Annotated in this window: 55 protein-coding genes and 1 tRNA gene (1 of these 56 running past the window's edge); 19 read left to right on the top strand and 37 right to left on the bottom strand. The window is 60.5% G+C overall.

Translation table 11 applies throughout. From position 1 onward, the window contains the following. Positions 1-954, bottom strand: the 5' portion of a protein-coding gene (locus tag KUV86_RS00280) for an efflux RND transporter permease subunit (RefSeq protein WP_315900948.1). 2,208 nt of this gene lie to the left of the window's left edge; 954 of the gene's 3,162 nt are visible here — the first part of the coding sequence; its start codon is at positions 952-954; the stop codon falls past the left edge of the window. Next, a complete protein-coding gene (locus tag KUV86_RS00275; RefSeq protein WP_222483234.1) occupies positions 951-2,297 on the bottom strand; it encodes an efflux RND transporter periplasmic adaptor subunit in 1,347 nt (448 codons plus the stop codon). Before KUV86_RS00275 ends, KUV86_RS00280 begins: the two co-directional genes overlap by 4 nt. 334 nt (positions 2,298-2,631) lie before the next feature. On the opposite strand from KUV86_RS00275, the gene KUV86_RS00270 reads away from it, so the two are divergent. After that, entirely contained in the window at positions 2,632-3,891 is a 1,260-nt protein-coding gene (locus tag KUV86_RS00270; RefSeq protein ID WP_206938594.1) for an ATP-binding protein, read from the top strand. A gap of 21 nt (positions 3,892-3,912) precedes the next feature. Beyond that, positions 3,913-4,452, top strand: coding sequence for a response regulator transcription factor (locus KUV86_RS00265; protein WP_206938592.1), 540 nt, complete (start codon positions 3,913-3,915; stop codon positions 4,450-4,452). 70 nt (positions 4,453-4,522) lie between these two features. Here the strand turns inward: KUV86_RS00265 and KUV86_RS00260 are convergent, their stop codons facing one another. Further along, complete coding sequence (locus KUV86_RS00260; protein ID WP_222163853.1) at positions 4,523-5,290, bottom strand: 3-hydroxybutyrate dehydrogenase; 768 nt, start codon at positions 5,288-5,290, stop codon at positions 4,523-4,525. Positions 5,291-5,426: 136 nt separating this feature from the next. After that, entirely contained in the window at positions 5,427-5,885 is a 459-nt protein-coding gene (hybE, locus tag KUV86_RS00255) for a [NiFe]-hydrogenase assembly chaperone HybE (protein WP_222483233.1), read from the bottom strand. 98 nt (positions 5,886-5,983) lie between these two features. Here hybE and KUV86_RS00250 point away from each other — a divergent pair, with 98 nt between their 5' ends. From KUV86_RS00250 to KUV86_RS00240, 3 genes are all read left to right on the top strand, one after another. Next, positions 5,984-6,820, top strand: a complete 837-nt coding sequence (locus KUV86_RS00250) for an inositol monophosphatase family protein (RefSeq protein ID WP_206938579.1) — start codon at positions 5,984-5,986, stop codon at positions 6,818-6,820. 226 nt (positions 6,821-7,046) lie between these two features. Further along, positions 7,047-7,310 (top strand): GrxA family glutaredoxin, encoded by a 264-nt coding sequence (locus KUV86_RS00245; RefSeq protein ID WP_222483232.1) that lies wholly within the window; start codon positions 7,047-7,049, stop codon positions 7,308-7,310. Between the two features lie 367 nt (positions 7,311-7,677). Continuing rightward, a complete protein-coding gene (locus KUV86_RS00240) occupies positions 7,678-8,436 on the top strand; it encodes a DUF1338 family protein (protein ID WP_206938575.1) in 759 nt (252 codons plus the stop codon). 66 nt (positions 8,437-8,502) lie between these two features. Here KUV86_RS00240 and KUV86_RS00235 read toward each other — a convergent pair whose 3' ends face one another. The 3 genes from KUV86_RS00235 to KUV86_RS00225 all read right to left on the bottom strand — a co-directional run bounded on the left by KUV86_RS00235 (position 8,503) and on the right by KUV86_RS00225 (position 11,563). Continuing rightward, complete coding sequence (locus KUV86_RS00235) at positions 8,503-9,780, bottom strand: MFS transporter (protein WP_206938573.1); 1,278 nt, start codon at positions 9,778-9,780, stop codon at positions 8,503-8,505. A 331-nt stretch (positions 9,781-10,111) separates the two neighbouring features. Beyond that, positions 10,112-10,771, bottom strand: a complete 660-nt coding sequence (locus tag KUV86_RS00230) for a CoA transferase subunit B (RefSeq protein ID WP_206938571.1) — start codon at positions 10,769-10,771, stop codon at positions 10,112-10,114. A 90-nt stretch (positions 10,772-10,861) separates the two neighbouring features. Next, a complete protein-coding gene (locus tag KUV86_RS00225; protein WP_206938569.1) occupies positions 10,862-11,563 on the bottom strand; it encodes a CoA transferase subunit A in 702 nt (233 codons plus the stop codon). Between the two features lie 179 nt (positions 11,564-11,742). Here KUV86_RS00225 and KUV86_RS00220 point away from each other — a divergent pair, with 179 nt between their 5' ends. The 6 genes from KUV86_RS00220 (at position 11,743) to KUV86_RS00195 (ending at position 17,352) form a co-directional block, all read left to right on the top strand. Next, entirely contained in the window at positions 11,743-12,669 is a 927-nt protein-coding gene (locus KUV86_RS00220) for a LysR family transcriptional regulator (protein WP_222163857.1), read from the top strand. Positions 12,670-12,796: 127 nt separating this feature from the next. Then, entirely contained in the window at positions 12,797-13,672 is an 876-nt protein-coding gene (locus KUV86_RS00215; RefSeq protein ID WP_206938559.1) for an acyltransferase, read from the top strand. Beyond that, positions 13,615-14,553: a LysM peptidoglycan-binding domain-containing protein gene (locus KUV86_RS00210; RefSeq protein ID WP_222483231.1), complete on the top strand. Its 939-nt coding sequence runs from the start codon at positions 13,615-13,617 to the stop codon at positions 14,551-14,553. Before KUV86_RS00215 ends, KUV86_RS00210 begins: the two co-directional genes overlap by 58 nt. Before the next feature lie 225 nt (positions 14,554-14,778). Beyond that, positions 14,779-15,939, top strand: coding sequence for a glycosyltransferase family 4 protein (locus KUV86_RS00205; RefSeq protein ID WP_222163859.1), 1,161 nt, complete (start codon positions 14,779-14,781; stop codon positions 15,937-15,939). A gap of 64 nt (positions 15,940-16,003) precedes the next feature. Next, positions 16,004-16,579, top strand: a complete 576-nt coding sequence (locus KUV86_RS00200; protein ID WP_222483230.1) for a phosphatase PAP2 family protein — start codon at positions 16,004-16,006, stop codon at positions 16,577-16,579. A gap of 143 nt (positions 16,580-16,722) precedes the next feature. After that, complete coding sequence (locus KUV86_RS00195; RefSeq protein ID WP_261397503.1) at positions 16,723-17,352, top strand: alpha-ketoglutarate-dependent dioxygenase AlkB family protein; 630 nt, start codon at positions 16,723-16,725, stop codon at positions 17,350-17,352. A gap of 222 nt (positions 17,353-17,574) precedes the next feature. Here KUV86_RS00195 and gcvT read toward each other — a convergent pair whose 3' ends face one another. After that, complete coding sequence (gene gcvT, locus KUV86_RS00190; RefSeq protein ID WP_222483229.1) at positions 17,575-18,684, bottom strand: glycine cleavage system aminomethyltransferase GcvT; 1,110 nt, start codon at positions 18,682-18,684, stop codon at positions 17,575-17,577. 81 nt (positions 18,685-18,765) lie between these two features. Further along, complete coding sequence (locus KUV86_RS00185; protein ID WP_261389732.1) at positions 18,766-20,100, bottom strand: alanine/glycine:cation symporter family protein; 1,335 nt, start codon at positions 20,098-20,100, stop codon at positions 18,766-18,768. Positions 20,101-20,854: 754 nt separating this feature from the next. Between KUV86_RS00185 and gcvH the strand changes: the two genes are divergently transcribed. Then, complete coding sequence (gene gcvH / locus KUV86_RS00180) at positions 20,855-21,247, top strand: glycine cleavage system protein GcvH (RefSeq protein ID WP_206938536.1); 393 nt, start codon at positions 20,855-20,857, stop codon at positions 21,245-21,247. A gap of 255 nt (positions 21,248-21,502) precedes the next feature. Next, complete coding sequence (gcvP, locus tag KUV86_RS00175; RefSeq protein ID WP_222238402.1) at positions 21,503-24,397, top strand: aminomethyl-transferring glycine dehydrogenase; 2,895 nt, start codon at positions 21,503-21,505, stop codon at positions 24,395-24,397. 54 nt (positions 24,398-24,451) lie between these two features. Here the strand turns inward: gcvP and KUV86_RS00170 are convergent, their stop codons facing one another. Next, positions 24,452-25,369: a LysR family transcriptional regulator gene (locus tag KUV86_RS00170; RefSeq protein ID WP_206939245.1), complete on the bottom strand. Its 918-nt coding sequence runs from the start codon at positions 25,367-25,369 to the stop codon at positions 24,452-24,454. Between the two features lie 205 nt (positions 25,370-25,574). Here KUV86_RS00170 and KUV86_RS00165 point away from each other — a divergent pair, with 205 nt between their 5' ends. Next, a complete protein-coding gene (locus tag KUV86_RS00165; protein ID WP_222163865.1) occupies positions 25,575-25,865 on the top strand; it encodes a YfcL family protein in 291 nt (96 codons plus the stop codon). Positions 25,866-25,891: 26 nt separating this feature from the next. Next, positions 25,892-27,265 (top strand): nucleotide 5'-monophosphate nucleosidase PpnN, encoded by a 1,374-nt coding sequence (gene ppnN, locus KUV86_RS00160; protein WP_242520577.1) that lies wholly within the window; start codon positions 25,892-25,894, stop codon positions 27,263-27,265. A 115-nt stretch (positions 27,266-27,380) separates the two neighbouring features. Here ppnN and KUV86_RS00155 read toward each other — a convergent pair whose 3' ends face one another. Together KUV86_RS00155 and KUV86_RS00150 are read right to left on the bottom strand one after the other, a co-directional pair. After that, positions 27,381-27,749, bottom strand: coding sequence for a hypothetical protein (locus KUV86_RS00155; RefSeq protein ID WP_206938530.1), 369 nt, complete (start codon positions 27,747-27,749; stop codon positions 27,381-27,383). Then, positions 27,749-28,213 (bottom strand): flavodoxin domain-containing protein, encoded by a 465-nt coding sequence (locus tag KUV86_RS00150; protein WP_222163866.1) that lies wholly within the window; start codon positions 28,211-28,213, stop codon positions 27,749-27,751. Before KUV86_RS00150 ends, KUV86_RS00155 begins: the two co-directional genes overlap by 1 nt. 141 nt (positions 28,214-28,354) lie before the next feature. On the opposite strand from KUV86_RS00150, the gene KUV86_RS00145 reads away from it, so the two are divergent. Together KUV86_RS00145 and KUV86_RS00140 are read left to right on the top strand one after the other, a co-directional pair. Then, positions 28,355-28,561, top strand: coding sequence for a DUF2788 domain-containing protein (locus tag KUV86_RS00145; protein ID WP_206938526.1), 207 nt, complete (start codon positions 28,355-28,357; stop codon positions 28,559-28,561). A gap of 539 nt (positions 28,562-29,100) precedes the next feature. Next, positions 29,101-30,486: a uracil-xanthine permease family protein gene (locus KUV86_RS00140; protein ID WP_224907694.1), complete on the top strand. Its 1,386-nt coding sequence runs from the start codon at positions 29,101-29,103 to the stop codon at positions 30,484-30,486. A 112-nt stretch (positions 30,487-30,598) separates the two neighbouring features. Here the strand turns inward: KUV86_RS00140 and ihfA are convergent, their stop codons facing one another. The 13 genes from ihfA to KUV86_RS00075 form a co-directional block, all read right to left on the bottom strand. Next, complete coding sequence (gene ihfA / locus KUV86_RS00135) at positions 30,599-30,898, bottom strand: integration host factor subunit alpha (protein WP_206938522.1); 300 nt, start codon at positions 30,896-30,898, stop codon at positions 30,599-30,601. Positions 30,899-30,955: 57 nt separating this feature from the next. Continuing rightward, complete coding sequence (pheT, locus tag KUV86_RS00130; RefSeq protein WP_222483226.1) at positions 30,956-33,337, bottom strand: phenylalanine--tRNA ligase subunit beta; 2,382 nt, start codon at positions 33,335-33,337, stop codon at positions 30,956-30,958. Between the two features lie 66 nt (positions 33,338-33,403). After that, positions 33,404-34,423, bottom strand: a complete 1,020-nt coding sequence (pheS, locus tag KUV86_RS00125) for a phenylalanine--tRNA ligase subunit alpha (protein ID WP_206938518.1) — start codon at positions 34,421-34,423, stop codon at positions 33,404-33,406. 153 nt (positions 34,424-34,576) lie between these two features. Next, on the bottom strand, positions 34,577-34,930 hold the full coding sequence (gene rplT, locus KUV86_RS00120; protein WP_045991494.1) for a 50S ribosomal protein L20: 354 nt from the start codon (positions 34,928-34,930) through the stop codon (positions 34,577-34,579). Between the two features lie 36 nt (positions 34,931-34,966). Then, entirely contained in the window at positions 34,967-35,161 is a 195-nt protein-coding gene (gene rpmI, locus KUV86_RS00115) for a 50S ribosomal protein L35 (RefSeq protein WP_045991495.1), read from the bottom strand. A gap of 86 nt (positions 35,162-35,247) precedes the next feature. Next, positions 35,248-35,787, bottom strand: a complete 540-nt coding sequence (gene infC / locus KUV86_RS00110) for a translation initiation factor IF-3 (RefSeq protein ID WP_315857894.1) — start codon at positions 35,785-35,787, stop codon at positions 35,248-35,250. A gap of 97 nt (positions 35,788-35,884) precedes the next feature. Continuing rightward, complete coding sequence (gene thrS, locus KUV86_RS00105; protein ID WP_222238398.1) at positions 35,885-37,783, bottom strand: threonine--tRNA ligase; 1,899 nt, start codon at positions 37,781-37,783, stop codon at positions 35,885-35,887. A 243-nt stretch (positions 37,784-38,026) separates the two neighbouring features. Then, entirely contained in the window at positions 38,027-38,833 is an 807-nt protein-coding gene (locus KUV86_RS00100; RefSeq protein ID WP_206938504.1) for an OmpA family protein, read from the bottom strand. Between the two features lie 319 nt (positions 38,834-39,152). Continuing rightward, complete coding sequence (locus KUV86_RS00095) at positions 39,153-39,620, bottom strand: DUF2489 domain-containing protein (RefSeq protein WP_206938501.1); 468 nt, start codon at positions 39,618-39,620, stop codon at positions 39,153-39,155. Positions 39,621-39,940: 320 nt separating this feature from the next. After that, a complete protein-coding gene (gene cyoE / locus KUV86_RS00090; RefSeq protein WP_222483225.1) occupies positions 39,941-40,858 on the bottom strand; it encodes a heme o synthase in 918 nt (305 codons plus the stop codon). Next, the gene (locus KUV86_RS00085) at positions 40,851-42,005 is read right to left on the bottom strand and encodes a COX15/CtaA family protein (protein WP_222483224.1); all 1,155 of its coding nucleotides are present in this window, start codon (positions 42,003-42,005) and stop codon (positions 40,851-40,853) included. Before KUV86_RS00085 ends, cyoE begins: the two co-directional genes overlap by 8 nt. Beyond that, positions 41,998-42,768, bottom strand: a complete 771-nt coding sequence (locus KUV86_RS00080) for a hypothetical protein (protein WP_222483223.1) — start codon at positions 42,766-42,768, stop codon at positions 41,998-42,000. The genes KUV86_RS00085 and KUV86_RS00080 overlap by 8 nt, the downstream gene beginning before the upstream one ends. 23 nt (positions 42,769-42,791) lie before the next feature. After that, positions 42,792-43,511 carry an SURF1 family protein gene (locus tag KUV86_RS00075; protein WP_222483222.1) on the bottom strand — a complete coding sequence of 240 codons (720 nt, stop codon included), beginning with the start codon at positions 43,509-43,511 and terminating at the stop codon, positions 42,792-42,794. On the opposite strand from KUV86_RS00075, the gene KUV86_RS00070 reads away from it, so the two are divergent. Further along, complete coding sequence (locus KUV86_RS00070) at positions 43,510-43,701, top strand: DUF2909 family protein (RefSeq protein ID WP_206938492.1); 192 nt, start codon at positions 43,510-43,512, stop codon at positions 43,699-43,701. The two genes, KUV86_RS00075 and KUV86_RS00070, sit on opposite strands and share 2 nt — an antisense overlap. A 214-nt stretch (positions 43,702-43,915) precedes the next feature. Here KUV86_RS00070 and KUV86_RS00065 read toward each other — a convergent pair whose 3' ends face one another. From KUV86_RS00065 to KUV86_RS00035, 7 genes are all read right to left on the bottom strand, one after another. Then, complete coding sequence (locus tag KUV86_RS00065; protein WP_206938490.1) at positions 43,916-44,779, bottom strand: cytochrome c oxidase subunit 3; 864 nt, start codon at positions 44,777-44,779, stop codon at positions 43,916-43,918. Beyond that, positions 44,776-45,408 carry a cytochrome c oxidase assembly protein gene (locus KUV86_RS00060; RefSeq protein ID WP_222483221.1) on the bottom strand — a complete coding sequence of 211 codons (633 nt, stop codon included), beginning with the start codon at positions 45,406-45,408 and terminating at the stop codon, positions 44,776-44,778. Before KUV86_RS00060 ends, KUV86_RS00065 begins: the two co-directional genes overlap by 4 nt. Before the next feature lie 17 nt (positions 45,409-45,425). After that, positions 45,426-47,054, bottom strand: a complete 1,629-nt coding sequence (ctaD, locus tag KUV86_RS00055) for a cytochrome c oxidase subunit I (RefSeq protein ID WP_206938486.1) — start codon at positions 47,052-47,054, stop codon at positions 45,426-45,428. Positions 47,055-47,150: 96 nt separating this feature from the next. Then, a complete protein-coding gene (gene coxB / locus KUV86_RS00050) occupies positions 47,151-48,281 on the bottom strand; it encodes a cytochrome c oxidase subunit II (RefSeq protein ID WP_222483220.1) in 1,131 nt (376 codons plus the stop codon). Positions 48,282-48,528: 247 nt separating this feature from the next. Then, positions 48,529-48,702 (bottom strand): DUF2970 domain-containing protein, encoded by a 174-nt coding sequence (locus KUV86_RS00045; RefSeq protein ID WP_206938482.1) that lies wholly within the window; start codon positions 48,700-48,702, stop codon positions 48,529-48,531. 89 nt (positions 48,703-48,791) lie between these two features. Continuing rightward, complete coding sequence (locus KUV86_RS00040) at positions 48,792-49,520, bottom strand: LrgB family protein (protein WP_206938480.1); 729 nt, start codon at positions 49,518-49,520, stop codon at positions 48,792-48,794. Continuing rightward, entirely contained in the window at positions 49,520-49,873 is a 354-nt protein-coding gene (locus KUV86_RS00035) for a CidA/LrgA family protein (RefSeq protein ID WP_206938478.1), read from the bottom strand. Before KUV86_RS00035 ends, KUV86_RS00040 begins: the two co-directional genes overlap by 1 nt. 205 nt (positions 49,874-50,078) lie before the next feature. Here KUV86_RS00035 and KUV86_RS00030 point away from each other — a divergent pair. Then, a tRNA-Pro gene (locus KUV86_RS00030) sits at positions 50,079-50,155 on the top strand. A gap of 859 nt (positions 50,156-51,014) precedes the next feature. On the opposite strand, the gene KUV86_RS00025 is transcribed toward KUV86_RS00030, so the two are convergent. From KUV86_RS00025 to KUV86_RS00005, 5 genes are all read right to left on the bottom strand, one after another. Then, positions 51,015-51,308, bottom strand: coding sequence for a hypothetical protein (locus KUV86_RS00025; RefSeq protein WP_222483219.1), 294 nt, complete (start codon positions 51,306-51,308; stop codon positions 51,015-51,017). A gap of 214 nt (positions 51,309-51,522) precedes the next feature. Beyond that, positions 51,523-51,906, bottom strand: a complete 384-nt coding sequence (locus KUV86_RS00020; RefSeq protein ID WP_222163879.1) for a hypothetical protein — start codon at positions 51,904-51,906, stop codon at positions 51,523-51,525. A gap of 403 nt (positions 51,907-52,309) precedes the next feature. After that, entirely contained in the window at positions 52,310-53,425 is a 1,116-nt protein-coding gene (locus KUV86_RS00015; RefSeq protein WP_222483218.1) for a colicin E5-related ribonuclease, read from the bottom strand. Positions 53,426-53,794: 369 nt separating this feature from the next. Next, entirely contained in the window at positions 53,795-54,199 is a 405-nt protein-coding gene (locus tag KUV86_RS00010; RefSeq protein ID WP_222483217.1) for a hypothetical protein, read from the bottom strand. Then, on the bottom strand, positions 54,189-57,671 hold a 3,483-nt coding region (locus KUV86_RS00005; RefSeq protein WP_222483216.1), incomplete at its 5' end, for a hemagglutinin repeat-containing protein. The genes KUV86_RS00005 and KUV86_RS00010, both read right to left, overlap by 11 nt.

Here is a 57,671-nt window from a genome sequence, read left to right as displayed (position 1 = left end):
CAGCTTGATGCTCTGGGGCAGATTGGGCCGAGTGGTGTCCAGCCATTGCTGCAGCGTGGTGGCGGCCTCCAGCGAGTTGCCGCTCTCGGAGCGCTGCAGCACCAGCTCGATCGCAGGTCGCCCTGCATACTGCATGGCCATCTGCCGGGGACGATCTTCCTGACGGATAAAGGCGATATCTCCCAGTGCCAGGCGCACGCGTTGTCCGCCACGCACCGCGATATCGGCAAACTCCTGGGCATCACGGCGCTGCTGCACCGCACGTAATTCCCGCTCGCCGTCCTGGCTGCCGAGAAGTCCCGCCGGCAGGTCAACGGACATACCATCGAGACGCTGGGCCACCTCCGGCAGCGTCAAGTCAAGCTGCCCCAGACGCTCCACAGGCACCTGCACACTGATCTGCTGCTCAGGCATGCCATCGAGGACCACCCGATCGATACCCGCCGCCAGCAGCTCGTCCTCGAAGCGCCTTGCCAGGCTCCGCAGCGCCTGCGCATCCACGTCACCAGACACCAGCAGGCGGGCGACCGGCTCATACTCCTTGGCCCGGGCCACCCGGGGCTCTTCTGCAGCACTCGGCAAGTTATCGAAGCCGTCAACCTGCTCGCGTACATCGTCCAGCGCCAGCACCGGGTCGGTCCCCTCGTAGAACTCCAGAGTTATGCTCGACACCCCCTGGGCGGAGGTCGACGTCATTCGCTTGAGTCCATCAAGGTTGCGCAGCCGCTGCTCTAGCGGGATCGTGATGCCCTGCTCGACGTCCTCGGCCGAGGCACCGGTGTAGACCGTCTGTACCGACACGATGTCCAGGGCAAAGTCCGGAAAGAACTGGATGTTCATCCGGCTCAGCCCAAGCACCCCACCCATCAGCATGACCACCATCACCAGGTTGGCGGCGACCCGATGACGAGTGAAGAAACCGATGACACCCGAGGACCGTGGGTCGTTGCTCACGGCGCGTCCTCCTCGATGGATGCGGTGTCGGCGACCGTGGCCGTGTCGGTGGTACTCTGCTCCTGTGACGGAGTCTGGGTCTGAGATTGACGCTGGGCTGGCGGCTGGGAGGTTGATTCGGACTCACGGGAAGACAGATCCGTCACCCGCAGTCCTTCGATGGCATTGGGCAGGTGAGTCGTGGCCAAGCGTTGTCCATCGGCCAGGCCCTCACCGCTGATGATCATCCAGGAGCCACCGCCCGGCCCCGGCGCTTCGCCGTGCCGGGTCACGCTGATGGGGACCAGGCGGCCTTGCTCGATCACATAGACACGGTCCGCCCCATACACGGCGCTGAACGGGATCAAGGCGCTGTCAGCAACCGCCGGACGCTCGACGAACAGCGACACCAATGCCCCAGGACGCAGACGTGGCGTCGACGGCAGCGCCTCGAAGATGGCTTCCGTACCGGCAGGATCTCCCTGACCGGACAAGGCCCTTAGCCGATAGCGCCCCCCTTCATCGTCGAAGGCGTAGACGTCGACGCCCTGGTCGAGACCTGTCATCAACTCCGCCTGCACACCACGAGGCACCCTCGCCCTCACCTCGAGGCCAGCAAGGGGTATCAATTCGAGCAACGGGTCTCCATCGCGGACACGGTCCCCAGGGGCAATCTGGACCTGACTGACTATCCCTGCAAAGGGTGCCTGGACCCTGGCCCGCCTGGCGTCTCGACGCGCCTCTGATAAGGCAGCCTGTGCCTGGCGTCGCTGTGCTTCCAGGCTGGCAAGCCTAGCCGGATGACCGTCAAGCTCGCCTTGACGACTCACCAGAGTGACCTGAGCGCGGGCAATGTCATTTTCATCGGCGTCCAGCTCAGCACGGGAGGCCAGGTTTCGGTTGACCAGGGATCGCATGCGTTCAAGCTGGCTTCTGGCATTGTTCAGCAGCTCCTGCTCCCGAGCCAGCGCCTTGCCGTCGCTGTCGAAGCGAACCTGCTCGGCCGCCACCTCCGCGTCCAGTCGCGCCACCTCAGACTCCGCCCGCGCCACCACCGGATCGACATCCTCGTCAGCCAGCGCCACCAGCAAATCACCCTCGGCCACGTGTTCGCCCTCGCGCACAGGGCGCTCGGCAATATGCCCATCCAGGGAAGCCATCAGCTCGACCCGGTCGGGCGCGACCACTTCCCCATACAGCGCCAGTCTGGGCGTGTGGCGCCCCAGAGAAAGCGTCATTGCCGATACTGGCCATTCCCGCTCTGCAACCGTCACCGGCGGCGGCGTCGGCCGGGTCGCCTTGAGCAGCAGAAATCCTCCGATCCCCAGCCCCAGAATCAACAGCGGTAACAGTCGCTTCAACATGTACATCCAGTCCCTTGTTCTAGCATCAACGGCCGCTGGCTTGGCCAAGCGTGAGTTCCGTCGATGTCCGCACCAGCGCGATGTCTGCGCTACCGAAAATCCTGCAAGCGCTGTCGTTGCGTTGCCGACATTGCGCTACCAGTGGTGTTCCGCCTGCCCAGGCCAGCGACGCGGCCTCAGCGCTGCCGCCACATCAGCTTGCCACTGTTGCTCAGCTGGGGTGACAACGCAATCGCCAGGCTCCAAAGCTCTTGATCTCGGCAAGCAAGCTCGAGACATACGACGGTCCATTGCGCGATGCGGTATCATGCCGCCACTTAATGAGGGAGACATCATGCAAGCCGCACTTCCGCTACCCCTATCGACGCCAAACCGTAATCTGGTTCGCCTGACCTTCGTGCGGGGAATCACCTGGACCGGCTTCCTGGTGGCCATCATCGTGGGTATCGAGCTGCTGGACTTCGCCCTGGATGTCCCTGCCGTCATCGCCGTGATTGTGGCCATGGGCGTCATCAACATCGCCACCTGGTGGCGACTCGGCCGCCCGCGGGATGTCAGCCACCACGAGTATCTACTCCACCTGCTGCTGGACGTCGCCGGCCTGACGCTGTTGTTCTACTTCACTGGTGGGGCCACCAATCCCTTTATCACCTACTATCTGGTACCGGTAACCATCGCCGCCGCCACCTTGCCCTGGCGTCATGCCTGGATTCTGGCCATCACTGCCATGGCCTGCTACAGCGCGCTGATGGTGGTCTATCACCCCGTACCGCAGCTGGGCTCTCACTATGCCTCGAGCGTGAACCTGCATGTGCTCGGCATGTGGCTCAATTTCTTCCTGTCTGCCGGTCTGGTCACCTTCTTCATCTACAAGATGGCCCACGCACTGCGCCATCGTGAGCAGGCCCTGGCCCGAACTCGGGAGGCCGCGCTGCGCTCCGAACAGGTGCTGGCCGTGGCAACACAGGCCGCTGGCACCGCCCACGAGCTGGGCACTCCACTGTCGACCATGGCGGTCGTGCTGTCCGAATTGAAGAGTGAACATGCCGACCATCCACGCCTGGTGGAGGATATCGACCTGCTGCGCCAGCAGGTCGATACCTGCAAGGCCCGCCTGCGCCATCTCGTCGACAGCGCCGACCTGCAACGCAAGGATGAGCCCAAACGACTCGATGCCAGGACCTGGCTTGAAGGGGTGATCGATCGCTGGCGTGTCCTGCGGCCGGATGTCACCCATGAAGTCAGTGTTTCGCGACGCCGGGGACAACCGATGATTGCCGTCGATACCACCCTGGACCAGGCGCTGACCAACCTGCTGAACAATGCGGCTGATGCACGACCGGACGACATCGCGATCCAGCTCGACTGGACGGCGGATCAGGTCGTCATCGACATTCGCGACCACGGTCCGGGCATTCCCATGTCGATTGCCGATCAGCTGGGCGACACCTTCGTCTCTACCAAGAGCAAGGGACTTGGTATTGGACTCTTTCTTACCCATGCCACCATCAATCGCTTCGGCGGTGGCGTCAGTCTGTATAATCACCCCGAAGGCGGCACCTTGACCGAGGTGTCACTGCCCCGCGTCAGCTGAGTCTCCCCGATAGAGGACATCATGCAAGACACCGCACACAGGCTACTGATCATTGATGATGATGACGTCTTCTGCCACGTCCTCGAACGCGCCATGCAGCGCCGAGGACATGACGTCAAGGTGGCGCTGGACGCCACCCAGGCGCTGGAACTGGCCCGCAGTCACCAGCCCGACGTCGCCACCCTGGACCTGAAACTCGACCAGGAGTCCGGGCTGAAACTGCTGCCCGAACTACTGGAGGTCGTTCCCCAGTGTCGCGTCGTGGTACTGACCGGCTACTCCAGCATCGCGACGGCGGTGGAGGCGATCAAGCTGGGTGCCGTCAACTACCTGTGCAAGCCGGTAGACGCCGACGAGGTGCTGGCCGCGCTAGAGCAGCGTGAAGGCAACCCCGAGACGGAAGTGGCGGACAACCCTCCCTCGATCAACCGGCTTACCTGGGAGCATATTCAAAAGGTTCTGCAGGAGCACGATGGCAATATCTCAGCCACCGCCAGAGCGCTAGGCATGCACCGAAGAACCCTGCAACGCAAGCTGCAGAAGCGCCCGGTCAGGCGCTGACGCGCTGGTGCGACGTGTCAGACGCCGGTCGACTGGTCGGCGTCTGACCCATGTGGCGTCGCCGCGATGACTACTGTGCTGTCCAGCCCAGGTCGATATTCCAACTGGCACCGGTAACCGCGCCAGCCGCATCCGAGGCCAGGTACGCTACCAGAGAAGCGACCTCGCTGGGCTCGATCAACCGCTTCACCGCAGCGTTCTTGAGCATGATTTGCTCGATGACCTGCTGTTCTTCCATGCCATGCAGCTTGGCCTGATCGCTGATCTGGTTATCCACCAACGGTGTCTTCACATAGGCAGGACACAGCGCATTGGCCGTAATCCCCTGCGCGCCGCCTTCCAATGCAGCGGTCTTGGTCAGCCCTATCATGCCGTGCTTGGCGCTGATATAGGCCGACTTGCCGGGCGAAGCCACCTGAGCGTGCACCGAGGCAATGTTGATGATCCGCCCCCAGCCATTGTCACGCATCGACGGCCACACGGCCTGGGTCAGCAGGAACGGGGCGGTCAGCATGAGATCAATGATCCGGCGCCACTGCTCTTCGGGAAAATCGACAATCGGTGCGACATGCTGAATGCCCGCATTGTTCACCAGAATATCCACGCGACCGAAACGTGCCAGCGCCTCATCCACTGCGCCGCGACACGCCTCGCCCTGGGTCAGGTCAGCCTGATAGAAGGCGGCGCCCTCGGCCTCTGCAGTCTGGCGCCCTTCCGGGTTGAAGTCGACGGCCAGCACCTCATGTCCCTGGGCTCGTAGCTCGGCCACGACCGCGGCTCCGATGCCGCTGCTGGTGCCGGTCACCAGTGCGACCCTGGTCGGGGAATTGGCACTCATCTCTCTCTCCTTGCGCGAGGCGTCTGCAGGTTATCGCCCGTACGGTTCGCCACTAACGGCGCCGTACATTAGGGCACCAGCATAGATAGTGCTGCAGTGCAGCGCCAGCCATCCCATAGTCGAAACAAGGGATCGTTCAGCCTGGGGAAGCTTCCGTCATGACGCGGTCCATCAGCCGCTGAGCCAGGCGACAGGCCTCGCCCATATCATCGACATCGTCCAGATCCGACAGCAACTCACATCGCCACAGCCAGCTGTCGCCTAGCGCCTCCCGATAAAATGCGAACTCACCACGTGGCAGGGTCACATACCATGGAGAACGGGACATCTCATCGGTGGGAACGCTGGCGGGACGGTCGGCCGGGCCTGGCGCCTGCGACACATCTCTGACCAGCGCAAGGGACAGATGACATGGCGTCAGCCAGGCGCCCAGCAGCCAGCCTGGATGACCGGGACAGACCCCGAAACACAGAGCATCGACCTTCAACCCCCGGCGCGAGCCCGCGCACACGTCCAATGCCTGCTGGTGGGCAACGCGATAGGCGTCCGCCAGGGCCTCGAGACGACGGTATTGATCGCGGGTCAGGGCGCTCATGATGTTTCCTCTACGGACGCGGCACGGGGTGCGAGATATCGGCGTGAGATCGTGGCGATGGTAGACTCTACACCATTGTCCCCTGTAAGGAGTGCCCCATGAACCTCGAGGAGCGCCTGGCCGTTACCATCGAGATCGCGAAAGCCGCAGGTCAGATGATCGCTGACGCCCGCGACAACGACGATCTACAGCACCACTACAAGGACGGACAGGAGCTGGTCACGGATACCGACGTCGCCGTCGACACCATGATCAGCCAGCGACTGGAGTCGGCTTTCCCCGGCGAAGAGCGCCTGAGCGAGGAACTCTCGCCCGATAAGGATGCCTTGGAGCAAGGTGGCGACCTGTGGGTGGTCGACCCCATTGATGGCACCGTCAATTTTGCCCACGGGCTGTGTCATGTGGCGGTGTCGATTGCCTACGTCAAGGATGGGGTCACCCAACTCGGCGTGGTGCATGCCCCGTTCCTGGGAGAGACCTACACCGCCGTTCGCGGCAAGGGTGCCTGGTGCAACGACCAGCCGATCAAGGCGAGCCAGGCGAAGAGCCTGGACGCCAGCCTGGTCGGTACCGGTTTTCCCTATCGGCGTGACAGCCGTCCCCCGCTGATGCGTCGACTCGGCGCGGTGCTTCATCGCTGCCGCGACATCCGCCGCAATGGCTCCGCCGCGCTGGACCTGTGTGACGTGGCTCGCGGTCGGCTGGATGCCTATTACGAAACCGTATCCCCCTGGGATTTCGCCGCCGGTTGGCTGATTGCCGCCGAGGCTGGCGCTACCACCGGACACCTCTACCCCTGTCCTGGTGGTCTGCCGGAGGACCTGTACGGTGAAAACCTGCTGGTCAGCGCACCGAGTATCCACGCCGAATTGGCCGATCTACTGCGCCGTGCCGACGCCGGCGAGCTGCGTGAGGACAGCGCCGACCAGGCGTGATAGCGATGGCCGATAGGGAGAGATATGTTCCACCTATTGGCCTTCGACAGCACAATCCGTCACAATGCGCGCCACTTTCTTCGTCGACCTGCTCGCTTCGCTGTGCTGTTCTCACCAACGACCAACCGATAGGGCTGAACCAATGCCTTTGAAGGTCGTCTTCGAAGCGTCCTCACGCAGGTCACAGACACCACTCGTCAATGCATTGCGTATGCAAGGAGATGTCATGTTTGTTGTTATTTTCGGTCGTCCTGGATGCCCCTTCTGCGTGCGCGCCAAGGAGCTTGCCAACACCCTGAGCGATGCCGGCAGCATCGAAGGCTACCGCTACGTCGATATCCATGAAGAAGGCATCTCTAAAGCCGACATGGAAAAGACCATTGGCAAGCCTGTGACCACCGTGCCGCAGATTTTCGTGGACCAGACCCACGTCGGTGGTTTCACGGAATTCGATCAGTACGTCCGTGACAACGCCATGTTGCCTGCCTGACCACCACCGGGAGTCGGCTGGACACCTGGCCAGGCACCACCGTGAACGGCTACGCGGTAACGACACCGCGGTAGGCGGCGATCGAACCGTCTGATGTGCTGAACGACGCGAAGGAAGCGTGGAAGACATCTGAAAGACACGTGAAAAAACACGTCGAGAAAGCACGTAGAGAAAGCTCTTGGTAAAAGCACGGCGAGGGATCCATCGGACCCCTCGCCGTTTTTTTATGCGCAGGCTTTTATGCTCAAGCGAGCAAAAACGACGTCATCCAAGATCCAAGCAGACAAACGTTCTCGCGTCGTTGAATGGTCATGACGACGCCATGCCTATACTCATGGCTCAGGTATCGGGCAGGCAAGGAACGGCAATGACAGAGCAGCAGCGCCTCGTTCAGCAACTCAGGCTGGACTACATTCACCAGCATCCGGATGTCAGTGCCTTGCGCCTGTGGCCAGTGGATGCGCCGATCGAGAGCTTTACCTTGGTGACCTTGAGCCAGTCACCATGGAATCTCGCGTCACTGCTGCCGATGCTGGAAGCCCATGACTACCGCCCGCTGCACCGCTATGCCCTGCCCGAGCGAGGCCTGCTGGCCTGCTTGCTAGGGGGGCTTGGCGACGGCCCGCGTATCATCATCGTGGAGCTGCAGACCACCCGCCTCTCGCGAGCGCCTCGGGACGCGCTGCTCTCGCTGGTCAAGCAGGGCCACCCTTCGGCCCTGCCCCTTCCCGGCGCTTGCCGTCCCTGGCCCATGCCTGACTGGTCGCTGTATGAACGCCTGCATGCAGCCCACCCGCTGGCTGCCTGGCTGTCAGTGATGGGCCCCAGGGTCCATCACGTGGCGCTGGACTGCCAGCACTTGGGCCGTCCCCTGTCACAGCTGGATAACGCGGTGCGCCAGCAAGGACTTGCCCTCGGCGACGACGATGACCTCCCGTTGCCGATGTCGGCCATGGTCGAGCATCGCTTCTACCCTACCTGCTCACGCCGACTGGCCTTCGCCCATGGTGATGAGCATCGGGTGCAGCTGGGTGGACTGCTGCTGCTGGAAAAACAGGCCAGTGCCGGCCAGGAGCGCACCGCCGACGTGATGCTGCCACCCCACAGTCGCTGCGAAATCCTCTAGCGCATATAGCGTCAGCACCTGAGCGCATATCCAAGACGACATGCACTCGGCCTGGCGCACCGACTGTCAGCTCGGGGTCGACTCAGCCTCAAGATCCAGTTCCAGCTGCTGCGGTTCGTGGCGTGGATCGACCTCGGCGAAATGCGGTGTCTCCATGACCGGCTGAGCCACGAAGGGCTCCTGCTCCACGTGGCGATCTCGTTCACCATGCAGTCGCACCATCACAAACATGGCCAGCGAAAACGCCGCCATGCCCAGGAACAGCCACAGGCCATCGGGGCCTGCCGCCTGCATCACCAGCGACGCACTGAAGGGGCCAATGACCGAGCCGATGCCGTACCACATCATCAGCTTGGCGTTGGCGGCTACCACTTCTTCCGGCTCCAGCCAGTCGTTGGTGTGGGCAAGGCTCAATGAATACAGCGTATGCAACATGGCGGTATGACCGCAGGCGATCGCCAGCAACCACCAGAAACTGCCGCCCGCCACTACCGAAATCAGCGCCCCGGTGACGGTCATGACGATGGCCATCCACAGGATGACGCGCCGCCTGTCCAGCCGATCCGATACGCGACCGAGGCCCCACTGGGCCACCAGCGCCACCAGTGTGGTCACCGCCATGAATTTCGCGGTCTGGGCCGTTGTCAGACCAATTTCCTGTCCATAGTAGGGGGTCATGGCAAAGAAGGCCTGGACCATGAGACCGCCAGTGAAGGCGCCGACCAGCCCGACCGGAGCACGACGATAGAGCGTCTTCAGCTTGATCTTGCGAGGGGTAATATCGCCATGGCGACTGGGTCCGTGGATACGATGAATCGATAGCGGCACCAGGGACAGCGCAAACAGCATACCGACCACCGAGAACAATACCGGCCCGGCCGGGTCGGCGATGTTCAGCATCCATTGCCCACCCGCCAGTGAGGTCGTCGAGATCACCATGTACCAGCCGAGTACCTTGCCCCGATTGTCATTGCTGGACTCACCCGATACCCATGACTCCATCACCATCAGCAGGCCCGCGGTGGCACCACCGCCAATCAGCCGCCACACCAGCCAAGCCCAGGGATTTACCCATAAACCATGGAGCATAGCCGTGACTGCCAGGGAGGCGGCGCAGGCCGCAAACACGCGAATATGGCCGACGCTGCGGATGCGCTTCTCGAGCCAATAGCTTCCCGCCACGAACCCCAGCGAAAAGCTCGACATCAATAGGCCTGCCATCTGCGAAGGAAACCCTTCCAGTGACATCCTGACCCCCAGCAAGGTCATGATCAGGCCGTGACCTAGCAGAAAGCACATCTCACACAGAAAAAGCACAGGTAGCGTGGCGGGCAGCGCGCGCAAGGGGAACCTCCGTGGGTATGGGACGTGGACGATCGACCTGTCTGTCGTCCGCTCTGCGTGGGTGGGCTACAGGGACAGGACAGAGACGATACGGGGGCAACGGCGCCGCATTGTACCGATCCGTTGAGAGGAGACCATCCCTCGCAGGAGGTTCATCCACAAAATCTGTGGATAAGGCTGTGCATCAAGGCGTTTGAATGGCCCAGGGGCCCGGCCACAGGGGGGGCATGCTCAAGATGGTCACAAAATCGACAACCTCTTGAAGCACTTCAACGAAAGCGGCCCGGCAAGAGCCGGGCCGCGATAACGCGTGTTCAAGCTGACACGTCAATCAATCAAATACCATCTCCGGTACGTGCTCTGGAACGATCAGCTTGCCGGCGGTCTTCTCCTTGATCTCCTCGACGCTCACACCAGGCGCACGCTCCTTGAGGATAAAGGCGCCGTCATCGATCTCGAGATAGGCAAGATCGGTCAGCACCCTTTTGATGCAACCCGCACCGGTCAGGGGCAAGGTGCACGACTCCAGCAATTTCGACGATCCATCCTTGGAGGCGTGGGTCATGGTGCAGATGATGTTCTCTGCCCCGGCCACCAGGTCCATGGCCCCGCCCATGCCCTTGATCAACTTGCCGGGCACCATCCACGAGGCAATGTTTCCGTTCTGGTCTACCTCAAAGGCGCCCAGTACGGTCAGGTCAACGTGACCGCCGCGAATCATGGCGAAGGATTCTGCAGACGAGAAAATGGCCGCACCAGGGCGCGCCGTCACGGTCTGCTTACCCGCATTGATCATGTCCGGATCGACCTCTTCTTCGGTCGGGAAGCGGCCCATGCCGAGGAGCCCGTTCTCGGACTGCAGCATGACGTCCATGCCTTCCGGCACATAGTTGGCGACCAGGGTGGGAATACCGATGCCCAGGTTCACGTAGAAACCGTCTTCGAGTTCACGGGCGACACGCTGTGCCATCTGTTCACGAGTAAGTGCCATCTTGATGCCTCTTGTCTATGTCATGGAGCTGGTTGCCCGTTGGCGCTTACCTTGGCAAGCACCCTCAACGGGTCTGAATCTAGCGGCCTGTCAGCCCTGATGCACCGTGCGCTTCTCGATGCGCTTCTCGAAGGTGCCTTGGATCAGGCGGTCCACATAGATACCCGGCGTATGAATTTCGGCCGGATCCAGCTCGCCAGGCTCGACGATCTCTTCCACTTCGACCACGGTGATCTTGCCTGCGGTGGCCGCCATCGGGTTGAAGTTCTGGGCAGTCTTGCGATACACAACATTGCCGTAGCGATCCGCCTTCCAGCCCTTGACGATGGCAAAGTCGCCGACAATCGCTTCCTCAAGAATGTAGTGACGTCCATTGAACTCGCGGACTTCCTTACCCTCGCCGATAGGTGTCCCGTACCCAGTGGCGGTGTAGAACGCGGGAATCCCGGCGCCACCAGCGCGCATCTTCTCCGCCAGGGTGCCCTGCGGGGTCAGCTGGACATCGATTTCACCGTCAAGCATCTGACGTTCAAACAGCGCGTTCTCGCCCACATAGGACGCCAGAATCTTGCTGATCTGACGATCTTCCAGCAGCACACCAAGGCCGAAGCCATCCACGCCGCAGTTGTTGGATACGACGGTAAGGTCCTTGACCCCGCGACGCTTGATCTCGGCAATCAGATTTTCAGGGATACCACAGAGGCCGAAGCCTCCGGCCAGTACCGTCATTCCGCTTTCGATGCCGTCCATCGCCTCTTCATAGGAATACACGCGCTTGTCGAATCCGGCCATGTGGGCGCCTCGTCTGTCGATGATCAGTGAAGGAAATGCCTGGCAGCCGTCAATGGGCAGCAGGACACTGCTACAAGGTAGCACTGATGGCAGTGTTGCCCGGGATAATATATTTGTTAAGTTTGTTTTATTTATTGATTGTTTTACCATCCTTATAAATTTGACCTTGGTAGCACGCCATGACCGTGAAGCAACTCCGCGCCTTTCTCGCCGTCGCAAGGACGCTGAGTTTCACCCAGGCCTGCGAGCAGCTGCACCTGTCTCAGCCTGCCCTTAGCCTGGCCATCAAGGGGCTTGAAGACAGCCTGGGCGGGCGCCTGCTGATCCGCACCACCCGTAGCGTGCGACTGACACCGGAAGGCGAGTCGCTGGTGCCCCTGGCCAAGCGCCTGCTGGTGGAGTGGGATAACACTGAGGACGCCTTGCGCCAGCGCTTTACCTTGCAATTGGGTCGCCTCTCGCTGGCGGCCATGCCCGCCTTTGCGGGCAATCTGCTGGCGCCGTCCCTGGCGGTCTTTCACCGCCGTCACCCACGTATCAACGTGACCGTGCACGATGTGGTCAACGAGCAGGTCATCGACATGGTCCGCCAACGCCAGGTCGAGATGGGCATTGCCTTTGAGCCGGAAGCCACAGGCAGCCTGCACTTTACCCCGCTGTTCAGCGATCGCTTCATCGCGGTGCTGCCCCCCCGCTCTCCCTTGGTACAGCACTCATCGTTGTCCTGGGACACCCTGATGAACTGGGACTTTGTTGCCCTTCAGCGTCCCTCCATGGTCAGGCGCCTGCTGGAACAACAGCTGGGCAGCCGCCATGGAGCGCTCAAGGTCGCCTTCGAGACCCATCAGCTGGCAAGTGTGGGGCGCATGGTCGCCAACGGACTTGGGGTCAGTGCCGTGCCAGCACTGTGCATGTCGCAGATGCAAGAAGCCGGAGCCGTCTGTCGCCCACTCTCCGACCCGGCAATCGAGCGCAGGGTCGGTATCGTGACCTGGAACCCCCATGAACTGTCTGTCGCCGCCCGCGCCATGGTCGATATCCTGGAGGGTGCCACGCCGCCCCCACAGCTACCTTCCCGTGCAGCGCAGCAAGAGGCTCAGCAGTGAGTGGCCAGCGCCGAGGATGCGCCTTCGGCTGGGCAGCCAGCGGCATATCCATTAGGATTGGCGAGCTCCCCGCTGCCCCCCTGCAGCGAACCAAGCGACACAATTCTGAGATGAGGTATGTAACTTGATGTCTAGCCTCAAGGGACTGGTCAGCATTCTGCTGCTCGTGGCCAACACCCTGTTCTGGACCCTGCCCCTGGTGTGCTTGACCCTGCTCAAGCTGATCACCCCAGGACGCCATCTGCAGCGTCGTGTGCTGGGCGGCCTAAACGCGATCGCTCTGAACTGGATAGGCTTCAACCTGTGGTGGATACGCCACTGGGTACGCCCTGACGTCAGGATAACGGTGCCTGACGATCTGTCTCCGGAGTCCTGGTACCTGATCCTGTCGAATCACCGCAGCTGGACCGATATCTTCCTGTTGATGATGGCGATGCATCGCAAGGTTCCCATGCCTCGCTTTTTCCTTAAACAGCAGCTGATCTGGATTCCGGTAGTCGGCATGGCCTGGTGGGCCCTAGAATTTCCCTTTATGCGGCGCTACAGCAAGGAACAGCTGGCGGCCAATCCGGCCCTGGCGGAACGTGACCGCAAGGCCACCGAGCGCATGTGCGAGCGTGCGCGGGATGTCCCCATCGCCATCATCAACTTTGTCGAGGGTACCCGCTTTACGCCGGCCAAGCGTGATGCGCGCCAGAGTCCGTTCACCCATCTGCTGCGTCCAAAGGCGGGGGGCATCGCGCAGGTGCTGGCCCTGCTGGGAGATCGCCTGGATGCGATCCTCGACGTCACGATCGACTACCAGTCGAGCGCGCCGAGTTTCTGGCGCTTTTTGTGTGGCAAGGAAAAGGCCATTCGGCTTGATGCGCGTCGCCTGGACGTCGCTGACTGGATGCTGGATGGCCGCTACCACGACGACCCGATCTACAAGGAACGCTTCCATTCATGGCTCAATGCCCTTTGGCAAGACAAGGACGCTTCGCTCGCCTCGCACCGCTGGTGATCGCCAGCATGGCGCTGCTGATCACCGGGTGCGCTGGTTCCGGCGCCAACAGCACCCCCAGCGCGAGATCCAGCCATGTGGCGAGCGCCTCCATCGCAGGAGACTGGATCAGCGTTCAACGCGGCGACACCCTCGGCACGATCGCCCGCAGGGCTGGCATTCCGCTGCTGCGTCTTCAGCGCTTTAACCCGGGTGTCGATTCTCGTCATCTGGCGGTGGGGCAACGCCTGCTGGTGCCGTCACGACAGGAGCGCGCGCCCTCCGGCGGCCCCTACCGTTATCAGGTGAGGCCCGGCGATACCTACAGCGCCGTCGCCAGACGCTTCGGCACGACCACGGCGCGCATTCAAAGCGCGAACCCCGGTGTCCGCGCTACTGATCTCAAGGTCGGGCAACTGATTCAGGTTCCACTGCGCGCCAGCAGCGCATCGACCAGCCGAGCGACCGCTGCGTCGAGCGCGCCTTCCAGCAGCGCCCGCCTGCCGGACCCTGGCCCGGTGACATCGCGGGCACGTGGCTGGCCATGGCCGCTGGACGACTATCGTGTAGTACGCCGCTACGGCAATGACAGTCGCGGCAGGCTGCAGCCGATGCTGCTGGCCACCGACGAGGGTGCCAATGCCAAGGCGGTCGCCGATGGAGAAGTCAGTTTCGCTGACAGCATGCGCCAGCTTGGCAAGGTAGTCATCGTCCACCATGCCGATAACCTGCAGAGCGTCTATGCGCTGTGCGGCGACATTCTGGTATCCAAGGGCGACCAGGTCACCCGCGGGACGGCGCTGTGCTCGGTCGGCAAGCACTCGTCGACCGGCCGCTATGACCTGCTGTTCGATATGCGCCATGGGGGCAAACCCATCGATCCTGGCACCATCCTGCGTTAAACGCCTCTGCCGTCGCTCTCACTCCCAGAGCGACGGCTCACCCCTTGGCCCTGCGCCGCGTCTTTCCGTCGATTCTCTCTGCAGCTGCTTTTTCATGCTCGCGCCACCCGCTCCGTCCGCCTGTAGTAACAGGCTATTCACGTGGCTGACCCAGAGCTGTCATGGACGCATTGCATGCTCGTCCTCGAGCGGGCCAAGTGGGGCCCGACGGGCACGAGGAACGCCATGCGCATCTGTCTGGTCAGCGAAACCTGGTCTCCCGACATCAACGGAGTCGCCCACACACTCGGACGTATCAGCCGGGAGCTGCTTGCCCTCGGCGTCACCTTGCAGCTGGTGCGCCCGGAGCCGGTCGATGCCAGCGCCGCCAAGGCGGAGGGCATGGAGCACGAGCTACGTGTGCGCGGGATGTCGATGCCACGCTACAAGGAAGTTCGAATTGGCTGGGCCAGCGTCGGCACGCTGAAGCGCCTGTGGCAGACGACCAAGCCAGATGCCATCTATGTGGCCACCGAAGGCCCGCTAGGCTGGTCGGCCTTGCGTGCCGCCGAGAAACTGGACATACCAGTGGTCAGTGGATGGCACACCAACTTCGACCACTATTGCCAGGATTACGGTGTGCCCTGGCTAGCTCCGCTGGTCCGCCAGCGCCTGCGCCACTTCCACAACCGCTGCGCCGCCACGCTGGTGCCGACACATCAGCAGGCGCGTGAACTGGCGACGGCAGGATTCGAGCGCGTGTCTGTGATGGCGCGTGGTATCGAAGGTGACCGCTTCACTCCTGACAAGCGGAGCCAGGAGCTCCGGGACTCCTGGGGAGTCGGTCAGCACCAGCCGGTAGCCCTGTACGTCGGTCGGTTGGCGCCAGAAAAGAACCTCGATCTGCTCAGAGACACCTTCCTCGACATGCTGGAGGCTCGTCCTGACATGCGCCTGGTCGTGGTGGGCGATGGTCCTGGACGAGCGAGCCTCGAGAAGGCGCTGCCTGACGCCATCTTCACGGGGTTCATTGACTCAGCCCAGATGCAGACACACTACGCCAGCGCCGACATCTTCGTCTTTCCCTCCCTGTCGGAAACCTGGGGCAACGTAATACTCGAGGCCATGGCCAGCGGGCTCGCCGTCGTCGCCTTTCGCCATGCCGCAGGAGCAGAGCTGATCAGCACCGATCACGATGGAGTCAGTATCCCGCCGGGAGATAACCAGACCTTCCGCCAAGAGGCTGTGGCGCTATGCCAACAGCAGGCCCGCTACGCGCGGCTGGGCAGAGCGGCTCGGGAACGAGCACTGGCCTACCGCTGGCCCACTATCGCTCAGACCTTCCTGGACGCCCACGAACACGCACGCCATGCACGCGGACAGCTCTCGAACCCTGCCGAAGCCTGAGAGTGGCATGACCCACGCCACGCCGGGCCGGGCGCTGATTGATGTAACGGAGAGGAGACACGAGATGACCAACAAGATTCCTCAGTGGTTCGACCGACTCGACATGCTCGAGTGGCAGCTCTGCCAGCGCACCGCCGGATTCAGCATCTATCGGCCTTGGCTGTCTACCCTGAAAATCGCCAGCAAGCTTGGCGATTGGCCGGTGTGGGTGGCGCTGATCATCGCCCTACCGGCCTTGCATGGCCGTGATATCGGACTGCGCTTGATGTTCGAATACATCGCTACTGCGCTTGTCGCAATCGCGGTCTACAAGCTGCTGAAGACGCGCCTGTGTCGTGAGCGTCCCTTCATTACCTTCGGCGGCAGCATCCAATGCAACGAGCCCGCCAGAGACCGCTACAGCTTTCCCAGCGGGCATACCATGCACGCCGTGATGTTCTGCACCCTGGCAGCAGTACATAATCCTGTCCTGCTGCCTTGGCTATTGCCTCTGGCCGGGTTGATTGCCATCTCCCGGGTTGGCCTGGGGTTGCACTACTACAGCGATGTCGTCGCCGGTGCCGCGCTGGGATATGCCATGGCGTTGGCCAGCCTGGGGCTCTCGACCACCTCTGTGCTGATGGTGGCAGCCACGTCGTGAACCGTGTGCGGACCCTGTACTGCCTGCCAGCGGGTCCGCCCTCATCTGACACAACGCCCCTTTGAAAGAGCCACAGCGTCCCTTCCAAAGAGCCTCAGCTTCCCTTATCAAGAGCCTGGCCCTTATGTCATGGCTCTTATGCCATGGCCCTGCAGGGCTGTTATGCTGGCGCCATGCCCAACCCTGATACCCAACACATTCTGACGTCGCCCCCGCTGGAGTATGTCTCACGCTTTCTGCCGAGCGACGTCGCCACTGACACCCTCGAAGGGCTGCTGAGAGACCTGGATTGGCAGCGCCCCGCTATCCGCCTCTACGGCAAGACCCACCTGATCCCGCGCCAGCAGGTATGGATGGGCGACCACGCTTACCGGTTCTCCGGCAACGACTTTCTGCCATGCCCCTGGCACCCGCTGGTCGCTGATCTGCGGGACCGGCTGAATGCTCAGCTTCCTCCCGCAACGCCTCTCTTCAACAGCGTCTTGATCAACCGCTATCGCAGTGGGGACGATCGCATGGGCTGGCACTGCGACAATGAGCGAGAGCTTGGCCCCCTGCCCGTCATCGCCTCCATTAGCCTCGGCGCCAGCCGACCCATGCGCTTTCGCTGGAAGGACCGCCGATCACCGGCGTTCAATGTCTGGCTCGACCATGGCAGCCTGCTGTGGATGGGACCTGGCTGTCAGGAGCAGCTGGAGCATGCGCTGCTGCCCCGCAGCAGCGTCGGCCAGCGGGTCAACTTGACCTTTCGCCATCTCGACACGGCCTCCTGACACGTCACAGCTGACGTAGAGGCCGGACAACGAAGGCGCACCGAGATCGCAATAGTGTCGTGCTGACACAAAAAACGGCGCCGATGGGCGCCGTTTCGTAGAGATGCTTGCGTTCAGCTGAGGCTTTGTGGCTGTTGTCCCCGAATCTCACACACAAGATAACGGTATAACACCCACTACGCTGACAGCTCAGGCCTAAAGTGACGAACGCTCGCTGGCGGCCTATCCCCGATAGTAGCCAGGCGTGATGACCGGCATCCGTGTCACCGTCATCGGCAGCCGCTTGCCACGCACCTCGGCGTAGACCGTGGTGCCCAACTCCGCGTGGTCGAGCGTGACGTAGCCCATGGCCACGGGCTTGCCCACGCTGGGCCCAAAGCCTCCAGAGGTCACGCTGCCCAACAGCTGGTTGTCTTCACTGTACAGCTCGGCACCCTCACGCACCGGCGCCCGGCCCTCGGCCAGTAGCCCGACCCGCTTGCGCTGATGGTCCTTGACCTCAATTTGGTGCAGCACCATGTCCGCCCCCGGAAAACCGCCGGCACGCTCGCCACCGCGACGCCTTGGCTTGCCGATCGCCCAGATCAACCCTGCCTCGACCGGAGTCGTGGTGGTATCGATATCGTGACCGTACAGGCAAAGCCCCGCTTCCAGGCGCAACGAGTCCCGCGCGCCGAGACCGATCGCCTCGACCTCATCTTCTGCCAGCAGCTTGCGGGCAAGCGCATCCGTCTGTTCTGCCGGCACAGAAATCTCGAAGCCGTCCTCGCCGGTGTAACCGCTGCGACTCACCCACACAGGAATACCATCGATGTCGAACCGGCCATGCTGCATGAACACCATGTCACAAGCCGCCGGGCACAGGCGCTGCATGACACTGGCAGCCTTTGGGCCCTGAAGGGCGAGCAGGCCACGGTCTATCACTTCAATCTCATGATCCGGCAGCCCGCGGCGAAGGTGCGCAATATCCTGCTCCCGGCAAGCCGCATTCACCACCAGATAGAGATGGTCCCCGGCATTGACCGTCATCAAGTCATCGAGAATGCCACCCTCCTCGCTGGTGAACAGACCATAGCGCTGCATGCCTTCCGGCAGTCCCACCAGGTCCGCCGGTACCAGCGATTCCAGGGCGACCAATGCGTCATCGCCGCGAATCAGGATCTGTGCCATGTGCGACACGTCGAACAGGCCACAGGCGGCCCGAGTGTGCTCATGCTCCTTCTTCACCCCCAGGGGGTACTGAACAGGCATGTCATAGCCAGCGAAGGGCACCATCTTGGCCCCCAGCTCGCGGTGAAGGGCATTCAGCGGTGTGGTCTTGAGGTCACTCATGGCGTCTCATCTCGTGGTTCATGAAAGAACCCCCGAACGACAGGAGGTGCCCTTGAGGCACCTCCTGCCGACGGCCTGGGTTCAGGACTTGTGATGGTCGAGGTCTTCGCCCGGCAGGATGTCCTTGCCGTCGAAGTAGTCTTTGGTCAGCTTGAACACCACCGGCGACAACAGGGCCAGGGCAATCAAGTTGGGAATCGCCATCATGGCGTTGAAGGTGTCTGCCATCAGCCAGATGAAGCCAAGCTGCGCCAGTGCACCTACCGGAATGGCAGCCACGAACAGAATGCGATACAGCATGATGGAGCGCGTGCCGAACAGGAACTGGAAGCACTTCTCGCCGTAGAAGGACCAGCCCAGAATCGTGGTGAAGGCAAACACCGCCAGGGCAATGGAGACGATGATGTCACCCCATCCACCAGGCAAGGCGTTTTCAAAGGACATCGCGGTCAGCGAGGCACCCTGTTCACCGGTCTCCCAGATGGGGGCGGTCAAGATGACCAACGCCGTCACGGTGCACACCATGATGGTGTCGATAAAGGTACCCAGCATGGCGATCAGGCCCTGACGCACCGGATTCTTGGTTTGCGCCGCGGCGTGAGCAATGGGGGCACTACCGAGGCCCGCCTCGTTGGAGAAGATACCGCGTGCCACACCAAAACGAATGGCCGCCATCACCGCTGCACCAGCAAAGCCACCCACTGCTGCATGGGGGTTGAAGGCGTAATAGAAGATGTCGGAGAAGGCGTTACCAATCTGGTCGGCATTCACGGACAGCGCGCAGACGCCGGCAATGATGTAGGCGATGCCCATGACCGGCACCAGCTTGCCCGCCACCTTGGCGATGCGCTTGATCCCCCCCAGGATAACGGCACCCGCCAGCACCATGATCACCAGACCGGTGACCCAGTGCGGGATACCGAAGCTGGAATCCAGCGCGTCGGCGACGGAGTTCGACTGCACCGTGTTACCGATACCAAAGGCGGCCACGGCGCCGAAGAAGGCGAAAGCGCCACCCAGCCACAGCCATTTGCGGCCAAGACCGTTCTTGATGTAGTACATCGGCCCGCCGATGTGGAAGCCGTTCTCGTCAGTCTCGCGATAACGCACCGCCAGCACGGCCTCGGCAAACTTGGTGGCCATACCGACCAGTGCGGTGATCCACATCCAGAACACCGCGCCTGGACCACCCAGCGCAATCGCCGTCGCCACGCCGGCGATATTACCGGTACCGATCGTCGCGGACAGCGCCGTCATCAGGGCGTTGAAGGGAGAAATTTCCCCCTCGTCCTGGGAGGACGCCTTGCTGTCTCGTCCCCCCCACATCAACTTGAAGCCCATACCCAGCTTGCGAATAGGCATGATCTTCAGACCGATCTGCAGATAGATGCCTACCCCCAGCAGCAGGACCAGCATGACTGGCCCCCACACCACGCCATTAATGGCGGAGAAGATGTTGTTGAGTGCGTCCACGGAAGTCTCCCTTTGACTCGGCACTTGTTATTATGCGCCACGTATTGATGCGCTACCCGCTGCTGCCCTGCCGCATTCCGATAAAACTCTATCGAAACAACGGATCTGCCAGCGGATTAGGTAGCACGGACCCGCCTAAGATAGCGGATATTGCTACACGCGCACCAGTCACGCTGTTTCACGCAAGCCCCTGTTCGCAAACGCTGGCCCAAGCTGCATAAGACAGGCCCGTCGACACCGGCATAAGCCAACCACCGAATAAAGACCCACGCCGACGATTTGCTGCGTTGCGAGCTTGCGACACCTCCATCAAAGTTTCTTATTGGAAACTTTTGACACCATATCCAAGACGGCGCTTCCTGGCAAACATTGCCCGCAGCACGGGGCGCACACCTCCGTTCTGCAATATCAGCATAGTCCCCCGCCATGTCTGCTGCCCACCGCCCGCCTGACCCGTCACCCTCAAGCGCCAAGCAGCCCTGGCCAGCGCTACGTCGGGTGAGGAAGAGGCGTGACCTGCCAGCGAACTGCATCACGAACTTTCCCGCCGGGCTGGACGCGACGAGCGCTTCGATCCACCCTATGTCGTGAGGATACGTCAACCGACTCGGTATTCTCTTGTCATGGACTCGCCAAATGCCTTGAATGGCGTTAGCATGCGCGAAACCGGAAAACCTTTTTCGTATAGGAAATCGAGATGAGCTCAATCCCCGCCAACCTGCGCTACGTCGACAGCCACGAATGGATTCAGGACAACGGCGACGGAACTGTCACCATCGGTATTACCGACCACGCGCAGGAGTCCCTGGGCGACGTGGTGTTCGTTGACCTGCCTGACGTCGGCAGCAGCCTGTCTAAAGGTGACGAGTTTGGCGTCATCGAATCGGTCAAGGCGGCTTCCGACCTGTACGCGCCGGTGGACGGCGAGGTCATCGAGGTCAACGAATCTCTGGAAGACTCGCCGGAGACCGTCAACGAAGCTCCCTACGAAGATGGCTGGATCATGAAGGTGCGCCTGGACGACAAGAGCGCTCTCGACGATCTGCTGGATGCAGAGGCTTATCAGGCAGTGGTCGACGCCGAAGGCTGATCCGGCTTGGTGGCGAGCCACGCCACCACCACCGGGGCCTACCAGGGCCCCGGTTACCGCCCAGGAAGAGCTGAGGGCTAAGGGTACAGGTCAGAGGGCAAGCAGCAGATAGCGCCCTCCCTGCCCCCACTGCCGTATCGCTGAGGACGTTGGCAGCCTGTGACGCACAGGCGCATCAGCTCAGGCACTTCTGTCATCTTTTCTAACGCTTCACTCACACTGGATCTCGTCGATCCACCACATTCAAGGTGTTCCATGGCTTTCGATACACGTCGCCTGGCCGAACTGGCCGATCATGATGCCTTTCTTCGTCGTCACAACGGTCCCGGCTCCGCTGACAGAGCCAAGATGCTTGCAGCGCTTGACGTCGATAGCATGGATGCCCTGATCGACAAGACAGTCCCCGCGAATATCCGTCTGGGTCGTGAGCTCGACCTGGACCCGCCCAAGGCCGAGGCCGAGGCACTTGACTATCTGTACCGGCTGGCGCGCCAGAACAAGGTGGCAAAGAGCTACATCGGTCAGGGCTACTACGACACTCACCTGCCCGCCGTCATTCAACGCAACGTGCTGGAAAACCCAGGCTGGTACACCGCCTACACCCCTTACCAACCAGAAATTTCCCAGGGCCGCCTGGAAGGCCTGCTGAACTTCCAGCAGATGGTCATGGACCTGACCGGCATGGAGCTGGCCAATGCCTCCCTGCTGGATGAAGCTACCGCCGCCGCCGAAGCCATGGCGCTGTGTCGTCGCTCCAACAAGAAGGCCAAGACCAATGCCTTCTTCGTCGCCGACGACGTCTTCCCTCAGACCCTGGACGTGCTCAAGACCCGGGCCTCGTGGTTCGGCTACGACATCGTTACCGCTCCGGCAGCAGAGCTCGGCCAGCACGATGTGTTCGGCGCGCTACTGCAATACCCGGGCAACGACGGCCGCGTGCATGACCTGGCGCCGCTGATCGCCGAGGCCAAGGACCGCGGCATCATGACCTGCGTGGCCACCGACCTGATGGCCCTGGTACTGCTCAAGGAGCCTGGTGCGATGGGTGCCGACATCGTGGTCGGTTCCAGCCAGCGCTTTGGTGTCCCCATGGGCTTCGGTGGGCCTCACGCCGCCTTCTTCGCCACCACCGACAAGCTCAAGCGCTCGATCCCCGGGCGTATCATCGGTGTGTCAAAGGATGCCCGCGGCAACACCGCGCTGCGCATGGCGATGCAGACCCGCGAACAACATATTCGCCGCGAGAAGGCCACCTCGAACATCTGTACGGCCCAGGCGCTGCTGGCCAATATCGCCGGCTTCTATGCGGTGTACCACGGTGCAGAGGGACTGCGCACCATTGCCGGCCGTATTCATCGCCTGACCACCATTCTGGCCACGGGCCTGGAACAGAAAGGCGTCTCCCTCGCCAACGACAGCTACTTTGACACGCTTCGCCTGACCGGCGTTGATCGTGGCAAGATCCTGGGTCGCGCCATGACCCACGAGGTCAACCTGCGCTACTTCGACAACGGCGACGTCGGCGTCAGCCTGGACGAGACCACCACCGCCCACGACCTGGACGTGCTGTTCGACGTCCTGCTGGGCGAAGAACACGGACTTGGCGTGCGCGAACTGGACGATGGCGTGCTCGACAGCAAGGCCAGCGGCATCCCCAGCGCCTGCCGCCGCGAGAGTCGCTTCCTCGAGCACCCGACGTTCCAGCGCTATCGCAGCGAAACCGAGATGCTGCGCTACCTGAAGCGCCTCGAAAACAAGGATTTGTCGCTGGCCCACGCCATGATTCCGCTGGGCTCCTGCACCATGAAGCTCAACGCGACCACCGAGATGATGCCGATCACCTGGCCGGAGTTCGCCCGCATCCACCCCTTCGCGCCGAAGGACCAGGTAGCGGGCTATCGCCAGATGATCGACGAGCTGTCGGCCTTCCTGGTCGAAATCACTGGCTACGACCACATTTCCATGCAGCCTAACTCAGGCGCACAGGGCGAATACGCAGGGCTGGTGGCCATCCGTCGCTACCAGGCGGCGCAGGGCGAAGGCCATCGTGACGTCTGTCTGATCCCAAGCTCTGCCCATGGCACCAACCCCGCTTCCGCTGCCATGTGCAGCATGAAGGTCGTGGTGGTGGAATGCGACGAGCGCGGCAACATCGACCTTGCCGATCTCAAGGCCAAGGCTGAGCAGCACGCCGACACCCTGTCCGCCATCATGCTGACCTACCCGTCGACCCACGGAGTGTTCGAGCAGGGAGTGCGCGACGCCTGCGATATCGTTCACGCCAACGGTGGCCAGGTCTATATCGACGGTGCCAACATGAATGCTCAGGTGGGTCTCGCCCGCCCGGGCGACTTTGGCGGCGACGTCAGCCACCTCAACCTGCACAAGACCTTCTGCATTCCCCACGGCGGCGGCGGCCCCGGCATGGGCCCCATCGGGGTCAAGGCGCACCTCGCCCCCCATGTCGCCAATCACAGCGTCACCCCCCTCGACGGCGTCGAGGCGGACTCAGGCGCGGTATCGGCAGCGGCCTTTGGCTCCGCATCGATCCTGCCGATCTCCTGGGCCTACATCAAGATGATGGGCGCACGGGGCCTGCGCGAGGCCACCGAACTGGCAATCCTCGGCGCGAACTACATCGCCCAGCGCCTCGACGGACACTATCCGGTGCTCTACAAGGGCGAAAGCGGCACAGTGGCACACGAGTGCATCATCGACATTCGTCCGCTCAAGGCGGCCTCCGGCATCAGCGAGGAAGACATTGCCAAGCGCCTGATGGACTATGGCTTCCATGCACCGACAATGTCGTTCCCGGTGGCAGGCACCCTGATGATCGAGCCAACCGAGTCCGAGTCTCTTTACGAGCTCGACCGCTTCTGTGACGCCATGATCGGCATTCGTGAGGAAATCGCTCGGGTCGAGAAGGGTGAATGGGCGCTCGACGACAACCCGCTGGTGCATGCGCCGCATACCATGGCGGACCTGATGGACCCCGACTGGAGCCGCGGCTACTCCAGGGAAATCGGGGCATTCCCGTCCGAGGCGGTCAAAGGGGCCAAGTACTGGCCCGCCGCCAACCGGGTGGACAACGTGCTGGGCGATCGACAGCTGATCTGCTCCTGCCCGAGCATCGACGAGTATCGCGACTAAGCGGACCTCGCTAGACCACGAACCCCGCCAATTGGCGGGGTTCGTGCGTTGAAGCTAGCCTTCCAGCGCTCGCCCATCAGGATGACCGAAGCGTTCCAGGTGGCGCTGCTCACGGAAGGCTTCCAGTAAATGGTGGTAACGACTCGGCACCTGAGCACCGCGACGACTCACCAGATAGAGCGTCTCATCCAACGGCTGGCTGAGCGTCATTTCGCGCACCTGGCGCTGCCACGGCGACGTCTCAAGCACCAGCCGAGACACCACGCTGAAACCCAGCCCTCGAGCCACCGCATCCAGCACCATGCCTACCTCGTTGGTGAAGCCCTGGCGGGGAAAGTGGCTCATCGAGCGAAAGTCATCGGGAAAATTGGCTCGCAGCAGGCTCACCGCCTTGTCCAGGCCGTCGGTATAGCTGATGAAGCCCAGTCCGAGAAGATCGTTGAGGGTGGTACCGGTAAAGTCTGCCGGCACCACAAGGCTCAGCGGTTCGTCGTGCCATGGCTCGCAGACCAGGTCCGGATGCCGGGTTGCCTCCGTCACGATCCCAAGGTCATGTCGCCCGGCCAGTACATCGGCCAGGATCTCCTGATGAAAGGCAAAGCAGTAGGAGACGGTAAGCCCGGGATGGCGCTGCTGCTGGCCGAGAATAAACGGATACAGCATCAGGCCGATGCTGCCCGGCGACGCCAGCCGGCACTCACCGCTGTCCAGGCTCTCGTCGTCGAGAGAATGTCGGAACTGCTCGTGCTCCGAAAACAGCTTCACCGCGTAGTCGTAGACACGGCGCCCTGCCTCGGTCAGCCGGAAACGTCGCCCCTGGCGCTCCAGCAGCGGCTTGTCCAGGTACCGCTCAAGCTTACGAATATGCTGACTGACCCCAGGCTGGGTCATCTCGAGACGCTGAGCGGTACGGGTAAAACTACCGGTTTCCACCAGCGTGATGAAGGTACGAAAATACAGGGCATTGAACATGGAATGACGCCAGGATGATTCGCCGGCGTCCTGGGCCATCAGGCGACGGGGCCAGGCACAATCCGGGTGACGCGGCATAGTCTACCACTTCCACCCGGGGGCCGCAGCGGTGCGCCTGAACGCACGGCCGTGATAGCATCACACCATGATCAAGAGTTCGATGTCAGCCACAGCACCTTCCACCACAGCACAAGAGTCACTTTCCATGCATGACCCCATCGCCGCACGTGCCGACGCCATTCATGATGCCCTGCTGGACATGGAGCGTGAGGCCAGTGCCGACGACTTGTTTCCCCTCGGGTATCTGATTCCGCAGATCCCCCTGGTGGTGGACCAGCTTGACTACAACCCCAGCGAGGTAAGCAGCGACGACTTCGACGCCGTCTTCCATGAATGGCTGGATGGCGCCTTTGCCCAGGATGGCATGAGCGACGCGGACCAAACAGCCGTGCGCGAACTCTTCAACCAGGCGTGCGACAAGGCACCGATGCCTTGAATCGCCTCTGACAAGGAAGCCCAAAAATGGCCGAGACCATTTCCACCACGATTTCCCCTGAGGGCAGCCTCGAAATCCTGTCCCAGCATGAAGTCAACCGCCTCCGCGACAGCTCTCAAACCGGGCTGCATGAAATGTTGCGTCGCTGCACGCTGGCGGTACTGAATTCCGGCAACCCCATGGATGACGGCCTGGCACTGCTGGAAACCTACCCCAACTTTGACATTGAGCTGCTCCAGCAAGACCGCGGCGTGCGCCTCAAGCTGACCGACGCCCCCGCCGAAGCCTTTGTCGACGGCCGCATGATCCGCGGCATCCGCGAGCACATCTCCAGCGTGCTGCGGGATATCGTCTACGTCTACAACGAGATCCAGAACCAGTCGCGCTTCGACCTGTCCACGGGAGAAGGCACCACCAACGCCGTCTTCCACATTCTGCGCAAGGCCGGCACGCTCAAGCCGAGCCGCGACCCCAGCCTGGTCGTCTGCTGGGGGGGGCATTCCATCTCTCGAGAGGAATACGAATACACCAAGGACGTGGGATACCACCTCGGCCTGCGTGACCTGGACATCTGCACCGGTTGCGGTCCCGGTGCCATGAAAGGCCCCATGAAGGGGGCCAACGTTGCCCACGCCAAGCAGCGGCGCTATCCAGGACGCTACCTCGGCGTGTCCGAGCCCGGCATCATTGCTGCCGAAGCGCCCAATCCCATCGTCAACGAGCTGGTGGTGATGCCGGACATCGAGAAGCGCCTCGAAGCCTTCGTCCGCCTGGGCCACGGCATCATCGTCTTCCCCGGCGGCGTGGGCACGGCGGAAGAGATTCTGTATCTGCTCGGCATCCTGCTGCATCCCGACAATGTCGACATGGAGCTGCCGGTGGTCTTCACCGGGCCGGCGAGTGCCGCGGAGTACTTTCAGCGTATCGATGAGTTTCTGGTCTATACCTTGGGTGAGTCCGTGCGCGAGCTCTACCAAATCATCATCGACGACCCCACCCAGGTCGCCCGCACCATGCGCGCCAACATCGACAAGGTCACGGAGTATCGGCGCGCCCGTCAGGATGCCTTCTACTACAACTGGCGCCTGACCATTGCCCGAAACTTCCAGGAGCCGTTCGTCCCCACCCACGAGGCCATGGCCGGGCTCGAGCTCAATCGTGAACTGCCCAAGCATGAGTTGGCCGCCAACCTGCGCCGCGCGTTCTCGGGCATCGTGGCCGGTAACGTCAAGGAGCAAGGGATTCGCGCCATCGAAGCACACGGCCCCTTCCGCTTGCACGCCGAAGCGGACCTGATGGAGAAGCTGGACGCCCTGCTGACCTCCTTCGTTGCCCAAGGACGCATGAAGCTGGCCGGCGACTACGTGCCGTGCTACACCCTTGGAGGTAGATCCGGCTGACGGATATCGCCTTCTTGGCAGGTAAAAAAACGCCCTGGACCCATGATCCAGGGCGTTTTGTCATCGCGTCGGCCGCGCCAGGACCTCGCCCTGGCTGGCGTCAGCTGAACTCAGCTCAATCTCGCTTGGAAAACACCAGTACTACAGCATGCAACAAAAGGCCTGCGGTCGCTCCCTGGGATAACGTGATGACGCCCAGGGCCACGCCGCCCACCACCAGCTTGTAGATCACCATGGCGACCAGCGCCACGACCATGCAGCCAAGCAGGGTGAACAACATGCGCAGAAAGCGAGAGCGCCCGGCGCCATCGAGCAGGCGCCACTGAAACAGGGAAGCCAGGGCGAGCACACCCAGCACGATGTAGACCAGCGTCTCGCGGGTCGCCAGGCCGGCCATCTGATAACGTGGCAGGGTCAGCGCCAATACCAGCATCAGACCCACCATCAGGCTGAGGCGAGCGGGGCTCGCGATTGCCCGTGCCATCATGCCACCTTGAGATCTTGGCGAGAGATCCAGCCCTCGACCCAGGGCAAGGCTTCATCGTCAGCCATGAAGGTTTCCATGGCGTCGATCTCCAGTCGGTCATCAAGGCGGGTCGCGCCTTGCTCCTCGAGCAGCTGATCCAGACGGCGGCCGGCACCACAGAAGGTGTCGCCGTAGGAGCTGTCACCCAGGGCGATCAGTCCATAGCGCAGGTGGCCCAGCCCCGGGCTCTTGTCCTGCAATTCGCGTACGAAACTGACGAAATTGCCGGGGAAATCACCGCTACCTGTCGTCGACACGCAGAACAGGGCGAGGTCCGGCGCATCGTCGGTGACATCAGCCAGAGAGGGATTTTCGAGAACCGAGACGTCGTACCCGGCCTCCTCGAACAGCGGCTTGACCTGCTCCGCCACGTCGAGTGCACCACCGTACATGGTGCCAACCAGTATCTTGAGTGTAGGCATGTAAAGGAATTACCTGAGAATTCTGGTCGGATTCTAGCATGCTGGCCGAGACCGACGCATCCCCGGCGACCTGCAATCTGCCCGGCAAGGCGCTACCATGGCAGGCGCAAGCAAGACGCCTCCCCAGACAGCGAGACCTCTATGCAAGACACCTTCGAGACATGGATCACCCCCATCATGATCGGCGGACTCATGCTGTTCATGTGCTTCATCATCTGGGATCTGGCCAAGCAATCCAAGGCGGGGCGCTTTGGCACCCTGATGCTGTTCATCGTGCTCGGGGCCGGAATGCTCGGCTATGTGGCCAAGGTGGCGATCACCTGGTACCTCGAAAGCCACGGCGTCTAGACCCGCCAAGGTCGGTCTCTTCCCCCTGCTGCGCCCCGCCCAGGTCCACGCCAGCAGGTCGTGGAGCGCCGTTTGCCATATCTCCCATCAGCATCCATACGGCCCTCAGCGTGCGAACCACTTGCACGGACCACTCAATCAGCACAGCGCAGCCATTCAGCACAGCCGATCCGCACAGCGCAGCCATTCAGCACAGAATTGTCTGCCGCCAGGCCCTCTCCCACCAACAAAGACATACGCGGCTGGGTGCCCTGCCCACGCGGCGCTCTCCCATCGAGTTGAACCAGAACCTCAACTCGAGTCGTCTTTCTCCTCGCCTCTGTGTGATATCGATCAAATCATGACGCACCATCGCGCACTTATCCTGTATACACACGCGACATTGTCGTGAATACACTAGCCTAGAGCCAGGTAGGCAACAGCAACCGCCTCGCCATCAGGATCAGGAGCAGCGCCCACGCCCTGCCCCTACGTCTGGCCAACAGTTCGTCCCGGCCGATCTTGTTGGCACAACAACAACGATGACAATGGCCGAGAACATGCACACTCCTCCCAAGACACTGTTTGATTTCCACGGGCGTCCAGGCCTGGCCAAGGCGCTTCCCATCTCGTTACAGCACGTGCTGGCAATGATTGCGGGAGTCATCACTCCTCCGCTTATCGTGGCGGGCGTGGTGGGGGTGAGCCCTGCCGAGAAACTGCAGCTCATCCAGGTCGCTATCCTGGCCTCCGGCGCTTGTACCCTGTTCCACCTGTACGGACTCTGGAAGTTTGGCGCTCGCCTGCCGGCCATATTCGGTGTCGGCTTTGCCTACGTTCCGACGCTGATCGCCGTCGGCAGCCAATATGGCATCGAAGGTATTCTCGGCGCCCAACTTATCGGCGGCATTACCATGGTGATAGTGGGCTACTTCATACAGTTCATTCGTCACCTGTTTCCACCGGTCGTGGCGGGCACCGTGGTACTGGTCATCGGCCTGTCGCTGTATGACATCGCGATCCGCTACATTGCAGGAAGCGGCAACGTCAATGCAGAGGGTTTCGGGAATCTCTCCAACTGGGGGCTCGGACTGCTGACCTTGATTGCCGTGCTACTAGCATCACAGTTTGGTCGCGGGATCATCAAGCTGTCCGCCATCATCATCGGCATGCTGGTGGGATATCTGGCTGCCATCCCGCTGGGCATGATCGACCTTAGCCCGATCCATAACGCGCCCTGGCTGGCAGTGCCCAAGGCCATGCCTTTTGCCATGGAGTTTCACTCTGCTGCGATCATCTCCATGGTGGTCATCTGTGTGATCAACTCAGTGCAGACCATTGGGGATCTATCTGCGACCAGCGTCGCCGGCATGAACCGGGAGCTCTCCACCAGGGAGCTTACCGGAGGCCTTCTCGGCAATGGCCTGACAACCACCATCAGCACCCTTTTCGGTGCCCTGCCGACCTCCACCTACAGCCAGAACGTCGGGATTGTCGCCATTACCAAGGTGGTCAGCCGCACGGTTTTCTTGCTTGCCGGCATTATCGTCCTGGTGGCGGGGTTCAGTCCTAAATTCAGCGCCCTGATGACGACCATCCCCTACCCTGTCATCGGCGGCGCCACCATCACGGTCTTTGGCATGATCACCGTGACCGGCATTCAGCTGTTGATCAAAGACGAGATGACGGCCCGCAACATGACCATCGTTGGCCTGTCACTGGCACTGAGCCTTGGCATCGCCTCGGAGCCAGCCGCCATCGAGCAATTCCCGGAAACCTTCAAGAATGTCGTGAGCGGTGCGCCCATCGTCATCGCGGCCCTCAGCGCCTTTCTGCTCAACCTGCTGCTGCCGCGCAAGACGCTGGCCGAAGAAGCCGCCGAGAGAGACGAGCCACCGACGACAGCGACACCCAGCGCGGCGGCCACCGGCTCTGACAACGGCTAAGCGGTCGACAACCCGCATCGGGCTACCGACATGACCAGCCCATCGATACAGCGGGACCAGCACCAAAAAAAGCGCCGCCTGGTATCAGGCGGCGCTTCAGCTTTACAGCGGGTCATTCCTCGTCATCTGGATGACCTACCTGGCTCTTTAATTTCTGGCCAGGCCGGAAGGTCACCACACGCCGCGCCGAGATGGGGATCTCTTCCCCGGTCTTGGGGTTACGGCCAGGACGTTCGCGCTTATCGCGCAGATCAAAGTTGCCGAACCCCGACAACTTGACCTGCTCATTCTCTCGCAGACAGGCACGGATCTCTTCGAAGAAGGCTTCCACCATGGTTTTCGCCTCCCGCTTGGACAGGCCAAGTTCCGTGTGCAGATGCTCGGCCAGTTCTGCCTTGGTCAACGCTCCCATGTCGTCATCCTCATGGTGATGGTCACGCCAACCGTCCGCGCCCGTCAGGCTAAAGCGTCAAGCACGCAGCTCAGCATTGACTCCCTGCCGAGCCGTTGCCACGATGGCATCGACCAACTGATTGATTTCTTCGTCATTTAGCGTGCGCGATGGATGCTGCCAGGTCAAGCCCAAGGCCACACTCTTACGACCTTCGGCTACACCTTTGCCCTGATAGACGTCGAAAAGCGCCAGATCCGTCAACCATTCACCCGCCTCGGCCCTGACGCGGTCGAGCAGCGCCTGTACCGGTTGGTCCTCATCGATGACGAAGGCCAAGTCACGCCGCACCTCGGGGTAGCGCGACAGCGGTGCGAAGGCCGGGATACGGCCCTGACTGAGTGCATCCAGGCGAACCTCGAACAACACGGCGTCAGTCTTGAGGCCCAGCTTGCTCTTGACCGCGGGGTGCAGCGTGCCAATCCAGCCGGCTTCTTCACCGCGATGCAGGATCCGCGCGCACTGCCCCGGGTGGAGTGAGGGATGCTCGCCTGGTTCGAAACGCCAGGCGTCGGCGTCACCGCTGACCTCCAGCAGGCTCTCCAGATCTCCCTTGAGATCAAAAAAGTCCACCTTGTCACGGCCACCAGTCCAACCTTCGGGCAGACGCGAACCGCAAACGACAGCGCCTAGCATCGGCACCTGTTCAAGGTCATCGAGCTCGCCGCGGAAGACCAGGCCACTCTCGAACAGGCGCACACGGGTCTGCTGACGATTGAGGTTGTGTTCCAGCGCCCTCACCAGCCCCGGAAACAGACTGGCACGCATCACCGACAGGTCCGCGGAGATGGGGTTGGCGAGAACCGGCGATACCGCTTCAGGCAGCAAGGCCCGCTGCAGCTCAGGCGCGACAAAACTATAGGTAATCGCTTCCTGGTAGCCACGGGCCGTCATCTGCCTGCGCAATCTGCCCAGCGGGCTTTGCGCCTCATGGTCAGCCTTCAAGCCCAAGCGTACTGCGGGACGGCGTACCGGCAGACGATTGTAGCCATGGATGCGGGCCACCTCCTCGATCAGGTCTTCCTCGATCGTGATATCAAAGCGCCAACTCGGCACCTTGACCGTCCAACCACGATCATGGGCGTCAACCGCCATGCCGAGACGCTCCAGGATTTCGCTGACCTCAGCGTCGTCCAGGCGCTTTGACAGTGCCTTCGCCAACCGCTCAGCGCGGAGCGTGACGTCTCGCTGACCGGGCAGATGAGCGTCATCCGCCTGCTCGTTGAGCGGGCCCGGCTCGCCGCCACAGATCTCGATCAACAGCGCAGTCGCACGTTCCACGGCACGTCGCGTCAGCTCGGGGTCGACGCCCCGTTCGAAACGATGGGACGCGTCAGTGTGAAGCCCGTAGGAGCGGGCCTGGCCTGCGACCGCCAGAGGAGTAAAGAACGCGCCTTCCAGGAAGATATCTCGCGTCTCGGCCCCCACACCGGAGTGCTCGCCGCCCATGACGCCCGCCAAGGCCAGAGGACCCTTGTCGTCAGCAATGATCAAGGTGCTCGGATCGAGGGACACGGTCTGGCCGTCAAGCAGCACCAGCTCCTCACCCTGGCGCGCCAGGCGCACCACGACGGCACCCTCAAGATTGGCACGATCAAAGGCATGTAACGGCTGCCCCAACTCGAGCATGACATAGTTGGTGACATCAACGGCGGGGTCGATCGCACGCACGCCGCTGCGGCGCAGGCGCTCAATCATCCACATTGGCGTCGGACGGCTGATGTCGACACCCTTGATCAGGCGACCGATATAACGCGGGCAACGCTGAGCATCCTCGACGCGTACCGGGAAGGTCTCGTCGTGACGTGCAGCAACCGGGTCAATGGTTGGCTCAGTCAGGCCGAGACGATTCAGCACGCCCACTTCCCGAGCCAGACCCTGCACGCTCAAGCAGTCGCCACGGTTGGGCGTCAGGTCCACTTCAATGGTGTGATCATCCAGCGCGAGGTACTCACGCAGGGCCGTCCCCACCGGTGCGTCCTCGGGGAGCACCAGGATGCCTTCGGAAGTGCCTTCCTCAAGGCCCAGCTCCGATGCGGAGCAGATCATGCCGCGAGATTCGACACCACGCAGCTTGGCCTTCTTGATCTTGAAATCGCCGGGTAGCACGGCGCCGACGCGAGCAAAGGGAATCCGCTGTCCCACCGCCACATTCGGGGCGCCACACACCACTTGAACCGGCTCACCGCTGCCATCGTCAACCTGGCAGACGTTCAGCTTGTCAGCGTCGGGATGCTGGACCTTGTCGGTCACCTGTGCCACCACGACGTCGCTGAATGACGCCGCAACGGGCTCGACGGCATCTACCTCGAGCCCCGCCATGGTGATCTGGTCGGCCAGCCCCTGGGTAGACAGCTGAGGGGAAACCCACTCCCTCAGCCACTGTTCAGATACTTTCATGAGGACTCCTTGACGTCCTGTTCACGCAGTCAATGTTCTTCGAAGGGCCGCTGTGCGGGCCTCTGATCAATGGAACTGGCGCAGGAAGCGCAGATCGTTCTCGAAGAACAGGCGCAGGTCATTGACGCCGTAGCGCAACATCGCCAGGCGCTCGGCCCCCATGCCGAAGGCAAAGCCTGTGTAGCGTTCGGGGTCGATACCACCGTGGCGGAACACCTCCGGATGCACCATGCCGCAGCCCATCACCTCCAGCCAGCCGGTGTGGGAGCAGACCCGACAGCCTTCTCCGGCGCACATCACACAGGCAATGTCGACCTCGGCAGATGGCTCGGTGAACGGGAAGTAGGACGGACGGAAGCGCACGGACAGGTCGTCACGCTCGAAGAACGCCTGCAGGAAGTCTTCGATGGTGCCCTTGAGGTCCGCAAAGCTGACGTCTTCCTCGATCAGCAGGCCTTCGACCTGGTGGAACATTGGCGTGTGAGTCAGATCCGAGTCGCTGCGATACACCCGGCCCGGGCACACTATGCGGATCGGGGGTTCCTCCGCCTTCATGGTGCGCACCTGTACGGGAGAGGTGTGCGTTCTCAGCAGTCGCGTAGCATCGAAATAAAAGGTGTCGGCCATGCCGCGGGCAGGATGGTGGGCAGGAATATTCAGCGCTTCGAAGTTGTGGTGGTCATCTTCAAGCTCAGGCCCTACCGCCACATCGTAGCCAATCCGCTTGAACAGTCCCTCGATCCGCTCCAGCGTTCGAGTCACCGGGTGCAAGCCACCAGCGGGCTGGCCGCGACCGGGCAGAGTGACGTCAAGACGCTCCGCAGCGAGCCTGGCGTCCAGTTCTGCCTTGGCCAGGGTGTCACGACGTGCCTCAAGCTCCTTGGCCAGCTCCTGCTTGGCCTGGTTGATGCGTTCACCTGCGGCCGGACGCTCTTCCGGCGGCAGCTTGCCAAGCCCCTTGAGCAGCGCCGTCAGCTCGCCTTTCTTGCCCAGATACCTGACACGAATATCGTCTAGCCCGGCCATGCCCTCGGCGGACTGGATGGCGTCGCGAGCTTGTTGAACCAGATCGGGAAGGTGGTCCATACGTTGAGCTCCGGTAGCGTTGATCTTTCTTTAGTGGAGAGTAGCGATGATAAAAGGGTCGCCAAAAAAACAGGGGAAGAGCGGCTGCTCTTCCCCTGGGGCGATCATGCACTGACCCTCCTTCAAGAGGGTCAGGTCATCCATCGAACGCGCTTACTGGGCAGCCTTGGCCTTTTCCACGATGGCAGCAAATGCCGCCTTCTCGTGAACAGCCAGGTCAGCCAGGACCTTACGGTCGATTTCGATGCCGGCCTTCTTCAGACCGCCAACAAAGCGGCTGTAGGACAGACCGTGCTGACGAGCACCGGCGTTGATACGCTGGATCCACAGGGCACGGAACTGACGCTTACGCTGACGACGGTCGCGATAGGCGTACTGACCGGCCTTGATGACGGCCTGCTTGGCTACGCGGAAAACACGCGAACGGGCACCGTAGTAACCCTTGGCCTGCTTCATGATCTTCTTGTGACGACGACGGGCGACGACACCACGCTTGACACGAGTCATAGCACTCTCCTGACGTTAAAGGGGGTTCACCAAGGATTAGACGTACGGCAGCATGCGACGCACGAGTGCCTTGTCGGCATCGTGGATCTGCTGCATGCCGCGCAGCTGACGCTTACGCTTGGTGGACTTCTTGGTCAGAATGTGACTACGGAAGGACTGCTTGTGCTTGAAGCCGTTAGCAGTCTTCTTGAAGCGCTTGGCAGCGCCACTGTTGCTCTTGATCTTCGGCATGAGAATAACTCCGCTCGAGTTTCTTTAGAAAATTCGGGGCCAATGGCCAGCTCTGGAGCTGGCCATTCGTTGGACGGGCCGTCGAATCACTTCTTCTTGGGGGCAATGATCATGATCATCTGGCGGCCTTCCATCTTGGGGAAGGACTCCACGGTACCGATCTCTTCGAGATCGGCCGCGATCCGCTCCATCAGCTTGCGGCCGATGTCCTGGTGCGCCATTTCACGCCCGCGGAAACGCAGGGTGACCTTGCCCTTGTCGCCACCTTCGAGGAACCGGATCAGATTCTTCATCTTGACCTGATAGTCACCCTCGTCGGTGCCAGGCCGGAATTTGACTTCCTTGACCTGGATCTGCTTCTGCTTCTTCTTCTGAGCAGCTTTCTGCTTCTTCTGCTCGAAGACGAACTTGCCGTAATCCATGATCTTACAGACGATGGGATCGGCATTTGAAATCTGCACGAGGTCAAGGCCTTCAGCCTCGGCGCGCTCAAGAGCATCGCGGGTATCCACGATACCAAGCTGTTCGCCGTCAGCAGCGATCAGGCGGACCTGATCTTCGGTGATACGCTCGTTCATTGGCGGACGCTTGTCCTGGGGGCGTCCTCTGGGGTTGCTTCGCTTGATGGTTCCGTCTCCACTATAGCTTTGGAAGGTGCGAGAGCTGGGAAGGTGCGTGCCTTTACGAGCTTCGCACGAGGGGGCGGCCCATGCCGCCTACCCGTTAGTACCGCTCGGCCTGAACTCGCTCGATGAAGGCATCCACCGTCATGGTGCCTAGATTTTCGCCGCTGCGCGTACGCACAGCCACCGAGTCGGCCTCTACTTCCTTATCTCCGACCACCAGGAGATAGGGTACCTTCTGCAACGTATGCTCGCGAATTTTAAAGCCGATCTTCTCGTTCCTCAAGTCCGACTTGACGCGTAAACCGATTTTTTGCAGACGAGAGGTCAAAGCTTCGGCATATTCCTTCTGCGCGTCGGTGATAATCATCACCACCGCCTGCTCAGGAGCCAGCCACAAAGGCATGGCACCGGCATAGTGCTCGATCAGGATGCCGATGAAGCGCTCCATGGAGCCGACAATGGCACGATGCAGCATGACGGGTGGCTTACGCTCGCCCTCTTCTGTCACGTATTGGGCACCTAGGCGAGTCGGCATCATGAAGTCGACCTGCATGGTCCCGACCTGCCATTCGCGACCCAGGCAGTCCTTCATATGGTACTCGATCTTGGGACCATAGAAGGCACCTTCGCCAGGAAGTTCCTGCCATTCGACGTCGCAGGCCTCAAGCGCACCGCGCAGTGCGTTCTCGGCACGATCCCACGTCTCGTCATCACCGATACGCTTCTCAGGGCGCAGCGCGATCTTGATCGCGATGTCTTCGAAGCCGAAGTCACTGTAGACCTTCAGTGCCTGACGGTGGAAGCTGGTCACTTCAGGCTGGACCTGCTCTTCGGTACAGAAGATGTGCCCGTCGTCCTGGGTGAACGCACGCACGCGCATGATGCCGTGCAGCGCACCAGAGGGCTCGTTACGATGACACCCGCCAAACTCGCCAAAGCGAACCGGCAGTTCGCGATAACTGCGTAGTCCGGAATTGAAGACCTGAACATGCCCCGGGCAGTTCATCGGCTTCAGCGCGTATTCACGCTTCTCGGACTCGGTGAAGAACATGCCGTCGGCGTAGTTGTCCCAGTGGCCAGACTTCTTCCACAGCGACACGTCCATGATCTGCGGGCAGCGGATTTCCTGATAGCCGCCCTCCTTGTAGACACCGCGCATGTACTGCTCGACACGCTGCCACAGCGTCCACCCATTGGGGTGCCAGAACACCATGCCCGGAGCTTCTTCCTGCATGTGAAACAGGTCAAGACGACGCGCCAGCTTGCGATGGTCACGCTTCTCGGCCTCTTCCAGCCGGTGCAGATAGGCCTTGAGCTGCTTCTTGTCGCCCCAGGCGGTGCCGTAGATACGGGTCAACATGGCGTTGTCCGCATTGCCGCGCCAGTAGGCGCCCGCCAGCTTGGTCAGCTTGAACGCCTTCAGGTGACGGGTGTTGGGCACGTGAGGCCCGCGGCACATGTCGGTGTATTCCTGATGCCGGTACAGCCGGATGGTATCGCCCTCGGGAATGCCGCGAACGATTTCCTGCTTGTAGGGCTCGTCGCGATGCAGGAACTCGAGCATCGCCTTATCGCGATCCACGTACTCGCGGACCACATCGTATTCTTCATCGATCAGCTGCTTCATGCGCTTCTCGATGGTCTCGAGGTCTTCCGGGGTGATCGACTGGCCGAAATCGATGTCGTAATAGAAGCCGTCGGTGATCACCGGGCCGATGGCCATCTTGGCCTCGGGATAGAGCTGCTTGACCGCGTGCCCGATCAGGTGGGCGCAGGAATGCCGGATGATCTCCAACCCTTCCTCGTCTCTTGCGGTCAGGATCGCCACCTCGGCGTCCGTCTCGATCAGGTCCGCGGCGTCCACCAATACGCCGTCGATCTTGCCAGCCACGCAGGCCTTGGCAAGTCCCGGGCCGATGCTTTCGGCCAACTCCATGACGCTAAGGGGGGAATCAAAGGTTCTCTGACTGCCGTCAGGCAGTGTCACGATGGGCATGCAAGCTGTCCTTGTGCGCAGTGGTGATCCATACCAGGGATCACGTGTCGCCAAAATGGATTCAATGGGTGAAACAGCGACATAGCCTACCAGAAGCAGCGTCGTCGACGCCACGCTCTACCTTCGCGGCGGGCGAATGTCGCAACAATCTTGCGCGACCAAACGCAGCGAGGCGCCCGAAGGCGCCTCGCTGATGTCGTCGCGCTCGATCAGCTGATCGAGACAGACTCGGTCAGGGCAAACTTACTGCCACTCACCCAGCTCGACACGACGGTTTTCCGCACGACCTGCATCAGTGTCGTTGGTAGCGATCGGCTGTTCTTCACCGTAGCCGATAGCACGCATGCGGTTCGGCTGCACGCCCTGGCTGGCCAGGAAGCGAGCAACAGAAGCGGCACGCTCCTGAGACAGCTGCTTGTTGTAGGTGTCGGAACCGACGCTGTCAGTGTGGCCTTCGATGCGCACGCCGACGTTCGGGTTGGCACGCAGACGCTCAGCGATGCCGACCAGTACCTGCTCAGCCTGAGCTGTCAGGGTGGCGGAGTCGAACTCGAAGTTCACGTCACGCAGGACCAGGTCCTTTTCGCAGCCCAGGGAGTTGACCTGGACGCCAGCCGGAGTACCCGGGCACTGGTCCTGGAAGTCCGGCACGCCGTCGTTGTCGGAATCCAGCGGGCAGCCCACGGCGTCAACCGCGACACCGGCCGGAGTACCCGGGCACTGGTCGTTGGCGTCATAAACGCCGTCACCGTCGGAATCCTTCGGAGCGTCCATCGGCTCTTTGTTCGGCTCAGCACACAGCAGAGCGCCAGCCACGGTGCCGACAGTAGCGCCAACAGCTGCGCCGGTTTCTTCGTCGTCGTCGCTGGTGGTGCCGTAGCCGATGCCGCCGCCGATCAGGCCGCCAGCAATACCACACACCATCGGGTGCTGGTACCACGGCTTAGCGTCGCTCATGCCGGAGGAAGACTGTGAAGCGGAGCTGGCGCAGCCAGAGAGGCCGACAACCAGAGCAGAACCGAGCAGCAAGCCAGTCGTTGATTTTTTCATTTAAGACTCCTTCTTCTTTCTGACACTCAATGCTGAATACGGGTAACCCTGTTCTTCAGCGGGTCCAATGTTGTGCCGATCGAGAAACAGGATAGGTACCCTACTTCCTCATAGGCAAGAAAAGCATGAAATATCGCGACTAGCCAGTCTGATAGCCTTCGATATCTCAACGTCTTCCGCCGACGGCCCATCGTGCAAGAAATGCGCTGCACGACCAATCCCTTGCAGGCGACATCATGACGTATCGCTTCTGTACAATCAAATTAGCACAGCCGATAGACGCCCGTCATTCACTTCATCGAACAGTGTTCGAGATCGCTCAATTGAGACTGTCGGGGTAACGGGCCTGAAAATCCAGCGCAGCCTGTGCCGCAGCCAGCACATCCTCACGATTTGCCTCTTCCACGGCCAACCTCTGCTTGTCCTCGGCAAACCGTTCTTTCGGTGTAAGTGCCTGACGAGCCTGGTGCGTGTGCAGATGCCGTGTCTGCTCGTACACCTCTGCAACAACGCGAAACTCGCGCCGCTCAAGCAGCGCAGGGTCGATCAGTTCAAACAGGACTTTAAGGCGCCAGCAGCCCTCTGTCACATCGACTTGTCGCTGCACCAGGGCCGACGCAACCAGTCCGAGATTTTCCAGGCCGTTTTCCCGCGCGCGACGTTCCTCGTCTTGACGGAAGGCCTCGCGGCGACGCACTTCCTTGCGCAGTGACCAGGCGTACCCGCCCATGCCTGCAATCACGGCACAGCCAATTCCCAGCAGGACAAGTGCAAGCGTCGTGGACATAGAAGCCCCCTTTGCAATGGTCAAAGGGCGCATTCTACACATCCTGACAATGGGCGGAACCGATTTCGCCGAGGGCGGACGCCCCCATCCGCGCCAGCAGACCTGCACAGCGGCAGTCGGTCTCGGCCCCCTTTCGAGGAAGCATAGCGGCTATCAGTGACGATCAGATGAACCCATGCCCCAGACCTACCACCGAGCCCTAACATTGAAGGCCAAAACCGAGGCATGAAATTGACGCCTAAGCCCGAGACCTAACACCCGGGCCTAAATCCCGGGAATACCTAAGAGCCCATCTGCAAGGGCGAACCTGAAAGAGAGCATCAGGCCCAGAGTGTCAGCACCAGAGACAGGTAGTGGTCGCTCAGCAACGCCAGAAACACGCCCAACAGATAGCGTATCGAGAACCAGAATGCCTGCAGCGGCACCTGTTCATCGCGACCACGCCAGACCCTCAGGTTCCAATGCATGAACCGTATATTCAGCAGCAGGACGCAGCATAAGTACCACCATCCACTCATGCCAATGACAAATGGCAACAGCGTCGCCGCGACCGTGAGCCAGCCGTAAAGCCACACCTGCAAACGCGCAAAGTCCAGGCCATGGGTCACCGGCAGCATGGGAATTCCGGCCTCGGCGTACTCGTCTCGCTTGTAGATCGCCAGGGCCCAGAAGTGCGGAGGTGTCCAGGCAAAGATAATCAGCACCAGCAACAGTGGCTCGGGCGCCATGGTGCCCGTCACCGCGGTCCAGCCCAGCAGCGGTGGCGCGGCCCCGGCAACACCGCCAATGACGATGTTCTGCGGTGTGGCCCGCTTGAGAAAGACGGTGTACACCAGCGCGTAGCCCACCAGCGAGGCCAAGGTCAACCAGGCCGTCAGGTCATTGACGGCGATGGCCAGCACCCCTACCCCCACCACGCACAGCGACAGCGCCCACCCTAATGCCAGGGGCGTTGATAGCCGACCTGAGGCCAGCGGCCGGCGAGCGGTGCGCCCCATTCTGGCATCGAGCTTGCGATCCACCACATGATTGATCGCTGCGGCTCCGGCCGCAGACAGGCCAATCCCCATTAGACCGAGCACCACCGTATCGAGCGGCGGCAAGGGCACCGCCAGCAGCATGCCCACCAGGACACAGACCAGCATCACCGCCACGACACGCCACTTGCACAGCACCAACAGGTCACGCCATACGGACACAGGCGCCATGCCGGAACCTACCGCTTGGCCATCACGCATGTAGCCACCCCCGCTTCTTGCGCTGGGGCTCACTACCGACATCTTGCCCAGAGCGTGAAGGTATCAAAGAGCCTGCGCTGCCGACTCGCCGCCGGTCGGCGTCCAGGTCATCCACAGCCAGCACCAGCGACGTTGGTCGACGTTGGCGGACCACCACGGCCGTGCTGTAGCGCTGTTTCCAGACCACCAGAGTGAACGTGAACACCAGCAATACCGCCCCTGCTGTATGCAGCAACGCCAGGCCAAGGGGTAGCCACCACAGCACATTGGCCACGCCCAGTGCGACTTGTAGCAGTAGCGCGGCAGCCAAGCTCGCCAGCCAGGGCCGCATCTCGCGACGCCGCCAGTAACAGACCACGACGACCATCAAGGCGATGCCCAGCAATCCTGCTCCAAGGCGATGGGCAAGGTGGATGGTGGTTCGCGCCTCAGCATGCAAAGCCCCATGCAGGTAAGTGGGCCCCACTGCCTGGGTGAGATGAAAACCTTCCCCCCAATCGGTCTCCGGCCACCATTGTGTGTTGCAGGTAGGAAACCCCTGGCAGGCCAGTCCGGCGTAATTGCTCGACGTCCAGCCACCCAATGCCAGCTGCATCACCAGTAGCAACAACGCGATGGTCAGCACACGACCGGGCCGACGCGCTTCGCCAACACCTTGGCCGCGGGCCAGGCGCCTCATGCGAAGATGCAGCCAGACGAAGAGGCTCATCACAGACAGTCCACCCAGCAAATGCAAGGTGACGACCTGAGGCCACAGCTTGAGGGTAACGGTATAAGCGCCAAAGGCGCCCTGCACCATCAACACTGCAAACAGCAGCAGCATCTGGCGCCAGGGCATGCCTTGCCGTCGACGGTGAGGCCAGGCGATCACCAGCAGGCTGACCACCAGCAATCCCAGCCCGCTGGCCAGATAGCGATGGATCATCTCCATCCAGGCCTTGGTGGCATCAAGCGGACTGTCGGGACTGTGTCGCAGCGCTTGGTCAGCATCCGGCACCATGAAGTTGCCATAACAGCCCGGCCAGTCCGGGCAGCCAAGCCCCGCATCAAGCAGCCGGGTCCATGCCCCTGCCAGAATCACCACCGCCGTGAAAGCGGCCCCCGCCAGGCTCAACACTCGCAACCAGAACAGCCGCCGATCACTCATGGGCCACCTCCCTGCTGACCAGCGACGTAAAAGCCTGTGCACTAGACAAGGCCATTGGCCGCGTCTCCGCCCAGGCCTCAGCGCCAGCTATAGCGATTGCATCAACGCGACCACCGAGAAAAGACATTGATCCGGACATCGAAGGAGGCCCATCAAGTGCGCCGGCAACCCCAGGCGTAGCCTGCTGATGCCTTGCCGCGGCTGGCCACTCTGGATTGCGTTTGAACAGGTGCTCGATGTCATCCATCACTGCCCTGGTCTCTGTACCATCGGCATAGGCCACTGCCACATTCCCAACGGGATCCAGCAACCACGCTCTGCCTTGGCCACTCCACTCTGGCACCGTCGACCAACGCCAGAGGGATTCGCCGGGTAACGCAGGCGGCGTTCCGCCAATGCGAAGCCTGGTCAGCCGATGCGCTTCCTTACCCAATGCACGGTGCAACCGCCACCAACGGTCAGCATCTGCTTGGCAGCCACTACCGCAATCAAACACCAGCCGCCACGCCCTTGAACTCGCCATGGGTTCGCCGCTGGCCTGGCTGTCCTCATCAGCAGACCCTGTCACCCCCTGCCCCGTCTCCAGAGCCTCGATGGGCCACTCCGACAACACCGGCACCTGGCTGTCGAGCGAGCCGTGTGCCGTTCGCTCAACGGGGATGCCGATACGCCATTCGGCCATGATCCACGCTACCAACATCGGTGCCACGAAGATCGATATCAGAGCGATCAGTTTCGTGCGCTGCCATGCCAATGCCGTCATGGGCCCTCCCGTATTTTCGGTCGCTACCGTGCATCAAGGTCTGTCTTGATCAGCTGGTCCTGTCGCATCCGCCTGGCACCCACCACCAAAGCGATCGTCGCGACCCCTGCCAAGGCCCACCACTGCACCGCATAGGCAAGATGGCGCTCGGGGGGCATGACGCTGGGCACCCACCAATCAAGCAGATGGCCCTCGCCTTGCCGCTGGTGCAGCCAGCCGGGGTAGGTGAAAGGCTGCTGCCAGCTGGCCAGCTCGATTCGCTGCAACCGAGTGCCCTCGAGATTGTCACCAAAGCGTGGCGCACGGCGGCTGTCGATCTGCCATTCGCCGCTGATCGTGACCGTACCCTCTGGCGTATCAGCGCTCGGTGCCATCCTTGAAACGCCGGTCTCCATAAACCCGCGCTCCACCAACCAACGCCGTCCCTCCAGGTCAACAAAGGGTGTGAGCACCGCCACACCCAGTTGCTGACCAAGGGTGCGATTGTCCAGAAACAGGGTTTCGGCACCCATAAACCGCCCTTGTAACGACACTCTTGCGCCGTCTGGCGGTACTGTCTCTGGCATGTGCACCGTCGGTGCCGTATCGCGATGTTCCAGATAGAGGCGCTTGTCGGCAGCCCGCTCCCACTGCCATAGTCCCAGGCACACTCCCAGCACGATCAGCGCTGCGCAGAGCACGCACCACACCACCAATCGGGGCGACCACCGCCACTCACTGTCACCGGAACGGACGCTTGCCATGCTGCTCAAATCCCTGATCCTGATCGTCTTCATTGCCATGCTGACCAGCCTGGCCGCAGGCGTCGGATTCTTGCTCAAGGACGACAGTCAATCTCGCCGCCTGCTGATCTCACTCAAGATCCGCGTTGGCTTGGCTGCCCTGCTCCTGGGCTTGTTGATCTATGGTTTTGCCAGCGGCACGCTTGGCTGAACCGATCAGTCCGTGACCCGCCCGGGTCGTTTTCTGTCTTGAGCATGTCTGTTTCAGTCAGCCCTGTCTCATTCAGCCCTGTTTCAGTCAGCCCTATCCCAGCAAGCCCTGTCTCAGTCCACTTCTTCTCGACCGCTTCAGCCTTGTTGGTCTCGCCCCCCATGTGCCTTGAGGCGAGGGACGCGGGCTTGCCATCACCCGGTGCCTGTCAGCGTCAGAAGACGTAGACGAAGATGAAAAGCCCAAGCCATACCACGTCGACAAAGTGCCAATACCAAGCTGCGGCCTCGAAGCCGAAGTGGTTGGCGCCACTGAAGTGTCCCTTGCGTATGCGCAGCAGGATGCTGGCGAGGATGATGGTGCCGATGATGACGTGCAGGCCGTGAAAGCCTGTCAGCATGAAGAAGGTTGAACCGTAGATGCCGGCTTCAAGGGTCAGCCCGAGGTGATGGTAGGCCTCGTAGTACTCCACTCCTTGAATAATGATGAAGCAGGTCCCCAGCAGTACGGTGCCGAACAGCCAGTTATGCGTTGCCTGTCGCTCCCCCATCTTCAGCGCTTCATGAGCCACGGTAAGAGTGATGCTGGATGACACCAGCAACAGCGTGTTGACCAGCGGCAGCTGCCACGGACTGAGAGTCTCCGCGGGTCCCGAAATGCGGCTATCCGGCGGATCGAGCAATGGCCAGCTGGCCGAAAAATCAGGCCAAAGCAGCGCCGTCACCCCCTTGGCGCCTTCGCCATCCAGCCAGGGCAGTGCCAAGGTTCTCACGTAGAAAAGTGCGCCAAAGAAGGCCGCAAAGAACATGACCTCAGAGAAGATGAACCAGCCCATGCCCCAGCGGAACGAGCGATCCATCTGCGCGTCGTACAGGCCTGCCATGGACTCTCGAATCACATCGCGAAACCACAGCACCATGACGGCGAGAATCCCCACCAACCCTGCCAGCATCAGCGGCGACCCCACGGCTCCATGTACCAGCCAGGTGCCGCCTCCGACCATCATCACGCCCATCGCCAGAGAGCCCAGAATTGGCCACTTGCTGGTTGCGGGAACATAGTAGCTGCCACCACTCATGTTTCACCTCCTGAGAACCTGTCCGCCCAGCGCCGTGTGGCCACAGCGTCAATGTGCTTGCCATCGTCCGGCATCGCGGCTGTTACGGTGTCGTTTTCCTGGGGATATAGGGTGTACACCAACGTCACGGTCTTGATCTCGGGCGGCAAGTCCCTCGTCAGCTGAAACACCAGCGGCGCCGTAAAGCTTTCGCCCGCCGCCAGACGCTGGTTCTCGAAGCAGAAGCACACCAGCTTGCGGAGATGTAGCGATGCCGGCGACGGCGTCACACTTGGCACAACTCGGGCCACCAGCGAGCGCTCACCAAGATTGCGAAAGGTGAAGTGCACCTCTGCGCTCTGCCCTGGATGCACCCGGATCTGTCGCTCCTCCACCTCCAGCCGCCATGGCAGGCCAGCCGCACCACGTGTCACGAACTGCATGGTCACGGTACGCTCGGCATCCACCTCCTGGTGCACCAGAGACTGAGCGCTGGACGCCGTCTTGCCGTTCAGCCCCGTCACCTGACAGAAGACGTCGTAGAGGGGCACCAGCGCGAAGGCAAAGACGCACATACCCGCCAGCACCACCAGGGTCTTGATGACGGTGCGTCGCACCTGCGGCCTGCGCTCCTCGACGACATTCACCATGGGCGATCTCCCGCACGTCAGTGTTCGACCGGTCGATACTGGGGCGGGTGCTCGAAGGTATGCAGCGGAGCCGGGCTTGGCACGGTCCACTCCAGGTCCTCAGCCCCGTCCCACGCCTTGGCGGGCGCGGTCTTGCCACCTCTTACACACATGATGACGATCACCACGAACAGCAGCTGCGAAAGGCCGAACATGAAGGCACCGATGCTCGACACCATGTTGAAGTCAGCGAACTGCAGCGAGTAGTCGGGAATACGCCGTGGCATGCCAGCGAGACCAGAAAAGTGCATCGGGAAGAACGTCAGGTTCACGCCAATGACCGACAGCCAGAAATGCCACTGAGACAACCGCAGGTGCGGATAATGGCCGGTCCACTTCGGCAGCCAGTAATAGACCGCCGCCATGATCGAGAACACCGCCCCTGGCACCAGTACATAGTGGAAATGAGCCACCACAAAGTAGGTGTCGTGATACTGAAAATCTGCTGGTGAGATCGCCAGCATCAAGCCCGAGAAACCTCCGATGGTAAACAGTACGACAAAGGCAATGGCAAACAGCATCGCCGGCTCAAAGCTGATAGAGCCGCGAAACAGTGTCGTGATCCAGTTAAACACTTTCACCCCGGTGGGTACCGCGATAAGCATCGTGCTGTACATGAAAAACAGCTCTGCGACCAATGGCAGTCCGACGACAAACATATGGTGCGCCCAAACCAGAAAGGACAGGATGGCAATGGACGCCGTGGCGTAGACCATTGAGGCGTACCCGAACAACCGCTTGCGCGCAAAGGTCGGGATAATCACCGACACGATGCCGAACGCCGGCAAGATCATGATGTAGACCTCGGGATGCCCGAAGAACCAGAAAAGATGCTGGAACAGCACCGGATCGCCGCCGCCCCCCGCGTTGAAGAAGCTGGTGCCGAAATTAATGTCCATCAGCATCATGGTGACAACGCCTGCGAGGACCGGCATCACCGCGATCAACAGGAAGGCGGTGATCAGCCACGTCCAAACGAACAAGGTCATGTCCATCATGCGCATCCCAGGGGCACGCAGGTTGAGAATGGTCGCAATGATGTTGATGGCGCCGAGGATCGAGCTGATTCCGGCAATATGCAGCGACAAGATAAAGAAGGTGGTGGACGGAGGTGCGTAGGTCGTGGACAGGGGGGCATAGAATGTCCAGCCGAAGTTCGGCGCGCCGCCAGGCATGAACAGTGTGCTCAGCATCAGCGTAAAGGCAATCGGCAACAGCCAGAAGCTGAAATTGTTAAGCCGCGGGAGCGCCATGTCCGGAGCCCCTATCTGCAGCGGCACCATCCAGTTGGCAAGACCCACGAAGGCAGGCATGACCGCGCCAAACACCATGATGAGCCCGTGCATGGTGGTCATCTGATTGAAGAATTCAGGCTGAACCAGCTGAAGTCCTGGCTGAAACAGCTCGGCCCGCACCACCAGGGCGAAGACACCGCCGATCAAGAACATGGTCAAGGAGAAGATCAGGTACAGCGTACCGATCTCCTTATGGTTGGTCGTCAGCACCCACCGCATCAGGCCGCGGGGTCGATGATGCTCGTGCTGGCCTGTCGCAGCGCTATCCGCTGCGGAGGATTGCAGACGATGCTTGGGAGGCAGTGACGCCATGGCGAAGTTCTCCCCGGTTGGCAGTCCGTCCGACACGGACCAGGTGTCAGCGTGTCACGTCAATCTGTGTATCGAGGCTGGGTGACGCACGGGGCGTCACTCGGCCAGCATTGCGGCGATCTCGGCGGGCTGGGTGACCTCGCCCGAGTCATTGCCCCAGGCATTACGTTCATAGGTGATGACAGCGGCTATCTCGACAGGATTCAGCGTGGTGCGAAACGCCGGCATGGCCGACCCCGACACACCGTTGACGACGGTGTCGACATGTCGGCCGGGATCATCCAGCAGCGCCTGGTTACCCGCCAGGGCGGGGAAAGCCGGCGGCAGTCCGCTGCCATCAGCCTGATGGCAAGACGCACAGATCGAGCCATACACCTGCTCGCCCCTGGCCATCAGCTCATCCATGCTCCACTCGCGGTCGACGCCCTGCGCCTCCTGGGCGGCGGCCTCCTTGCGCTGTGCCAGCCAGGTGTCGAACTGCTCCTGCTCCACCGCCTCGACCACCACGGGCATAAAACCGTGATCCTTGCCACATAGCTCGGCGCACTGGCCGCGATAGATGCCCGGCTCGTTGATCCTTACCCAGTTCTCGTTGACGAATCCCGGCACCGCATCCTGCTTGACCGCCAGCTCCGGAACCCACCAGGAGTGGATGACGTCATCTGCCGTCAGCAGTAGGCGCACCTTCTTGCCCACCGGCAATACCAACGGTTCATCGACTTCCAACAGGTAATGGTCCCCCTTGGCGCTGTCACCAGTGATCTGTTCCCGCGGGGTCGCAAGATTGGAGGTAAAGTCGACATCCTCACCCAGATAGCTGTAATGCCAGCGCCATTGCTGGCCCGTGACCATGACGTCGAGATCAGCGTCAGAAGCGTCATACATTTTCTTCAGCGTCGCCGTGGCCGGTACCGCCATGCCGACCAGAATCAGCAAAGGCAGCGCGGTCCAGATGACCTCTACCGTGGTGTGTTCATGAAACGTGGCGGCCTTGGCCCCCTGGGAATGGCGGTAGCGAAACAGCGAATAGAACATGGCGCCGAAGACCACCACGCCAATCACTACGCAGATCCAGAAAATCGTCATGTGCAAGGAGTGCACTTCACGACTCACGTCAGTGACACCGACCGGCATGTTCCAGTCAGCCGCAAGGAGAGGACCGCTCACTCCGGTCATCAGCGCTGCAACCAGCATTCCTGCAGTCATCCATACGTGGCGTATGCGCATCGATGCCTCCTGGAGCCTGTGTGATACATCGGTTGTTATTCGTCTGTCGTGTAATGTCTGTGGCCGGTTGTAGATGGGGGCTGATCGGCGAATTCCCTGGATCTTCACCTGACGCATCCGTCATGACCTGATGCATCCGACAAGCAACACCGCGCTGTTGCCTGACCCGGCACTTCCCGGTAGCGCATCACCCACTTCCCCAACACCAGGTGCCACAACGCAGATCGCCACCTCGACGGTGGAGTCACTACCCCGCCGCCAAGGTGGCGATCACTACCAGTACCACCACAAACAGCACCCCTGCCAGGATGCCTACCACGATAAAACTGGACGCCTTGCCAGAGGTGAAATCCTCCTGCCGTCGGGATTCCTTCTGAACGCCAAAGAAGGCGGCGAGTACAGACGTAATGGTCTTCCACATCGCGACCTCCGGTCAGGTCAAGTCATCCCTCGTCCTTCGCTTGACCATAGTTCAGCCGGAGACAGTTTGCGTTGCGCATTAGACGAAGGTCATAGTCCGAAAAGTGCTACCAGCGCCGGTAGCAGAAAGGCCGTCACCAAACCTGTGAGCCCCATGGCAAGTCCAGAGAAGGCCCCCGCCATGGCACCGAGCTTGGCAAAAGCCTGGGCGGTACCAAAGCCATGCGCCGCCAGTCCCATGGTGAAGCCCTGCACCACCGGATCACGAACGCCCAGCATGCGAAAAATGAAAGGCCCCAGGGCACATCCAATGGAGCCGGTAATCAGCACAAGGCCCGCCGCCAACGATGGAATACCACCAATCTGCTCCGCCACCCCCATGGCAATCGGCGACGTCACCGAACGAGGTGCCAGCGACAGCACTGTCTGCGGAGACGCGCCGAACAGCAGCGCCAGACCCAGCGTCGAGGCCACCGCCGTCACGATACCCGCGCCACAGGCGGCCAACAGTGGCACCAGCAGTTGGCGCACCCGCTCTCGGTGATCGTAAAGCGGTATCGCCAGAGCGACGGTGGCCGGGCCCAGCAGAAAATGGATGAACTGAGCGCCTTCAAAGTACGTCGCGTAGTCAATCCCAGTCAGCAGAAGAAAGGTAATGATCAGCGCAATGCTAAGCGTCACCGCATGCAGCAGCGGCGTCCCACCCAGCCAACGATTGATGCGCACGGCCAGGGCAAAGGCCAGTAGCGTCACCAGCAGCGAGACCAGCGGATTCCCTGACAGATAGACCCACAGTTCATCCAGGGCAGAGGCTTCCATTAGCGACCTCCCCTGCGCGTCGCCAGCGACGACATCACCCAGGCCGTTACCGCCAATGTCAGCGCGGTCGACAGCACCAGAGTTGCCGCGATGGCCACGCCATCATTGGCAATCAGTCGACCATGCACCATCAAGCCCACCCCGGCAGGCACGAACAACAGCGTCAGGTAACGCAGCAGCCCCTCACCCGTGGTCCGCAGACTCTTAGGTACCTTGCCGCGGATCGTCAGACCCACCAGCAGTATGACCATCCCGATAACAGGCCCCGGAATCGGCAGCCCCAACAGCCGAGCCAATAATTCACCCGCAAACTGACAGCCCAGCAATAGGCTCATTCCCAGAATCAGCGGCATCCGCGTCCCCTCCGCACCTTGTTTACTCTCCCTATAGTGTGTCAGAGCACAGACAAACTGGGCAGCGCTGACCATCACCAGCGGTCAATTTCCAACCAATTGAAATAAAAGCGCAAAAAGGGGTTTTCATTTCGAAATGAACGCGCTAGTATACGCCTCGTCTTCGGGGGACAGGCCAGACGGTCACAGAGCCCAAAGGCCAAGTCGGAGCGTGGCGCAGCTTGGTAGCGCGTTGCAATGGGGTTGCAAAGGTCGCAGGTTCGAATCCTGTCGCTCCGACCACTGAATACTTATGAAAAAAGCTCTTGCGCCCTCCGCGTCGGAGCTTTTTTTGTGTCTGAAGACATGACCTCATTCAGCCTGGAGGCAATGGTGGCACCCGCTACCTCATCACCGGGTCATGCCCCACCCTTGCCCAAAGTGCTACGGTTATTCCGTGAATCTAGGACTAATGAGGCAAAATTAGTTCACGCCTTTGTATTCCACCGAGTAGTCACTTCCGAGCTCTTGCTGTAAAAATTTCGCTAACTTATTCCCTTCTCTATCGTGTGCAACCTCTTCCTCTCGACTCTGAAACCCGGAGTCAGGGGGATAGTCATCACAATAGGTGCCCTGATATGTGTAGTCCCACAACAAAATTCTACGTCAAAGTCCAATAGAGATTGGAAGGTTTTCGATACCAATATGGCCCATACTCTCTATATCAGGACAGAAAATTGGACTAGCCAGAAACTCACACATTAAATATAATCTAGTCATGGCGATGACTTCCATTTACCTACAGGGCTTGCCCTAACCACAAATCCACTTGAACCAACTCCAATGGAAATATTTTTCTCAACATCTTAATAAATCACTCTGTAAACATAGCTACTACCATTAGTCCCTACGACATCGCTAGCCTTTAAAGAATTTATCACGAGTGAAGCACGAGATTTTTGCGGTGGAAACGTTCCAACAAAAACGAAAAGTTCTTCAAAAGACAACCTACAGGAAAAACAATCCTCTCTCATCATAGGGTAAAACAGCAAGACAGACTGCTAAAGCAAGGAGAGGCGCACAGCCCCTCCCGAACGTCGCAGGTTCACAGAGGTTTGGGAGAGGCCGGCTTATGTTCAATTGAACATCTTGGACCTGAAAACTAGCCTTTCGGGAGTTTCTCAGCAACAGCGCTAAACTCATCTGCTGAAAGACCTGTCAGCAGTTGCATCTCCCAATCAAAAAACTCTGTATCTTTGATTGAGTGGAAGACTAAAGATCTCAAACTTGACCTTTCATTTAAAGAAATTTCTACATTTGGAACAAAGGCCTCTACCGCCTCAAGTATAATTTCGGCTGGAAAGTCCGGCGTAGCAGAGCACACCACAATTTCCCCCTTTTCCTCTAGTGAAAGCAAAGCCCGTTTTATGATTAAAAGTAGAGGGTTATCGTCCATCAATATGGCTCCGTTCTTGTGGGGAGCTGTGAGACATATTCGGTCCAATTAAGTGTCTGAAATGCAGTGCCCCCATCTGGCACATTTGGATTTCTAACAACCACAGTTCCCGTATCTTCATGCAAATGGAAGCTCCTCCCATCGGGGGTGTGGCGAACACTGCTTGGACTATTTAAAACATTCTCAATATGATCTTTATATTGCTAACGTATTTCTATTTGAAAACCTGAAAATTCGCACTGTTGAACAATATGCTTTTCAAACCACGGCCGCTTGCAATTTCCTCCGCCGCAAGCTGGTGGTTTAGCCGGATAGCATTACTTATATTGCTCGCATCATAAATTTTTACCACACGTCTCGGAACATCAGTCAAGCTAGCATACGTCAGTTGATCGATGGCTTGCAGTTGCTCTTCTATAGAGTTCATTGCCCTTTCCCCCGCTTGATTTTCAAAATCACGCGTAAAGGTTCGCCCATTGATCTGATACTCGATCTCAATGCTATCCGGCCTCGGATTACATGGATCGGCCCGGTTCAGCCGCACAGGCACATTTCCCACATCATCGCCATTTTGCAGAGACAGGTTGATTTCGTTCACCCACCGCTTATAAGCGCTGTTGTTGAAAATCTAGTTCTGAGGAAACAGATTGAAACGATCACAGGTGCCGCCATGACGGCAAGCTTGAATATGCCCGCCAATATCACCCGCGATACCATCTCGGCCCACAGCAGTCTGTCGCTCATCCCGAACTCTCGAACTGTTCACAGTCCGGTCCGTAATCTCATCGACATATACTTCCTCGCCAGTCCTGAACGTGCCACCAGTGGAAATCACGGCCAGGGGGGAGCACTCAGCAGCTGCATCCCTGGCGAAGTGTCATGAGGCTCCCCCATCCGCCCATTGATCCTGTTGCACTTAGAAGCTGATCTGCCCTTGGCCCACCCTTAGCTAACAACTATTATTCAGCGCTTTGATGAAAAAGGTGGTTAGAACTCACAACTCAAAAGACAATCTTGAATCGTTCATTCTCATCACTCCCGAACAACGACATAAACTGCTTTGCCGACATAATCGACATAGATACATTTTCTTCCCCTAACGATGAAAAATCAGCGATTCCATCTAAATCAGGGAAGTTTCCATCATCTCCACATAAAAATCTCTCCACACCAAAAACAAAGATTCTTTTACTTTCACACTCATGAAGAAAGTTAACTGCATTCTTCATGGTTAAATAGTCAGTCTCCACTCCATTCACCTCAATCAAAAGGAGATCTCCTATCAGGATCAGTACGATCTGAAACCTGAACAATATCCCCAGTTCGATCTTCCTAACTACGTAAGATCCGTCACTATTAATGTACGCTGTAGCCGGATCATCATTCCTCCTACCAATTTCAGGGTTATGACGTACATCACAAGTTGAAACCTTTCTTCTGGGTTCCAAAATCGTTTCGCTAATCGAAGATCGGTCCCACCCTCTACGCCCCATTTGCCGCTCAATCTTTGGAGCAATAGATATTGCTACATCCTCTGCAGGTACATTAAGGACTTTACCAACACCTCCCACCCGCGACTGCAGCAACCTTCTAATCCCCGACGCCGCAGCCTTGGCTGCAACACCACCACCCGATAGCGTCAGTACAATATCAACATCGGTGGTGTCGACTTCAGCGCCGCCCCCCATGGCACTCCAGTAGGCTTGATCATACACCCTGATGGTATCGGCGGAGCCAGCGCTGTCAATCGAAGCCATCTCGCCCGGGTGGTGGACAGTTGCTCCCAAACTATACGGTGAGTCGAGCCCACTTCCCCAGTAGCTGGAATCCACCGCTCCAAACAGGCTGCCATCTTGGTACTGGGCCTCGCTTACTTGGAACATGACCACTGGCTCACCGTGAGCGATGATGACTTCTCCATCACTCCACCTGAGCGGCTGCCCAGCATACTGTTGCCTTATTTCATTGTAGGCGGCCTGTGCGACCTGAAGGTCACTCAGGAACCTCGCATACTGTGGGTTGTTTGCATTGCTGGATGTGCCCAAGCTGGCGAGCAAGTCACTGAAGGCGGTGGTTTGGCTAGCGTCCAACTGAGCGCCAGAGACCAGCGCGAACATATCGTCCCAGCTCAGATCACCAATACTAGGTTCACCCCGCTCCGCTGCTAGCTCGCGAGACCGGTCTGCCAAAACCTCCCGCTCCTGCGGATGCAGCAGCCGGTTATACTGCGTCGCACTCCCCTGAGTGGCGCCGGCGTTGACCAGATCGTCAACTCCGTTACGGCGCTAGGCCGAAGTAACGGACATCCCTTTCTGGCCAATTGAACATCCGAGACGTAACTTACGTTATTTCAGGAGTCTTGCGCTCCTTCACTCCAATAATATTGCGCCTGGAGGCTGAGTCTGCCCGGCGAGTCATGCGATAGCTTACTTGATCAATCTCATGTTCCACTTGCTCATTGAGACCGAAAACCGTGCCCATCTGGTTCAAGAATCGTATAAGTATACCATTACACGTTCACATTCAACATCCAGCTCCCCCCAATCTCCTTGTAGGATGTACCTTTTCCCTTTCCATAAAAAAACATCAATATTCCCCATATCAGCTTCTTCTGATAGATCACTAAAAACCATAAAACTGTTATAGAACTTATTAACTTTCTCCACCACAGCGAACTCGATAACACCGCGTCTGTAGCAATACTGCTCACCTGGATGATAATTAATGTATTTAGAGTGCGTTTCCATTAATACAAAATCCATGAAAAAAGATATATGATCAGGCCCTTTATCAATCTTCAGAACATAACTATCCTGAAGATAAACATCCTTAAGACCTTGAATAGTAAAGTACTCATTCCATTTTTTATATTTCTCGTCATTATATATCAAGTTCAATCTCCGTGTGATTCCCTGGCGAGCGACGACTCGTCAACTCTCCAGTCTTCGGATCAATCCTTTGCCCTGCCGAATTTCTAACCTCGATGTGAGGCGCAGCACTACCCGGTGCTCTTTCACTTCCGCCCTTTATTGTGATGCGAGCAACACCGTTCTGGTCCAAGTACTTTAAAGGACCTCTAGCACTCTGGCTTGCAACCCACCCCTGGCTTTCAGCCCACACTTTCAACTCACTAGCTTTAGGAATAGCCCCATCAACAAAAAAGTCGCCTAACCTACTAAGCGGTATTGATCCATTGGTAACCAGCCGCGACTGCAGCAACCTTCTGATCCCCGACGCCGCAGCCTTGGCTGCAACACCACCACCCGATAGCGTCAGTACAATATCAACATCGGTGGTGTCGACTTCAGCGCCGCCCCCCATGGCACTCCAGTAGGCTTGATCATACACCCTGATGGTATCGGCGGAGCCAGCGCTGCCAATCGAAGCCATCTCGCCCTGGTGGTGGACAGTTGCTCCCAAACTATACGGTGAGTCGAGCCCACTTCCCCAGTAGCTGGAATCCACCGCTCCAAACAGGCTGCCATCTTGGTACTGGGCCTCGCTTGCTTGGAACATGACCACTGGCTCACCGTGAGCGATGATGACTTCTCCATCACTCCACCTGAGCGGCTGCCCAGCATACTGTTGCCTTATTTCATTGTAGGCGGCCTGTGCGACCTGAAGGTCACTCATGAACCTCGCATACTGTGGGTTGTTTGCATTGCTGGATGTGCCCAAGCTGGCGAGCAAGTCACTGAAGGCGGTGGTTTGGCTAGCGTCCAACTGAGCGCCAGAGACCAGTGCGAACATATCGTCCCAGCTCAGATCACCAATACTAGGTTCACCCCGCTCCGCTGCTAGCTCGCGAGACCGGTCTGCCAAAACCTCCCGCTCCTGCGGATGCAGCAGCCGGTTATACTGCGTCGCACTCCCCGCCACCTGGGCACCGATCTGCAGCTCACTGTCGTCGTTGCTGGCGATCTCGGCGGCAATGACGCCAATGATCTGGGAGTTCATTACCAGCAACCGGCCTTTGTCGGCCTGGTCCAGGTCGCTGTACTCTCCAGCGAGCTTGTCGACCAGCAGTTCGTTGGCACCGGCGGCGAGTGCACCGGTGGTGAAGTCACCGCCTGCGGCTTCGGCGGCCAGGCCGCCCATGACGGCGTGCAGGGCGGCCTTGTTCAGGCTGCCGTTTTCAAGGGAGGTATTGCCGATAGCGTTAAAACCAGCGGCGGCGAAGGTGTTGGCCAGGCTCACTTGAACTGCGTCACCCAGCGCAGCGTCACCGCCAAGCGCCCGGTCCAGCAGCGCGGAGGTGGTGTTCTGCAAGAGCTGGTTGGCGCCGAACTGACCCGCCCCTTGCCAGGTGCCAAGGGGGGCGCCTGTGACCGTCCCGCTATTAGGAAGGCCAGTTGTCAGGCCGGTCTGGGTGCCGGTCCAACCGTCGTACAGGCCGTTGGTCAGCCCGGCGGTCATGCCCGCTACAGCGTAGCCGCGCAGGGCGTCACTGGAGGTGACGTCGCCCCAAGCCTCGCCGAGGTCCCCCTGTTGATTGATGGTGCTGACGGCGGCATTGCTGGCCACACTGGTGAGCGAGGTAGCAGCCGCTACATTGGCCCAGCCACCAGCCGCCAGGGCGCCAGTTGTCGCACCACCCGCGACCAGCTTGGTGGCCATGGGGCCGACGTAGTAGGCCACCACAATCGCCACCACCAGCTGCGCGGCGGCGCTCATGCCTGAGTGGTCATAGTCCCACTGGTCATGGAGGGCCTTGACCTCGCGCCAGTCGACGTCGCCACGGGCTTCCATCTCGGCCAACCAGGCAAGGCTCGGGTCGGCCTCGACCATGGCGGAGATGGTCTGGTGGATGCTCTGTTCATCGACCTGCTCGATGTCGACGTTGACGCCCTGGGCGGCGCGGATGATCCGCTCCCCCTGGGCCACCAGCTCACTCTGACGCAGGGTCTCGACGGTCTCGCCTTCGCCCTTGGCCGACTGCCAGACGGCATTGCTCGAGCTCTTCTCGTGGGTCTCGCTATGCAGGTCACGGGCATGGGCGAAGGTGATCTCGCCGCCGCTGTCCAGCACCAGATCGTTGCCCGCATCGAGTCGGGCGCCCTCATAGGTCTGGTCGCCGTCGCTGACGATGATCAGGTCACCGCCGCTGGCGATCTCGCTGCCCTGGGCGCGCAGGTCCTGCACTTCATCGAGACGATGCTTGTCACCGCCGAACAGGCCACCGCTCTCGTTCTTCTCGTAGCGGGAGTAATCCTCGTCGTTGGCAGCCAGCAGGACCACGTCGCCACCGGCATACAGATACGCCTCATCACCGGCGCTGGCGGTACTTGCCACCAGGGTGAGATCGCCCCCGGCGGCCACCGTCAGGTCGGTGCCGGCCGCCAGCTCGCCGCCCTGCTGGCGCACTGTGCGGGTGTCGTAGGTCTTGTTGGGCTTGCGGGTGTGGCTCTCGCTGGAGTTAGCCGCAGACGCCAGGGTGATGTCACCGCCGGCGACCAGGCCCAGCCCCTCGCCGGCCTCGACGCGGCTGGCGAGCAGGCCGATATCGCCTCCGGCGCTAAGGCTCGCGCTGCCTCCCGACTCAAGGGTGCTGCCCACCTGGGTCACGTTATCGGTAGTGGTGATCTGGCGACGACTGACGTCGCGGCTGGCGTCGCTGTCCTCACCGGAGACAATAGCCATGTCGCGCCCGGCGGCCAGCACCAGGTCATCACCGCTTAAGACCTGACTGGCGTCGATCGCGATATCCCGTCCGGCCTGCCAGGTAAGATCGCCCCCGGCGGTGGTGGTTGAGCCGAGCGTCGTGGCGCTGTCCTGATAATCGCGACCACGGGCATCCTGCCAATGGCTGACGTCCACCACGGCTCCGGCCACGATGTCACGACCGGCGGTCACGGACAGGTCAGCACCGCTTGTCAGGCGGCCACGATTGATCACGTCACGCCCGGCCTGGATGTCGAGTTGATCGCGGGCGCTGATGCTGCCGCCCTGGTCGAGATAGCTGCGATAGTCCCGTGAGGTGCCAGCCGCCACGCTTAGGCGGTCGTTGACCACGTCCCCCTCAAGGGCCGTCAGGCTGACCCGATCGCCGCGAATCTGTCCCCCCATGGCGTTGCGGATATCGTCGCGGGCGGTGAGGTTCAGGGCGTCTCCGGCCTCGACCAGGCCGCCCTGCAACACTGACCCAGCAGCGTAGGCATTAAGATCGTGGGTGGCGCGCAGGGTGCCGACGTTGACCAAGTCACCGCCGCTGATCAGGTCGATGTCACGGCCCTGGATCACCCCACCACCGCGCACGTCTCGGCTGTCCAGGTTGGCCAGGTACAGCACCGGCGCGAGCACCGTCTGGCCGTCGATCTGACGCTCCTCCAGCCAGACGATGTCGTGGGTCAGCGCCGCCACCTG

It is taken from the genome of Halomonas sp. DP8Y7-3 (genome assembly GCF_019801675.1).
GTDB classification, from domain to species: domain Bacteria; phylum Pseudomonadota; class Gammaproteobacteria; order Pseudomonadales; family Halomonadaceae; genus Halomonas; species Halomonas litopenaei_A.
The sequence above is the reverse complement of the archived record's forward strand: the minus strand, read 5'-3'. Positions and strand labels throughout refer to the sequence as shown.

Bases quoted from the DNA above. Each gene is read 5' to 3' on its own strand.
- KUV86_RS00095 (WP_206938501.1), bottom strand. From the start codon at position 39,620: ATGTCCACGACGCTTGCACTTGTCCTGCTGGGAATTGGCTGTGCCGTG.
- KUV86_RS00225 (WP_206938569.1), bottom strand. From the start codon at position 11,563: ATGGCCGGATTCGACAAGCGCGTGTATTCCTATGAAGAGGCGATGGAC.
- KUV86_RS00065 (WP_206938490.1), bottom strand. From the start codon at position 44,779: ATGAGTGGTGGCAGCTACTATGTTCCCGCAACCAGCAAGTGGCCAATT.
- KUV86_RS00205 (WP_222163859.1), top strand. From the start codon at position 14,779: ATGCGCATCTGTCTGGTCAGCGAAACCTGGTCTCCCGACATCAACGGA.
- KUV86_RS00075 (WP_222483222.1), bottom strand. From the start codon at position 43,511: ATGGCAAGCGTCCGTTCCGGTGACAGTGAGTGGCGGTGGTCGCCCCGA.
- KUV86_RS00260 (WP_222163853.1), bottom strand. From the start codon at position 5,290: ATGAGTGCCAATTCCCCGACCAGGGTCGCACTGGTGACCGGCACCAGC.
- rpmI (WP_045991495.1), bottom strand. From the start codon at position 35,161: ATGCCGAAGATCAAGAGCAACAGTGGCGCTGCCAAGCGCTTCAAGAAG.
- thrS (WP_222238398.1), bottom strand. From the start codon at position 37,783: ATGCCCATCGTGACACTGCCTGACGGCAGTCAGAGAACCTTTGATTCC.
- KUV86_RS00100 (WP_206938504.1), bottom strand. From the start codon at position 38,833: ATGAAAAAATCAACGACTGGCTTGCTGCTCGGTTCTGCTCTGGTTGTC.
- KUV86_RS00080 (WP_222483223.1), bottom strand. From the start codon at position 42,768: ATGACGGCATTGGCATGGCAGCGCACGAAACTGATCGCTCTGATATCG.
- KUV86_RS00165 (WP_222163865.1), top strand. From the start codon at position 25,575: ATGCATGACCCCATCGCCGCACGTGCCGACGCCATTCATGATGCCCTG.
- KUV86_RS00195 (WP_261397503.1), top strand. From the start codon at position 16,723: ATGGCCCTGCAGGGCTGTTATGCTGGCGCCATGCCCAACCCTGATACC.
- KUV86_RS00245 (WP_222483232.1), top strand. From the start codon at position 7,047: ATGTTTGTTGTTATTTTCGGTCGTCCTGGATGCCCCTTCTGCGTGCGC.
- KUV86_RS00220 (WP_222163857.1), top strand. From the start codon at position 11,743: ATGACCGTGAAGCAACTCCGCGCCTTTCTCGCCGTCGCAAGGACGCTG.
- ppnN (WP_242520577.1), top strand. From the start codon at position 25,892: ATGGCCGAGACCATTTCCACCACGATTTCCCCTGAGGGCAGCCTCGAA.
- gcvT (WP_222483229.1), bottom strand. From the start codon at position 18,684: ATGAGTGACCTCAAGACCACACCGCTGAATGCCCTTCACCGCGAGCTG.
- KUV86_RS00155 (WP_206938530.1), bottom strand. From the start codon at position 27,749: ATGGCACGGGCAATCGCGAGCCCCGCTCGCCTCAGCCTGATGGTGGGT.
- KUV86_RS00275 (WP_222483234.1), bottom strand. From the start codon at position 2,297: ATGTTGAAGCGACTGTTACCGCTGTTGATTCTGGGGCTGGGGATCGGA.
- pheT (WP_222483226.1), bottom strand. From the start codon at position 33,337: ATGAAAGTATCTGAACAGTGGCTGAGGGAGTGGGTTTCCCCTCAGCTG.
- KUV86_RS00210 (WP_222483231.1), top strand. From the start codon at position 13,615: ATGGCTCAATGCCCTTTGGCAAGACAAGGACGCTTCGCTCGCCTCGCA.
- pheS (WP_206938518.1), bottom strand. From the start codon at position 34,423: ATGGACCACCTTCCCGATCTGGTTCAACAAGCTCGCGACGCCATCCAG.
- KUV86_RS00040 (WP_206938480.1), bottom strand. From the start codon at position 49,520: ATGGAAGCCTCTGCCCTGGATGAACTGTGGGTCTATCTGTCAGGGAAT.
- KUV86_RS00265 (WP_206938592.1), top strand. From the start codon at position 3,913: ATGCAAGACACCGCACACAGGCTACTGATCATTGATGATGATGACGTC.
- cyoE (WP_222483225.1), bottom strand. From the start codon at position 40,858: ATGCGTGATGGCCAAGCGGTAGGTTCCGGCATGGCGCCTGTGTCCGTA.
- ihfA (WP_206938522.1), bottom strand. From the start codon at position 30,898: ATGGGAGCGTTGACCAAGGCAGAACTGGCCGAGCATCTGCACACGGAA.
- ctaD (WP_206938486.1), bottom strand. From the start codon at position 47,054: ATGGCGTCACTGCCTCCCAAGCATCGTCTGCAATCCTCCGCAGCGGAT.
- KUV86_RS00085 (WP_222483224.1), bottom strand. From the start codon at position 42,005: ATGAGTGATCGGCGGCTGTTCTGGTTGCGAGTGTTGAGCCTGGCGGGG.
- KUV86_RS00145 (WP_206938526.1), top strand. From the start codon at position 28,355: ATGCAAGACACCTTCGAGACATGGATCACCCCCATCATGATCGGCGGA.
- gcvP (WP_222238402.1), top strand. From the start codon at position 21,503: ATGGCTTTCGATACACGTCGCCTGGCCGAACTGGCCGATCATGATGCC.
- gcvH (WP_206938536.1), top strand. From the start codon at position 20,855: ATGAGCTCAATCCCCGCCAACCTGCGCTACGTCGACAGCCACGAATGG.
- KUV86_RS00185 (WP_261389732.1), bottom strand. From the start codon at position 20,100: ATGCTGGTCCTGCTGCTGGGGGTAGGCATCTATCTGCAGATCGGTCTG.
- KUV86_RS00230 (WP_206938571.1), bottom strand. From the start codon at position 10,771: ATGGCACTTACTCGTGAACAGATGGCACAGCGTGTCGCCCGTGAACTC.
- KUV86_RS00240 (WP_206938575.1), top strand. From the start codon at position 7,678: ATGACAGAGCAGCAGCGCCTCGTTCAGCAACTCAGGCTGGACTACATT.
- KUV86_RS00270 (WP_206938594.1), top strand. From the start codon at position 2,632: ATGCAAGCCGCACTTCCGCTACCCCTATCGACGCCAAACCGTAATCTG.
- KUV86_RS00025 (WP_222483219.1), bottom strand. From the start codon at position 51,308: ATGGACGATAACCCTCTACTTTTAATCATAAAACGGGCTTTGCTTTCA.
- KUV86_RS00150 (WP_222163866.1), bottom strand. From the start codon at position 28,213: ATGCCTACACTCAAGATACTGGTTGGCACCATGTACGGTGGTGCACTC.
- rplT (WP_045991494.1), bottom strand. From the start codon at position 34,930: ATGACTCGTGTCAAGCGTGGTGTCGTCGCCCGTCGTCGTCACAAGAAG.
- coxB (WP_222483220.1), bottom strand. From the start codon at position 48,281: ATGCGCATACGCCACGTATGGATGACTGCAGGAATGCTGGTTGCAGCG.
- KUV86_RS00140 (WP_224907694.1), top strand. From the start codon at position 29,101: ATGCACACTCCTCCCAAGACACTGTTTGATTTCCACGGGCGTCCAGGC.
- KUV86_RS00045 (WP_206938482.1), bottom strand. From the start codon at position 48,702: ATGTGGAAGACCATTACGTCTGTACTCGCCGCCTTCTTTGGCGTTCAG.
- KUV86_RS00060 (WP_222483221.1), bottom strand. From the start codon at position 45,408: ATGGTGAATGTCGTCGAGGAGCGCAGGCCGCAGGTGCGACGCACCGTC.
- KUV86_RS00015 (WP_222483218.1), bottom strand. From the start codon at position 53,425: ATGTTCGCGCTGGTCTCTGGCGCTCAGTTGGACGCTAGCCAAACCACC.
- KUV86_RS00170 (WP_206939245.1), bottom strand. From the start codon at position 25,369: ATGTTCAATGCCCTGTATTTTCGTACCTTCATCACGCTGGTGGAAACC.
- hybE (WP_222483233.1), bottom strand. From the start codon at position 5,885: ATGAGCGCCCTGACCCGCGATCAATACCGTCGTCTCGAGGCCCTGGCG.
- KUV86_RS00070 (WP_206938492.1), top strand. From the start codon at position 43,510: ATGCTGCTCAAATCCCTGATCCTGATCGTCTTCATTGCCATGCTGACC.
- KUV86_RS00250 (WP_206938579.1), top strand. From the start codon at position 5,984: ATGAACCTCGAGGAGCGCCTGGCCGTTACCATCGAGATCGCGAAAGCC.
- KUV86_RS00200 (WP_222483230.1), top strand. From the start codon at position 16,004: ATGACCAACAAGATTCCTCAGTGGTTCGACCGACTCGACATGCTCGAG.
- KUV86_RS00215 (WP_206938559.1), top strand. From the start codon at position 12,797: ATGTCTAGCCTCAAGGGACTGGTCAGCATTCTGCTGCTCGTGGCCAAC.
- KUV86_RS00035 (WP_206938478.1), bottom strand. From the start codon at position 49,873: ATGCCGCTGATTCTGGGAATGAGCCTATTGCTGGGCTGTCAGTTTGCG.